A 56,783-nucleotide genomic window follows, 5' to 3' on the forward strand; every position below is an offset into this window, starting at 1 on the left:
TGTGGTTGGTCGAGCTTCTGTGAGAGGAAACCGACCCTACCCAGACGGGGCTGTTGCGCTGCCACCCCAAGATCAACCTTCTGAATAACGCTCCTACGTTCAGAACGCGTGAGTCGTACGTTCAGGACCCCTGAATTCAACGCTCAGGCACCACACCCCGGCTGTCACGGCAGCCAGGACACGTGACCGCGCAACAGCGCGTACCCGACGAACGCCACCACGTCGAGCAACGCGTGCGCCACGACCAGCACCCACAGCCGGTTCGTCCGCTGCCACACCTTGCCGAACACCAGGCCCATCACCACGTTCCCGACGAACCCGCCGAACCCCTGGTACAGGTGGTACGACCCGCGCAGCACCGCGCTGGCCAGCAACGCCGTGTTCTCCCGCCACCCGAGCTGCCGCAGCCGGGTGATGAGGTACCCGACGACCAGCACCTCCTCCGCCCACGCGTTGCCCGCCGCGGACAGCACCAGCACCACGCCGCGCCACCACGACTCGTCCAACGTGGACGGCAGCACGGCCAGGTTCAGCCCCAGGTTCCACGCGACCAGGTAGAACACCAGCCCCGGGATGCCGATCACGGCGGCCAGCCCCAGGCTGCCCAGCGCGTCCGGCCCGATCCGGGTGCGGTCCAGGCCCAGCGCCTTCAGCTTGATGCCGCCCTGCCACAGCAGGTACAGCCCCAGCCCGCCCCACGCCGCCAACTGCACCACGCCGAGCAGCTGCGCGAGCAGGTCCAGCAGGTCGAACCGCGCCTGCGGGACGTTGATCGCGACCTTCTGCTCGTTCAGCGGCTTGGGCGACAGCAGGCTGTCCAGCAACCGCACCACGCTGCGCGCCCCGGACAGCCCGAGCGTCACCGCGAAGACGAGCAGCAGTTCCAGCCGGTAGCCGCGGCGCGTCCGGGCGTCGAGGTCGTCGATCACACCCATACGCTAACCGCGCCGCCGTCAGCGGCGTTGCGCGAGGAACGGGCAGCCCATCAGGCGGCGCAGCTCCACCGCCAGCTCCTGCGCCGTGCCCACCGGGCGCGAGAACGCGATCCGCACGTCGTGGTCGGAGTCCGCCATCTCCACCCGCAGCCGCAGCCCGAACCGGTCCAGGCCCAGCGGGCGGACGTGCCCGCCCCTCAGGTGCTCCGGCAGGTGCCCGCCGAGCAGGCCCACCACGTCCCGGTGCGACAGCTCCAGGTGGCGCAGCCAGTGGTCCTCGTGCGCGGCGAACGGGTCCGGCTCCGCCTGCGCGAACAGCTCCGGCCGCAACGACGTCGTGCCCTCCGCGTCGGCCACGACCAGCGACGCGGGGGACAGCCGCAGCGCCGACGCCCCGTGCCCCACGTCGAGCAGCCTCGGGTCCGGGCGCGCCTCGGCGACCTCCAGGCTCGCCTCGCGCGCCTCGTCGGCGTCGAGCACGCGCAGCCAGCCCGTGATCCACAGCAACCCGCGCACCGGCTCCCGCAGCTGCACCGGGGCCTGGTCGGCCACCTCCAGCATCGCGGTCAGCTCGGCCCGGCGGGCGTCCCGGACCACCGGGTGCTCGTCGGGCAGCACGAGCGTCACCCCGCCGTGCGGGTGGACGTGGTGCAGCACCGGGGTGACCCGGTTCTCCGTGCCACCGGACGGCAGCAGTGCCGCGCGCCCGCCGCGGGCGGCGATCGTGCGTGCCCGCTCCGCCGGATGCGGTGCCGGCGGTCGACGTGTCTCGTTCAACCGCTCACCTCCCAACTTAGGGGAGCCTAACTTGACGGGGGCCGGTGGCGGTAGTCCCACGATCGGCTTTCGGTGCACGCAGGTTAGGGGGTCCGACGCCGTCGCGGCGCGCGGCGCGCGAACGTCCGGTTGGGCGATTCGGCGGACCGGGCGACCGCCGTAACCTGGGCACGCCTGCGGAGGTGGCCCGTGGTCGTGCCCGACAAGCCGTCCACCCTGGGTGCGGCACTCGATGACCGGTGGACCCGCTACTGCCTGGAGACCGCGAGCCGGCGCGCGTTCGGCTGGGTCCTGGTCGGCGCGCTCGCGTTCGTGCTCCAACTCGCCCTGATCTTCGTCTTCACCGTGACGTCCGCGTGGCCGTTCGCGCTGCTGCTGTTCTCCGTGCTCGTCCTCGGCGTCGGCCTGGTCCGGCGGGAACCGTCCACCGCCGTCCTCGGCGACCACGCCTGGGTCCACGTGCGCGTGCACTGGCGGGCCGGCCTGCTCGTCGTGCACGGACCCCGACCGCTCGTGCTCGAGGTCAGCGCCGGACCCGTCGCCCGCGGGCGGATCAACCGCCACCGGCGGGCGTGGGTCGTCGCACCCGACCGCGCCGGCAACACCGTGGTCACGTTCCGCGGCGTGCCCAGGCTCTTCCCGGCGAAGGTCGTGCGCGCCCGGGTTTGGTGATCGGCGCCGGGGATACCCGAGGGGCGGACATCTGGTTTCCTGGGAGCAGTGGTGGGCGAGGCTTGGGTGGACAAGTGCCTGACCAGTGCGGATCGCCGCGCGGTCGGGTTCATCGGGCTGGCGCTGCTCGCCCTGTTCACCCTGTGGGTCGTCTCCGAGTGGACCGGGTCGCGCTGGGTGTTCCTGCTCACGCCCCTGTGCGTCGAGTTCGCCGTGCCCGGCCTGCGGCACTTCTTCTCGCGCCGCGCGCTGCGCAGGCTGCTCGCCACCTACCCCCGGCACGCCGTGTCGGTGCACTTCGTGCCCGGCCGCACGCGCGTCGGCCGGCAGGCGTACCTGGAGACCGCCGGGTCCGACCGCACGTTCCTGCGCCTGGCCGAGGTGCCCGAACGCGTCCGCGAGAACATCCGCCGCGGCGGCCGGGTGTGGCTCGCCGGACCCGACGCGCGCGGCCGCACCGCCGTGCTGACCCGCGGCGCGCCGTTCACGACGCTCGGCCGCGTCGTCATCCGCTGACACCCCACCAGGCGTGCCCGCTAACGCCCCACCGGGATGCCGCTCTGCTCGGCCCAGGCCGCCACGTCCTCCTTCCGCAACGCCGTCGCCAGGAGGTCCGGGAACCGGTCCGGCGTGCAGGCGAACGCGGGCGCGCCCAGCTCCGACAGCTTCGCCGCCAACTCGTGGTCGTAGGACGGCGTGCCGCTGTCGGACAACGCCAGCAGCACCACCACCGTCACCCCGCTCTGCACCAGCTCCCGCACCCGCCGCTGCAACTCCCGCGCGACACCGCCCTCGTACAGGTCGCTGATCAGCACCATCACCGTGTCCGTCGGGCGGCGCACCAACGACTGCCCGTACGCGACCGCGCGGTTGATGTCCGTGCCGCCGCCCAACTGGGTGGAGAACAGCAGGTCCACCGGGTCCTTCAACTGCTCGGTGAGGTCGACCACCTCGGTGTCGAACACCACCAGCCGGGTGTCGACGGCCTTCAGCGAGGCCAGGGACGCGCCCAGCACGGCCGAGTACACCACCGACTCCGCCATCGACCCGGACTGGTCGACCAGCAGGACCACGTCCCGCAGCGACGCCTGCCGGCTGCGGCGGCTGTTGCCGATCAGGTCCTGCACCACGACCGTGCCCTGGTCCGGCTGGTAATGGCGCAGGTTCCGGCGGATCGTGCGGTTCCAGTCCACGTCGGACAGTCGCGGCCGGCTCGTGCGGCGGGACCGGTCGATCGCGCCGTGCACCGCGGCCAGGAGGCGGTCGGCGAGCCTGCGCTCGATGTCCTCCACCACCTTTCGCACCACGGCGCGGGCGGTGTCGCGGGTGCGCTGCGGGATGGCGCGGGAGAGCGAGACCAACGTCCCGACCAGGCCGACGTCCGGCTCCACGCTCGACAGCAGCTCCGGCTCCAGCAGCAGTTGCCGCAACCCGAGCCGCTCCACCGCGTCCTTCTGCATCACCTGCACGACCGAGCTGGGGAAGTAGGTGCGGACGTCGCCCAACCACCGGTGCAACACCGGCGACGACCCGCCCAACCCGGCGCCGCGCTTGCCGCCGGCGTCCACCGCGTCCCCACCGCCGCCGCCGTACAACCCGGTCAACGCCGAATCCCGCCGCTGGTCGTCCTCGCCGAGCGGCCCGAGATCCCCGGCCGCCCCACCCAGCAACAACCTCCAGCGCCGCTGCCGCTCAACCGCGCTATCGTGCGTCACGAGCACCTCCCGGCCGCCCAGGCCCTGTCTCGACCCTGTCTCACACAATCGGGTGATCATCGCCCGAAAATGTACGGAAACACTGTTACCGGTCCTCGGTTAAAACCATGAGGAGCCCTCGACCAACCACCGTCCCGCCAACCCCCGAACCACCCACCCGACCACCACTCCCACCGCACCGCCCCGCGACCACCCGACCCACCCCGCCGGCCGCACCCCCACGCCCCGCCTCCCCGCCGCCCGCCACCGCCGCGCCCCGGCCACCACCCGGCCCCCCGCGGGGGTGCGCGCGGCTCACGCGTCGGCCGCCAGCAGCTCGCGGACGTGCCCGACGAGACGCCCCGCGAGATCCTCGTCCCAGCCGCCCGCCGCGCCCCCGACGCCACCGCCACCGCCCGCCACCGTGCCCCGGACCCGGTCGCCGAGCATCCGGCGCTCGGCCGGGCTGAACTCGCTCACCGCACGACGCAGCAACGGCAGCGCGGCCGCGAAGTCCGCGCCCGACAGGCCGGTCAACCAGTCGTCCACCACGCCGAACAGCCGCGGGTCCGCGGTGAGCAGCGCGGCCGACCCGCGCAGGAAACCCGCCACGAACGCGGTCGCGCCGGCCGTCAGCGACACCGCCCGGTGCAGCCGCGTCGCCACCTCGTCCGAGTCCAGCTCCCCCGTCTCCCACAGCAGCCGCGTCGCGCGCCCCGTGGGCAGGCCGTGCGCGTCCGGCATCGCGACCAGCGACTTCAACGCCCGCCGCCACGTGTCGCGGTGCTCGTCGTCGGCGGCCAGGCGGACCGCGTCGTCCGCGCCGTCGACCGCCCTCACCGCGCGTTCCGCGGTGTCCTCGTCCACCCCCCGACACGCCAGCGGCAGGCCCACCGCGCCCCGCGCGAGCAAACCGTGCAGCGCCACGCGCAGCAGCTCCGGGTCCGTGCCGCGCACCGAGCCGTAGCGGACGGTCGTCGCGAGGTCCGGGAGGGCCGCCAGCAGCTCCAGGGCGTCGGTCGCGGCCGCGGCGCAGCGGTCCAGCGCCCGGCGCGCCGCGGCGACCGCCTCGGGGATCTCGCACCCGACCGCCAGGCTCAGCACCTCGGCGGCGTCGACCACCCGGGTCGCGGCCGCGGCACGGGCGACCAGGACCGTGCGGGCGGCGGCCTCGACGGTCGTGCCGTGCCGCGCGGCGACGGCCAACCCGACCGCGAACTCGGGCTTCCACTGCAACTGCCAGGCTTCGGCGAACGTCCCCAGCGTGCGGGTCGTGTCCGGCCTGCCCCACGGCACGTCGAGAACCCCCAAGCGCCGCAACAACTTCGACCGTTCGCGTTCGTTGTCCTTGCGCAGGTCCAAGCGGATCGGCCGGACGTCCGCGCTCGCCGGCAGCCGCAACCGGCGCTGCAACCGGGCCAGGTCCGCGGCCAGCGGCGAGGTCGGGACGTCGTCGCCCACCTCGCCCAACCGCTCACCGACCACCAACCGCTCGTGCACCAGCCGCAACGGCGTGGCGTCGCCGCCGCACAGCACCGCCAGCGACGCCTCCATCACCTCCGACAACCCGGGCGACGGCCGCCCCCGCATCGCGGCCAACGCGTCCGCCAACCGCACCGCCTCCACCGCGCTCGCCGTCGACGCGGGCAGGTCCTCGTCCCGCAGCACCGCGCACGCCTTCGCGAACCAGCGCGGCACGGCGTCGCCCCGTTCGGCGGACTCCCACAGGTGCGCGTACCACCCAGGCGAATCCACCCCCGCGCCGTAACCCGACGACGCCGCCAACCGGCCGTGGCTCCACGGCACCCACGTCCCCGAGACCTTCTTGCGCGGCAAGCCCTTCAGCGCGGCGGCGTCCACGGACGCGGGCGGCAGCGTGCGCAGCGCGGGCACGTGCCACGCGCCCGCGACCACCGCGATCGGCCCCGCCACGTCCTTCAACGCCTGCCGCACGTTCTGCCGCATCGCCGCTTCCCGCCGCAACGTGCGGGCGTCCACCTGGTCGGCGAACTCCTCCCGCAACGCCCCCATCGCCTCCGCGACCGCCTCGGCCAGGTCCCGCGGATCGGTGTGGTGCTCGACCACGTCCTCCCACCAGCGCTCCGGGTCGTCGAACCCGGCCGCCTCCGCCAACGTCCCCAACGGGTCCAGCGCGGCCCTCGCGGTGCCGGACTCCGGCTCCTCACCCAGCGTCGCGGCGGCGGGCAGGTCGAAGAACCGCACGGGCACGCCGTTCGCGTGCGCCCACGTCAACGCCCGCCACTCCGGCGAGAACTCGGCGAACGGCCAGAACGCCGCCCGCGCCGGCTCCGCCTCGTCGTGCAGCAACAACGCCACCGGCGGCGTCAGGTGCGGCACGTGCGGCAACAGGGCGTCACCCTCCGGCGGTCCCTCGATCAGCACCACCTCCGGCCGCACGGCCGCCAGCGCCGCCGCGACCATCCGCGCCGAACCCGGACCGTGGTGCCGGATGCCGAGCAGCGTCACCCGCTCCGGCAACGGCTGTTCCCGCGCCATCAGCCCACCAGGTCCCGGCACGCCCGGTACAGGTCACGCCACTCGGCGCGCTCCTTCACCACCGCCTCCAGGTACTCCTGCCACGCGGCCGTGTCCGACACCCGGTCCTTCACCACCGCGCCGAGCAACCCGGACGCCAGCTCGTCGGCCGTGATCGTGCCGTCGCCGAAGTGCCCGGCCAACGCCATGCCGCTGGTCACCACGGAGATCGCCTCCGCCGTGGACAGGCTGCCGCTCGGCTTCTTCACCTGCGTGCGGCCGTCCACAGTAGACCCGTTGCGCAGCTCGCGGAAGATCCGCACCACCCGGCGCACCTCCTCCAGCGCCGGCGGCTCGGCGGGCAGCTCCAGGGCCCGGCCGAGCTGCGCCGCCCGGGCCGACACGATCCGCACCTCGTCGTCCTCGGTCGCGGGCGGCGGCAGCACCACGGTGTTGAAGCGACGGGCCAGCGCCGACGACATCTGGTTCACGCCCCGGTCGCGGTCGTTCGCGGTGGCGATCACCGTGAACCCCGGCACCGCCTGGACCTGGATGCCCAGCTCCGGCACCGGCAACGACTTCTCCGACAGGATCGTGATGAACGAGTCCTGCACCTCGGCCGGCATCCGCGTCAGCTCCTCGACCCGGACCACCGCGCCCTCGCGCATCCCCGTCATCACCGGGCTCGGCACCAGCGCCGCCTCGGACGGCCCCTCCGCGATCAGCCGGGCGTAGTTCCAGCCGTAGCGGACCTGGTCCTCGCCCGTGCCCGCGGTGCCCTGCACGACCAGCGTCGAGTTGCCGCTGACCGCCGCCGCGATGTGCTCCGACAGCCACGACTTCGCCGTGCCCGGCACGCCGACCAGCAGCAACGCCCGATCGGTCACCAGGGTGCCGACCGCGACCTCGACCAGCCGCCGGTCGCCCACGTACTTCGGGGTGATCACGGTGCCGTCCGCGAGCGTGCCGCCGAGCACGTACGTGACCACCGCCTGCGGCGACATCCGCCACCGCGGCGGGCGAGGCCGGTCGTCCGCCGCGGACAGGGCGGCCAACTCGGCGGCGTACTGCTGTTCCGCAGCGGGCCGCAGCACGGGTTCGGTGGTCACTGGCTTTCCTCCCGGTGGTTGAACGCCTCGCGCAGCTGCATGCGCAGGCGCAGGACGTCGAGTTCGACGGTGTGCTCGGGCCAGCGCTCGGTGATGCGGGCCCAGTTCGCGCCGAGCACCTCGGCGTCGCCCCTGGCCAGCAGCACCGCGGGCGGCCGGCCGGCGCGCCACCTCGGGTCGCGCATCCCGGCGTAGCGGTCGAGCAGGTCCGCGGTGGCCCGCGCGCTCCACGGCGCGGGCAGCTGCGAACAGGCGTGGTCGAGCAGGTCGTAGTTCCACTGCCGCGACACCTCGACGACGGTGCGCGCGGCCAGCTCGGCGGGCAGGCCGCCGAGCATCTCGAGCTGCTCCATGCCGGTCAGCGACCGGGTCGCCGCGACCGCCCACGGCCTGGCGTCCTCGGCGAGCCGCAGGTTCTGCGCCACCCCGCGCAGCAGCGCGCTCGCCCACGGGCCGCGGGCGAGTTCCGCGGCGGCCCCCGCGTCGTCGGTGTCCAGGCGGCTCGTCCAGTGCTGCGGCGGCACGCTCGCCGCCGCGCCGCGCAACCGCCCCGCGACGCCCGCCTCGGACCCGTCCTTCATCAGGTCACGGGCCTCGTCCGGCTCGGGCGCGAGTTCCGCCCACAGCTCGTCGGACTGCACGTCGAAGCCGTCGGCGGTCAGCCACAGGCCCCGGTGCAGGCGTTCGGCGGCACGTTCGGCCAGCGCGGACGCGGGCAGGGTGCGCAGCAGGCGCAGCGCCTCGTCGTGCACGCCGATCGCGCGGTCGTCCAACGCGCGTTCGAGCAGCGGCTCGTCGTCCGGGCCGAGGTTCGTTTCCAGGGCGCTGATCAGCACCTGGCGGTCGGTGGCGCGGCGTTGGACGTCGAACTGGGCGGCCAGGAAATCGCGCGTCCGCACCGGGTCCTGGGCGCGGGCGCGGCGCAGGGCGTCGAGGCGGGCCGTGCCGGGCAGGTCGAGCGCCTGGTCGAGGTCGATCTCCTCCGGCGTCGCGCCGGTCGCGGCCCAGGCCCAGCCCGGCCGCAGGCCCGCGAGCCACCGGCCGCGCGCGCCGAGGACGGCGGCGACGGCCGGGCGCAGGCCGGGGTGGGCGGTGCCCAGGCCCAGCAGGGCGGGCAGCTCGCGGTGGTCGGCGACGACGCGGGCGGCCTTGGCCATGCCGCACCACTCCGTCAGGAGCACCTGGTCGTCCAGGGCCAGGATCTGGACCAGCACGGACCGGGCGGCCGGGTCGGCGCGCACGTCGTCCGACGCCGGCGCGGCGGGCAGCGGCGCGGTGTCCACGGGTGGTGGGAGCGGCGCGCCGTGGGCGGCCACGCCGAGGGCGGCGAGGCGGTCCAGCAGGGCCGTCGGGGTGGTGCCCGCGCGGTGGGCGCCGACCAGGGCCGCTTGGACGGCCTCCTCCCATTCGACTTGGAAGGTCATCGGCGGCCGCCCGGGGTTGGTGGTGCGGCGGTCGGGCCGGGGCGAGCGGGTCGGTGAGCGGAGGTGGTCAGGTCGGGGGCCGCGGTCAGGTCGGGGCAAGTGGTCAGGTCAGGGGAGGCCGCCAGGTGAGGGCAGGCCGCCGGGTCAGGGGAGGCGGTCGGGTCGGGTGGTGTGGTGGTGGTGGTCGGCGGGCGGGTTGGTTGGTGGGTCGCGGTTCCTCGTATGCAACCGAGGTGCGGTAACGGTGTTTCCGTACATTCTCGGGCGATGTTCACCCGATCGTGTGCCGGTGAACGGCGGTACTGCTTGATCATCCCACGACCTCCGGTGCTCCGCCGGGCATGGCCACCGCGCCCAGACGCAGCTCGCGGCCGTCCCACAACCCCCACGCGTCGAACGCCTCGCCGCCCGTCACGGCCAGCGCCTGGTCCAGCGCCACGTCGCCCCGCACCGGCACCCCGTGCCCGCCCGCGTCGACCAACCACCGGACGTCCTCGGTCACCCGCACCGACGTGCACCCCAACGGGTGCAGCCGCTGCCACGGGTCGCCCTTCAGCGCCTCCTCCAACCCGGCCAGCGCCACCCGCCACGACTCCGGCGCGGGCACCGGCTCGGCCGGCCGCGCCACCACCGGCTCGCCCACCGCCACCCGGTGCGGCGGCACGCCGGGATAGGGGTGCAGCACCCCCTGCACCTGCACCCCGTGCGCCAACGGCGGCGCGGGGCGGGCGCCGCCGCCGGCGTGCCGCACCGCCACCACCCACCCGTGCGACCGCCCCCACACCCACTGCCGCACGGTCCGCACCAGGCCGTCGTCGGACTCCAGCTTCAGCAACGGCGCCCACTGGTCCGACCACCCCGGACCGCCGCGCACCTCCTCCTCGGTCACGGAGAAGCCCAACCGGCGGCGAACCACCGGATCAGGTGATGGCGACGACGACAGCCGCGCCAGCAGGTGCAGGCCGCCCAGCCGGTCGGCCGCGTCGTGCGCCCACCGCGCCCCGCCGGCCGCCACGATCGCGCGCACCTCGTCCACCGCCGACGCCAACCCCTTGGCCTGCGCGTCGACCATCCGGGCCTGGATCGCGTGCCACCACGCCGCGTCCCGCGCGGGCAGCCCGGCCAGCCCGCCGCCCGCCACGTCGGCCAGCCAGTCGGTCATCCCGGCCACCCCGGCCCGCACGGCGTTCTCCCTGGCCAGGGCGGTCTTCTCCTTGGCCCTGGCGCGCCGCTCGACCGCCTCCGGCGAGTCGTCCGACCGCGCGGGCGCGGCGGCGCGGGTGCGGCGGTCCAGCCACTCCCGCACCCACTCCGGCGGCTCGGCGACGGGCAGCGGCTCGCGCGCGTCCCGCAGCTGCAACGCCAACGCGTGCTTGCACGGGAACTTGCGCGACGGGCACGAGCACTTCGTCGCCCGGTCGCCCAGGTCGACGCACACCCGGTACGGGTCCTTGCCGCTGCCCGCGCACAGACCCCACAGGGCCGAGTCGCTGCGACCCGTCCCCTGCCAGCCGGAGGACCCCGCCAGCCGGGTGGCGCTGCTCGCCACCCGGCTGTCCGGGGCCTGCTCCAGCACCGCTTGTGCGTCCATGCCGGCAGACGTTAGGGCCACCCACCGACAAAGCGGCGATCACGCCAGGTCGGGACCCCTCCGCGCCCACGACCAGGCGTACTTCGGGTCCTCCGCGGCCAGCGCCGCCTCGCCCAGGTCCAGCGGTCGGAACGTGTCCACCATGACCGCCGTCTCGTCGAAGCGCTCCACGCCCAGCGACGCCTCCACCGCGCCCGGCTGCGGGCCGTGCGTGCAGCCGGAGGGGTGCAGCGACAGCGACCCGATGCCGATGCCCGAGCCCTTGCGCGCCTCGTAGTTGCCGCCGACGTAGAACATCAGCTCGTCCGAGTCGACGTTGGCGTGGTTGTAGGGCACCGGCACGGCCAGCGGGTGGTAGTCGACCTTGCGCGGCACGAACGAGCACACCACGAAGTTCGGCCCCTCGAACGTCTGGTGCACGGGCGGCGGCTGGTGGACGCGGCCCGTGATCGGCTCGAAGTCGCGGATGTTGAACACCCACGGGTACAGGCAGCCGTCCCAGCCGACCACGTCGAACGGGTGGTTCGCGTAGGTGAACCGGGTCAACCCGGCGCGGTGCCGCACCAGCACGTCCACGTCCTCGCCGTCGACCAGCAGCGGCTCGACCGGGCCGCGGAGGTCGCGCTCGCAGTACGGCGAGTGCTCCAGGAACTGACCCTTGGCCGACAGGTACCGCTTCGGCGGTCCGATGTGCCCGGTGGCCTCCAGCACGAGGATGTTCATCGGCTCGGACGGCACCACGCGGTACGTGCACGAAGTCGGCAGGACCACGTAGTCGCCCCCGCCGACGGCCAGCGCGCCGTAGATCGTCTCCACGACGCCCTCGCCGGACTGCACGTACAGCAGCTCGTCGCCCGCCGCGTTGCGGTACAGCGGGCTGGGCGCGGTGGCGGTCACGAACCCGATGACCACGTCGGCGTTGCCGAACAGGGTGCGCCTGCCGGTGACCGCGTCGACGTCGGGCGAGTCCCAGGTCAGCGCCGGTGTCCTGAAGTGCCGCGGCTTGAGCGGGAGGTTCGGCGTCAACGCGCCGCGCGCCTCCTCGACGGTGACCGCGTCGACGATCGCGGTCGGCAGGTGCCGGTGGTAGAGCAGCGCCGAATCGGCCGAAAAGCCCTCGACCCCCATCAGCTCTTCCGCGTACAGCCCGCCCTCCGGTGTGCGGAACTGCGTGTGGCGCTTACGGGGGATCTCACCCACCTGGCGGTAGTACGCCATGGCTCACTCCGAAGCGTTCGATAGTCGGACATCTTTGTTCATTGACCGGTACGCCACTAGCGTGTCAGCCGTGTCAAGCGCCTTCGAACTCCGTGCGCCCGGTCCACGCGGCACTCCGCCCCTGCTCGCGAGGCTTGTCGACGACGCCGCACTGTTCCCGCCGGGCAACGCCTCCATGCCCGACGCGGTCCGCGGCCACCTCGACGCACGTGCCGGGGAATGGGCCGGTGCGGTGGGTCTCTTCCTGTGCCCCGCGTCGCGACTGGCCGAGCTGATCACCGAGCTGATCAAGGTCAAGCCGGTGAAGCCGGTCGCCCTGTCGCTGGTCATCGACACGGGGCTGGGAGGTGTGCCCAAGGCCGTGTCGATCGTCGAGTCCCGCAGCGAGCTGCTGGCGCTGCGGATGGTCGAGATGCCCGCCCCGTCCGACGTGGACGAGGTGTGGCTCGAACGCGTCTCGGAGTTCGTGCCCGAGGACGTCATCCGCGTGGTCGAGCCGCGGCGCGGCGGCGCGGAGTGGCTGGACGGCGTGCGCCGCGTCATCGAGCACGGCAGCTGGCCCAAGCTGCGGTGCGGCGGCGTGAGCAAGGAGAACTTCCCCAGCGTCGACGAGGTCGCCGACTTCCTGTCCGTGGTCAGCGGCGGCGGCGTCGCGTTCAAGGCGACGGCCGGCCTGCACCACGCCGTGCGGCACACCGACAGCGAAACCGGGTTCACCCACCACGGGTTCCTCAACCTGCTCGTCGCAACCGCGCGTTCGCTCTCCGGCGGGGACGTGCGCGGGGCGCTGTCGAGCACGGACGCGGTCGCGCTCGGCGAGGAGGCGCGCGGGCTGTCCGACCAGGCGGCGCACGCCGTGCGGGGCGTGTTCGCGTCCTACGGGTCGTGCTCGCTGGCCGAGCCGATCGCCGACCTGGAGGAGCTGGGTCTGCTGTGAGCTGGATCGACGACCCCGCGTTCGGCCCGGACTCGCCGTTCGGACCGCAGACGCTGCCCTACGGCGTCGTGCCCGGCGGTGTCGCGGTGCGGGTGGGCGACCGGGCGCTGCTGCTGCGCGGGCTGTCCCTGGGACCCCGGTTGGAGCCGTTGGTGGCCACCGGCTCCCTGGACGCCCTGCTGGCGGCCGGGCGGCCGGTGTGGAGCGAGCTGCGGGCGCGGCTGGTCGAGCTGGTCTCGGCCACGTCCGCGCCGCGCGGCGCGGAGCTGGTCGGGCTGGACGGCGCGGTGCTGCCGTTCGCCGTGGCCGACTACGTGGACTTCTACTCGTCGCGGCACCACGCGGAGAACGTCGGCCGGATCTTCCGGCCCGACGGCGAGGCGCTGACGCCGAACTGGACCCACCTGCCCATCGGCTACCACGGCCGCGCCGGGACGGTCGTCGTCTCCGGCACGCCGATCGTGCGGCCGCACGGGCAGCGGCGCTCCTCGACCGGGCCCGTGTTCGGGCCGACGGGCCGGCTCGACATCGAGGCCGAGGTCGGGTTCGTGTGCGGCGGCCCGGTCGCGTCCCGGCTGACGCCGTCGCAGGCGGTCGACCACGTCTTCGGCGTGGCCCTGGTCAACGACTGGTCGGCCCGCGACATCCAGGCGTGGGAGTACCAGCCGCTCGGGCCGTTCCTGGGCAAGTCGTTCGCCACGTCGGTCTCGGCGTGGATCACGCCGCTGGAGGCGTTCGCGGTGGCCCGCGTGACGCCCCCGCCGCTGGGCAACGACGTGCTGCCCTACCTGGTCGAGGACCGGGCGTGGGGGCTGGACATCGACCTCCGGGTGGAGTGGAACGGCACCGTGGTGTCCCGGCCGCCGTTCCGCGAGATGTCGTGGACGTTCGCGCAACAACTCGCGCACCTGTCGGTGAACGGCGCTACCGTTCGGCCGGGCGACCTGATCGCGTCGGGCACCGTCTCCGGCCCGTCCCGCGACGAGCGCGGCTCCTTCCTGGAGCTGAGCTGGGGCGGGAAGGAGCCGGTGGTGCTGGACGACGGCGACGAGCGGACGTTCCTGGAGGACGGCGACACGGTGCGGATCACCGCGACGGCCCCGGGCGAGAGCGGTTCGGTCGTCGGGCTGGCCGAGGTGGTCGGCACGGTGGCGCCCGCCGACGAGAGGTAGAGCGTGGTCAGACCCGATCCCCGCGGCCGGCTGCCGGCGCCCGCGTCCAAGGAGAGCTCGCTGACCCTGGAGCGGGGCCTGGCCCTGCTCCAGGCGGTCGCCGACGCCGAGTCGGAGGCCCCGTCGATCAGCGAGCTGGCGGCGGCCATCGGCGCGTCGCGGGCCGCGGTGTACCGGCTGCTGGTGCCGTTGCAGGCGCGCGGGCTGGTGCGGCGCGAGGGGTCGAAGGTGCGGCTGGGCCTCGGCGTGCTGCGGCTCGCGTCCAACGTGCTGCCGCAGCTGCGGCTGGCCGCGCAGCCCGCGCTGCGGACGCTGGCCGAGGCGGTGGGCGCGACCGCGCACCTGACCGTGGCCGACGGGAGCGAGGCGCAGGCGGTGGCCGTGGTGGAGCCGTCGTGGACGGCGTACCACGTGGCGTACCGGGTGGGGTCCCGCCACCCCGTGCACCGGGGGGCGGCGGGCAAGGCCATCGGGCTGTCGCCGGAGGGGCGGCAGTGGGTGCACTCGACGGGCGAGTTGCAGCCCGGCGCGTTCGGGGTGGCGGCCCCGGTGCGGGGCGTGCCCGGGCTGCGGGCCAGCGTGGGCGTGGTGGCCCTGGAGAAGCTGGACGGCGACGTGGTGGGGCCGCAGGTGGTGCGGGCGGCCCAGGAGGTCGCCGACGCGTTGCGCTGACCGGTGTCCGGGTCGCGCGCGACGCCGCTCCACCGCCCTCCTCGACACCGGTGGTCCCGGTGTGACGTGGCGCACCGGGACCTTGGTCCCGGTCCACAGGGGACCGTCGTACCTGAGGATCACCCGCGACCCCGGCCTACGGTCGTCCCGTGGACGTCCTCGACCTGGCGCGGTGGCAGTTCGGCATCACCACCGTCTACCACTTCCTGATGGTGCCGCTGACCATCGGGCTCTCCCTGCTGGTCGCGACGATGCAGACCGCGTGGGTGCGCACGGGCAACCGCAAGTACCTCGCGATGACCAAGTTCTGGGGCAAGCTGCTGCTGATCAACTTCGCCATGGGCGTGGTGACCGGCATCGTGCAGGAGTTCCAGTTCGGCATGACGTGGAGCGCCTACTCGCGCTTCGTCGGCGACGTGTTCGGCGCGCCGCTCGCGATGGAGGGCCTGGTCGCGTTCTTCGTCGAGTCCACGTTCCTCGGCCTGTGGATCTTCGGTTGGGACCGGCTGCCCCGGAAGGTGCACCTGGCCTGCGTGTGGGCGTTCTCGCTGGCCACGATCGCGTCGGCGTACTTCATCCTGGCCGCGAACTCGTGGATGCAGCACCCGGTCGGCGTGCGGATGGTCGACGGGCGGCCCGAGCTGGAGTCGATCTGGGCCGTGCTCGGCAACAGCACCGTGCTGGCCGCGTTCCCGCACACGATCTTCGGCGCGTTCGCGGTGGCCGCGTCGTTCCTGGTCGGCATCGCGGCCTGGCACCTGTGGCGGCGCGGTGACGACGAGCCGGTGTGGCGCTCGTCGGTGAAGCTCGGCGCCTGGGTGGGCGTGGTGGCGTTCACCGGGCTGGCCATCAGCGGCGACCTGCAGGGCAAGCTGATGTTCGAGCAGCAGCCGATGAAGATGGCGGCGGCCGAGGCGTTGTGCCACACCGAGTCGCCCGCCGCGTTCTCGGTGTTCGCGGTCGGCGACGTGACGCGGCCCGACTGCGAGAACGTCAAGAGCATCACGGTGCCGGCGCTGCTGTCGTTCCTCGCGCACGGCGACTTCACCACCGAGGTGAAGGGCATCGAGGACCTGGTGCCGATGTACCAGGAGAAGTACGGCGCGAACTACCCGGTGGACCCGCGGCTCGGCGAGCTGTCGGGGCAGCCGATCGACTACGTGCCGAACCTGCCGGTCACGTACTGGGGCTTCCGGCTGATGATCGGGCTCGGCGCGCTCGCGGTCGGCTCGGGCCTGCTGGTCCTCTGGCTCACGCGCGGCGGGCGGGTGCCGCGCGGGCGGTGGTTCGCGTGGCTCGCGCTGGGCGGCATCGCCACGCCGTTCGCGGCCAACAGCTTCGGCTGGATCTTCACGGAGATGGGTCGGCAGCCGTTCGTCGTGGTGCCGAACCCGAGCGGGGTGGACGGGGTGTGGATGTTCACCGCGCGGGCCGTGTCGTCGTCGACACCGGGGGAGGTGTTGACGTCGCTGATCGCCTTGACGCTCGTCTACGGGGTGCTGGCGTGCGTCGAGGTGTTCCTGATCCGGCGGTACGTCCGCGCTGGTGTGGCGGGCGTGCTGCCGGCTCGGGACCCCGACGACGACACCGCCGGCAAGCGTGACGACGACGTCCTGTCGTTCGCCTACTGAGAGGGGGAGCCGTGGAGACGTTCTGGTTCTGCGTGATCGCCCTGCTGTGGCTGGGCTACCTGTTCCTGGAGGGCTTCGACTTCGGCGTGGGCATGCTGCTGCCCGTGCTGGGGCGCGACGAGCGCGAGCGGCGGGTGCTGATCAACACGATCGGGCCGGTGTGGGACGGCAACGAGGTGTGGCTGCTGGTGGCGGCCGGCGCGACGTTCGCCGCGTTCCCCGACTGGTACGCGTCGCTGTTCAGCTCGGTGTACCTGCCGCTGGTGCTGTTCCTGCTCGCGCTGATCGGCCGCGGGGTGGCGTTCGAGTACCGCGGCAAGGTGGACACGGCGCGGTGGCGGCGGCGGTGGGACGCGGTGATCGTCGCCGGGTCGTGGACGGCGGCGCTCGGCGTCGGGCTGCTGCTGTCGTCGACCGTGTTCGGCATGCCGCTGGACGCCGCCGGCGACCGCGTCGGCTCGCCGTTCGCCGCGGTCCGGCCGGAGACGCTGCTCGGCGCGGCGGCCGTGGCCGGGTACGCGCTGGTGCACGGCGCGGTGTTCCTGTCGCTGAAGACCGAGGGCGAGGTCCGGGAACGGGCCCGCGCGCTGGCGTTGAAGGTTGCGCCGTTCGCCCTGCTGCCGCTGCTGGTGCTGCTGCTGCTCGTGCAGCTGCGGTTCGGGTCGGCGTGGACGTGGGGCGCGTCGATCGTGGTGGCGCTGGCCGCGCTCGGCGCGTACGGGCGGCTCGTGCTGCGGCGCGAGGGCCAGGCGTTCGCGCTGATGGGCGTGGCGGTGGCGGCGGCGGTGGCGGCGCTGTTCGGGGCGCTGTACCCGAACGTCCTGCCGTCCACGCTGGACCCGGCGTGGTCGTTGACCGTGGCCGGCGCGGCGTCGAGCCCGTACACGCTGACCGTGATGACCTGGGTGGCCGCGTTCGGCACACCCGCGGTGCTCGTCTACCAGGGGTGGACGTACTGGGTGTTCCGCAAGCGGATCGGCACCCGGCACATCCCCCCGGTGCACGTGCCGTGAACTTCCCCGGAGCCCTTTCCGCCACGAAGCCGGGGAGAGGCCCGCTCGGCGCGCTGCCCACGCTCTCGCGTTCGGCGCGCCGGGCGTTGGCCTGGTGCGCGGTGCTGGCGGCGCTGACGTCGGGCGCGCTGGTGTGGCAGGCGGTGGCGCTGGCGTCGGCGCTCGTCACCGGCGGGTCGCTGTGGGTGCTGGCGGCCGCGGTGGTGGTACGGGCCGGCCTGGCGTGGGCGACCGAGTCGGTGGCGGCGCGGGCGGCGGCGGGCGCGAAGGAGGAGCTGCGCGCGGCGGTGCTGGACCGGGCGCTGCGGCTGGGGCCGTCGTGGATCGTCGAGCGCGGGCCCGCGTCGCTGGCGGTGCTCGCGACCAAGGGCCTGGACGCGCTGGACGCGTACTTCACCCGCTACCTGCCGGCGCTGGTGACGACGGCCGTGGTGCCGGTGGCGGTGGGCGGGTGGATCTTCTTCACGGACCCGACCTCGGCGGTGCTGATCGCGGTGACGCTGCCGCTGATCCCGGTGTTCGCGATCCTGATCGGCCGGTTCACCTCGGCCCGGGTGGCGGCGGCGACGTCGGCGCTGGAGCGGCTGTCGGGGCGGCTGGCCGAGCTGGTGCGGGCGCTGCCGGTGCTGACCGCGTTCGGGCGCGCGGCGGCGCAGGCGTCGGCCGTGCGGGAGGTCGGCGAGCGGTACCGGCGGGCCACGATGGGGACGCTGCGGGTGGCGTTCCTGTCGGCGCTGGTGCTGGAGATCGTGGCGTCGCTGTCGGTGGCGCTGATCGCGGTCGGCATCGGCCTGCGGCTCGTGTCGGGCGAGTTCGCGCTGGTCACCGGCCTGGTGGTGTTGATCCTCGCGCCGGAGTGCTACCTGCCGCTGCGGGCGGCGGGCGCGGCGCACCACGCGTCGGAGGACGGGGTGGAGGCCGTGCGGCGGGTCGCCGCGATCCCCGACGCCGCCCCGGCGCCGGACGCCGTCGAGCCGGTCGAGGGCGTGGAGGTCCGCGACCTGCGGGTCCGGCGGCGGGGGCGGTTCGCGCCGGACGGCGTGAGCTTCCGGGTGCGGCCCGGCGAGGTGCACCGGCTGGACGCGCCCAGCGGCGCGGGCAAGTCGACGGTCTTCGGGGTGCTGCTCGGGTTCGTGCCCGCGGACGGCGGGTCGGTCGCGCTCGACCGGTCGGCCGTCGCCTGGGTGCCGCAGCGGCCCGCGTTCGCCGGGCGGACCGTGGCCGACGAGCTGGAGCTGACCACGGGCCGGGTCGACCACGACGTGCTGGCGTCGGTCGCGGCGGAGCACCTGGTGGCCCGGCCGATCGCGGAGCTGTCGACCGGCGAGCGGCAGCGGGTCGCGGTGGCGCGGGCGCTGACCCGCGTCCGGGACGGCGCGACGGTGCTGCTGCTGGACGAGCCGACCGCGCACCTCGACCGGGCCACGGCCGCGAAGGTCATGGCCGCCGTGCGGCAGGCCGCCGCCGGTGGCGCGGCGGTCGTGCTGGCCACGCACCGGCTGGTCGGCCAGGCGGACGCCGAGGACGCCGCGCCGGCCCGGGACGCGGGCGTGGTCGCCGAACGGCCGACCACGCCGCGCACCCCGCGCCCGACCCGCCGGGTGCTGGCCGGGGCGCTGCTGGGCGTGGCGGCGTCGTTGAGCGGGGTGGCGTTGACCGCGCTGGCCGCGCACCTGATCGCGAAGGCCGCGACGCAGCCGCCGATCCTGACGCTGTCCGTGCTGGTCGTGGGGGTGCGGACGTTCGCGCTGGCCAAGGGCGTGCTGCGGTACCTGGAGCGGCTGGTGTCGCACGACGCCGCCTTCCGCCACGCCGAGTCGCTGCGGGTCCGGCTGTGGCGCGGCCTGCGCCCCGGCCAGGCGGAGCTGACCCGGCTCGTGGACGACGTGGACACCGTCCGCGACCTCGTGCCGCGCGTGCTCCAGCCGCCGCTGGTGGCGATGGGGGTGTCGGCCGCGGCGGTGACGCTGTTCGCCCTGATCCGGCCGGCGGCCGGGCTCGCGCTGGCGGTGGCGCTGGTCGTCGGCGGCACGCTCGCGCCCGCGGTCGCGGTGCTCGCCGAACGGCGCGCCACGGCGGTGCTCGCCCGGGGTCGGCGGCAGGTGTCGGAGCAGGTGCTGACGCTGCTGACCGCCGCACCGGACCTGATCGCGTTCGGGGCCGACCGCGCGGTGCGGGCCGAGCTGGCCCGGCACGACGCGGCGCTGGCCCGGCTCGCCCGCCGGCAGGCGCTCGGCGCGGGCGCGGCGATCGCGGTCGTGCACCTGACGACCGGGCTCGCCGCGGCGGTCTGCATCGGGCTGGCGGGCGGCGTGGACCCGCTGCTGGTGCCGGTGCTCGGCCTGGTGCCGCTCGCGCTGGCCGAGGTCCTGGGCACGCTGCCCGCGGCCGCCCAGCACCGGGCCGCGTTGCGCGAGTCGTACGGCCGGATCGTCGACCAGGCGCGGGAACCGGTCCCGTCGGCCGCGGTGGAGACCTCGGTCGGCGGCGCGGTCGGCCTCGAAGGGGTGACGGTGCGGTGGCCGGGCCGGGCGGAGCCGGTGCTGGAGCGCGTGTCGCTCGACGTGCCGGCGGGCGCGAAGGTGGCCGTCGTGGGGCCGTCGGGTTCGGGCAAGTCGAGCCTGTTCGCGCTGCTGCTCGGGTTCCTGGAGCCCGAACGCGGGCTGGTGTGGCGGCCCGACCGGGTCGCCTGGTGCCCCCAGGAGCCGATGCTGGTCACCACCACGGTCCGCGAGAACCTGCGCCTGGGCGACCCGCGGGCCGACGACGCACGGCTGCGCTGGGCGCTCGACGTCGCCGGCGTGCGGCTCGACCTCGACACCGTGATCGGTCCCACGCTGCTGTCGGGCGGCGAGGCGCAGCGGGTCGCCCTGGCCCGCGCGTTGCTGCACGACGCCGACCTCGTGCTGCTGGACGAGCCGACCGCCCACCTGGACGAGCCGACGGCGGCGGCGCTGCTGGAGCGGCTGGACGACGTGCTGCGGGACAAGACCGTCATCCACATCACCCACCGGCCGGGCGAAGCGGACCGCGCGGACGCGGTGCTGGAAGTCGCCGACGGGCGGGTGCGGACCAGGGCCTACCGTTGACCACCGTGGACCCCGCCCGCGTGCTCGCCGCGTCGACCGAGATCACCTCGGCCGCGCTGGCCGGCGACGACCCGGACGCCGTCCTGCCGCTCGTGGTGCGCAGCGCCGTCGAGCTGGCCGGGGCGGACCTCGGGCTCGCCATGGTCACCGCGGACGACGGCACGTTGACCGTCGAGGCGTCCTCGGGCGACGTCGACCCGGTGGGCGTGGTGCTGTCGAGCCGTTCGTCGGCGGCCCGCGCGGCGCGCACCGGCGTGCCGGTGGTCGCGGACGACTTCACCACCGACCCGCGCACCGCGCCGTTCGTGCCCAAGGCGCTGCGCGGCTACGGGCCGTTCGCCGTGGCCCCGTTCGGCACCCACGAGCGCCGGATCGGCGCGCTCGCGGTCTACCGGCGCAAGGGCGCGCAGCCGTTCAGCGCGGACACCGTCGAGGTGCTGGCCGCGTTCGCGGCGCAGGCCGGGCTGGCCGTCGTGCTGGCCGAGGGCTCGACCGCGCGCCAGCGCGTCGCGGTCTACCAGGAGCGGGAGCGCATCGCGCGCGACCTGCACGACGTGATCATCCAGCGGCTGTACGCGACCGGCGTGCAGCTCGACCTGCTCGACCGGCGGCTCAAGCTGGAGGGCCGGGAGGCGCGCCGGCTCGCCGAGGCCGTCGACCAGCTCGACCGAACCATGGCCGAGGTCCGCGCCACGGTGCGGGCGCTGCGCAGCGCCGACCCCGGCAAGCCCGCCGACGTGGACCTCAGGGGCTCGGTGCTGGCCGAGGCCCGCACGGCGGGGGAGCTGCTGGGCTTCGAGCCGGAGGTGCGCGTCGAGGGCGACGTGGCGGGCGTGCCGGCGGACCTGGCCGACCACGCCCGCGCCGCGCTGCGGGAGGCGCTGTCGAACGTGGTGCGGCACTCGGGGGCGCGGCACGTGACCATCGGGCTGCGCCGCACACCCGACCGGCTCGACCTGGAGGTCGCCGACGACGGCTGCGGCATCCCGCGCGGCGTGGCCAAGCGCGGGCTGCGGCACCTGGAGGAACGCGCCCTGGCCGCCGGCGGCGGCTGCGAGATCACCTCCTCGCCCCGCACCGGCACCACGATCACCTGGCACGTGCCGCTGGGCGCTTGACGAGCGGTCGAACCGCACCGAGGTTGCGGCCGCATGAGGGAGGGAAGGACCTCGGCGGCCGGTGGAACGAGCTATACTGCAGTCACCTTGATCAGCTCGACCGACTCCAACTTGCTCCACGCATTTTCGACGTGCTTACGCGTGAATAGCCTTCGTTTGCGTGGCGTCCATTGCTGAATGAACTCCCAGGCACATTCGGGGTTACTCGCGCCATTGACCGAAGCCCAGTGGGTGCTTGCCAGGAGTTCAAGGGTGTACGGTCCTTCGTAGCCCTTGATGGTCTCCATTACCGGTTCGATGATTTGACCTGGAATGTCACGGTCGGGTGCGGCCTCGGCTACATAGCTCGCGGCGGCGTTGACTCCCAGTTCTGTGGGCTCGACAGGTGTCAAATCGAGCACAGCTGATGTGCCGTCACCGAATCCACGCAAAAATGTTCCTTCCATTTCCTGGACGAGGTGGCGAGTCCTCTCACTGTACGGCCCGTATCGCCCCTGCTCAAACTTCAAGTTGAATTGGGGTAGGAATAGCTGCGCGAAGTACGTCAGCTTCTGAATCTCTAGGTGTGAGGCACCGGTAAACGACTCCCAAGGTTCGACGGATTGGCGGGCCCGTGCATAGTTCTCGATGAGTTGCACCAAAGCTGCTCGTCCCCAGGTCATTCGCAGCGGCTTCGGTGCGAGGCTTCGGTGCTCCTTGCTGGGAGGGTAGAGATGTACTTCAACGCCGGTCAGGTCGGTGGCGAACGAGAAAATAGCCGGTTCAACTTCCTGCCAGTCGAGCCCGCCATTACCCGAACCCAGCGCAGGGATCGCGATCGACTTGATTCCGAGTCTGGCGATCACATCGGCCAAGTCCGCGAGGCCGTCTTTGATGTCCGTCAGCCGCGATTTGGCCTTCCAGTGACCCTTCGTTGGGAAGTTCACGATGTAGCGCGGCCCCACCAGCGACGGTAGCTCCACCACGTACATCCGACCGAGTTGAACCTCCCCCTTTTTGCAGGCGCGTGCGTATGCGTCGAAGTTTTCGGGGTACCTGTTCTTGAACTGCAGTGCCAAACCTTTGCCCATGACTCCGACACAGTTCACTGTATTCACCAGTGCGTCCACATCGGCAGCCAGCAGGTCGCCTTGTTGTTCGATGATCACGGCCACCCTCCTAGAAGTAGAATGCTGGCTCGACGAGGTGAACTCTCGTGCCGGAATACGGTAGAATTGCGTGGACCTTGTCCATTGTTGCGGCGCTCTTGGTGATAACATGTGATATCAGTTCCAGTGGAACCCGATCTAGTACGAGGAACTCTGCGGCCCGCCTGCTGCGGCGCTGGGGGTCTTCAGGTGTTGAGTTCCAGTACTTCTGCCGCATCAGTGGAAAATCAATGAATTCGCCAAGCGTCAGGTCGTCGCGGGTGAACCCGACCACATCGATGGCGGCATTTTGATCGCTTGCGCACCACTGGAGTCCGGCGTCGATCACGGTGCCGACACTCGTGCCAAGGAGCACCAACGGCTCCGCTCCACCCATATAATCTTGATGTCCTCTGGTGACGGTGAAGAGCATTGGAGACTTCGCGGCAAAATAAAATGGCACGTGGTCGGAGACTGTCTTCCCGGCCGGATAATTCGAGTCGGGAAGTACATTGATGTAAGGTCGTCGCGACGTGACACTTTGTAGTGCGATGCTCACGCGAGGCTTTGCTCCGGCGATGAGGGCTCCTGAACGGTGAATGTCCCGCAGATTCTCGTAATGCGTCAGGTGCCAGACCAGCCAACTCTTGGCGTCGTCTTTTCTGGGATACCTCTCACCGACGGCGGCAAATCCCGAAGCTCCAATGAACCTCAGGCGATCAGCCATATCGCGTGCGCTCCCTCCGACCGGGCCGTTCTCGAGCCGGTTCCGATCCCGGTGTCGCTCTACCCTCGTCTTCGTCTCGTAGTGCGACTGGTCCAGACAGTATGCGGGATCGGCGTCGACCTGCTCATGAAGGAGCCCACACAAGCGCGCCGGGCCGCGTCAGCGCGAACGGCGGGCCACCCAGGCGGCGGCCTGGGTGCGGCGTTCCATGCCCAGCTTCGACAGCACCGCGGTGACGTAGTTCTTCACCGTCTTCTCGGCCAGGAACAGCCGCTCGGCGATCTGCCGGTTCGTCAGGCCCTCCCCGATCAGGTCCAGCACCCGCCGCTCCTGCTCGGTCAACGCGTCCAGCACGTCCACCTCGGCGGGCCGCCGCAGGCGGTCCAGGACGCGGGCCGTCGTCTGCGGGTCCAGCAGCGACCGGCCGGCCGCCACCTCGCGCACCGCCGTCACCAGGTCCTGCCCGCGCACCTGCTTCAGCAGGTACCCCGACGCGCCCGCCATGATCGCGCCGACCAGCGCCTCCTCGTCGTCGAACGCGGTCAGCACCAGGCACCTCGGGCCGCCCTCCAGGGCGCGCAGCCGCCGGCACAGCTCGACGCCGCCCCCGTCGGGCAGCCGCACGTCCACCACGGCCACGTCGGGCCTGGTCGCGGCGGCCCGCACCAGGGCCTCGCCCACCCCGCCCGCCTCGGCGACCACGGAGATGTCGTCCTCGTCCTCCAGGAGTTCGCGCAGCCCCCTGCGCACCACCTCGTGGTCGTCTACGAGCAACACTCGCACCGGCACGAACCAACCATAGGTCGAATGCCGGTACCCACCGCGCTCGGACGCCAAGACAGTGCAGGAATGCTCGTACGCGCGATCGAGGAAGCCGACCGGATCGTCGTCGGCAGGCTGGTGCTGGAGCTGTGGGGCGCGCACACCGCGGTCGCCCACGGCCAGGTGTTCTTCCCCGCGAGCCTCCCCGGGTTCCTGGTGGAGCAGCAGGACCAGGTGGTCGGGCTGCTCACCTACGCCGCCGCCGACGGCCACCTGGAGATCGTCACCATGGACGCCCTGCGAAGAGGCCGGGGCGTCGGCACCTCGCTGGTCGACGCCGCCGTGCACCGCGCCCGCCAGCTCGGGTGCTCGCGGGTCCGGCTGACCACGACCAACGACAACCTCGACGCCCTGCGCTTCTGCCAGCGCCGCGGCTTCCGGCTCACCGCGCTGCGCCCCGACGCGGTGCGCGAGGCACGCCGGCTCAAACCGGAGATCCCCAGCGTCGGCGGGTACGGCATCCCCATGACCGACGAACTGGACCTGGAGCGTTGGGTCGCGCCGCGCTAGTTGTCCACAGGTCCCGGCCGGGCTGTCCACAACTTGTGCACAACTCACCGGCTGGGCAGCGGGCTGAACACCTCGTCCCACGCGGCCGCGACCTGGCGGGCGCACGTCTGCGGGGCGACCCCGCCGACGCCCGTGCCCAGGCCGGGCATGGCGATCGTGCGGACCACCTCGCGCAGCGGCCTGCCGTCGTCCAGCCGGCCGGCCGACCACAGCCGCAGCACGGCCCGCGCGGCCAGGTACGGGTGCACGGTGTCGCCGGGCAGCAGCTCACCGGGCAGCCGCATGGTCGGCGCGCTGATGAGCCACTCCGGCTGCGGCTCGCCGGTCGGCACGACCAGCGCCTCGCCCACCGGCAGCTCGCCGCCGTGCAACCCGAGCACGGCACTGCGCACGTGGCCCTCCACCAGGGGGAACGCGCGGGCGTACACCGCGTCGATGCCCCCGCGCATCCAGCCGGACGAGTTCGCGGGGCTCACCACGGCCTCGGCGACGATGTCGAGCACCGAGCCCCGGTGCACCTCGACGCCTGTCCTGCCCTCGGCCACCGCGAGCCAGGCACGGGCCAGCGGTTCGTCGACGGCGCACAACACCAGACGGGGAACTGCTACCGGAGCGTTGATCTCACCCTCCGTATCGGCGGCGGACACATCACCCAGCATTCCAGGAGAACCGGTTGGTGCGGAACGGGGGCGGGCACCCGCCAGGCGGGTGATCCTCGCCTCAACGCCCGTCACCCGACGTGGTCCTCGTATCGTTGCGGCCGTGCTCGCCTACTTCGGACCGCAGGGAACCTTCACCGAGCAGGCCGCACGCGGCTTCGCCTCTCCGCAGCAGGAGCTGGTCCCGTTCGACACCGTGCCCGCCGCGCTGGCCGCCACCCGGGAGGGCCGGACGCAGTCGGCGTGCGTGCCGGTGGAGAACTCGGTGGAGGGCGCGGTGCCGGCCACGATGGACGCGCTGACCGAGGGCGAACCCCTGGTCGCGGTCGCCGAGGCGGTGCTGCCGGTGCGGTTCAGCGTGCTGGTGCGGCCCGGCGGCGGTCCCGTGCGCACGGTCGCCAGCCACCCGCACGCGCTGGCGCAGGTCCGGCACTGGCTCGCCGAGCACCTGCCGGAGGCCGAGGTCGTCTCCACCACGTCGACCGCCGCCGCCGCGCGGGCCGTGCTGGACGGCGCGTTCGACGCCGCGGTGAGCGCCCCGGTGGCCGTGCGGCACTACCCGCTGGAGGTGCTGGCCACCGACGTGGCCGACGTGCGCGACGCCAAGACCCGGTTCCTGCTGGTCCGCCCGCCCGGCGCGCTGCCCGGGCCCACCGGCCACGACCGCACGTCCGTCGTCTGCACGGCGGCCGACCGGATCGGCGCGCTGTCGGACCTGCTGGTCGAACTCGCGCTGCGCGGCATCAACCTGACCCGCATCGAGTCGCGGCCGACCAAGGGCAGGCTGGGGGAGTACCGCTTCTACATCGACCTCGACGGCCACGTGGCCGAGCCCAGGGTGGGCGACGCGCTGGCCGCGCTGCACCGGCACTGCCCGCAGACCCGGTTCCTCGGCTCGTACCCGAAGGCCGAGCCGGGCGGCGCGGTGGCGGGCAACGAGGAGTTCGTGGCGGCGGCCGAGTGGGTCGAGACCATCCGGAGGGGGCACGGCGCGTGAGGTTGATCCTGGTCAGACACGGCGAGACGGCGTCGAACGTGAAGATGGCGCTGGACTCGCTGCCACCCGGCCCGCCGCTGACCGAGGCGGGCGTGGCGCAGGCCGCCGCGCTGGCCGCATCGCTGGCCGCCGAACCCGTCGCCGCCGTCTACGCCAGCACGGCGATCCGGGCGCAGCAGACCGCCGCGCCGGTGGCGGCGGCGCACGGCCTGGACGTCGAGGTCCTGGACGGGGTGCAGGAGATCTTCTGCGGCGACCTGGAGGGGCGGCACGACCGGGAGGCGTTCGAGGTCTTCATCGACGTGGTCAAGCGGTGGGCCGAGGGCGACCTGGACGTCCCGCTGCCCGGCGGCGAGAGCGGCCGCCAGGTGCTCGACCGCTACCTGGCGGCGGTGGACAAGGTCGCCGCCCGGCACCGCGACGACGACACGGTCGTGCTGGTCAGCCACGGCGCGTCGCTGCGCATGGCCGCGCTCGCGCTGGCCCGCAACGTGACCCCCGCGCTGGCCGAGGCGGGCCTGCTGCCCAACACCGGGCGGGTGGTGCTGGAACGCGCCGCCGACACCTGGCGCTGCACGTCGTGGACCGGCGTGGACGTGGTCGACGGCTGAACGGCCGGTGTTCGCCCTCAGCGGAGTCCGCCCGGAGTCCAGTCGGCGGTGATCACCCCGGCCGCGCCGGGCGCACAATGGGTGGCGTGGAGATGACGCGCCGTGAGTTCGAGGAACACGTTGCCGACGCCCTCGACCTCATCCCGCCGGAGCTGACGCAGGCCATGAGCAACGTCGTGGTGCTGGTGGAGGACGAACCCCCGCCCGGCAGCCCGAACCTCCTGGGCCTGTACCAGGGGGTCTCGCTGACCCGCCGCACCACCGACTACTCGGGCGGCCTCCCGGACCACATCTTCATCTACCGGGGACCGCTGCTGCGGTACTGCCACGACGTGGACGACCTGGTCGAGCAGATCGCCGTCACCGTGGTCCACGAGGTCGGCCACCACTTCGGCATCTCCGACGAGCGGCTGCACGAGCTGGGCTGGGGCTGAGCCCCTTACCGGGTCGTCGTGGCCGTGGTCGTCGTGGTCGTCGTCTCCTCCGGCTCCGACGGGTTCGTGCCCGACGACGGCGGCGGGGCGGAGCTGCTGTTCGTCCCCGAGTGCAGCGGCGCGCCGGTCGCCTCCTCCTGCTGCACGGCGGTCGTCTGCGGCGGGTTCGACGTGGTCAGCGGCGGAGCGTTCGGGTTGCGCACGCTGCCCTCCCACGCGGTCAGCACGTTCGCCGTCGGCTGCGCGCCCACCTTGCAGTTCGCGAGCCGCGACCCGGCCGCCCAGCTCTCCGGGGCCCGGGTGTCCCAGGTCACGATGAGGCCGCGGGCCTTGAGGTCCGCGCCGCCGGTGTACTCGGCGGTGATCCGGTTGCACTCGCCGACCATCAGCTGGTCCTGCTGCTCCGGCGGCGGGTACTCGCCCGGCGGCATCGCCACCACGCCGGTGATCTCGAACGTGTGGGGCTTCGCGCAGTCCACCGGGTCGGCCACGGACCCCGTCTCGGTGATGCCCAGGCACACGCCGGGGTCGTAGACGTCGGACTGGTCCTGCGTCCGGGCGGTCCCGTAGGCGGGCAGCAGCCCGCCCGCCGGCCCGGCGACCTGGAGCCCGCAGCGCAGCGTCCGCTCGCCCTCGGCCCACAGCCGCTCGCCCGGGTTGAGCGGACCCACGGTGTACTTGCCGAACGGGTCGAACTTGCCGCCGAGGTAGTCCAGCGACATCTTCCCGCACCGCTCCTGGCTGATCTCCTGCCACCGCGCGTCGTCCGGGAACGGGGAACCGGGGCCGTGAGCAGCGGAGATGTCCGCCACACCGGTGACCTCGAAGAGGTGCTGGGCGGCGCAGTCGACCTTCTCCACGTCGGAGAGGTCCTTCTTCGTCCAGTTGAGGCAATCACCCGCCTGAGCTGCCATGACGGGGTTCACCACCGTGGACGTGACCGGGGTGCCGCCGCCCACCGGCCACGAGGTGAAGGTGCTCAGGGCGAGCAGGGCGAACGCGCCCGCGAACGCGCCGAGCATGACCATGTGGTCACCCCGACGAAACCAGCGCGTCGTCCCGGACATCTACTCCATGATGCCTGTGTAGCCCGAAGGGCCGATCGGGCGGGTTCTCGAGTGTTGCTTTTGGGACACTCGTCACCCGTTCGGCGGCAGACCTCTGTACCGTCCCCGCCGGGAGTGGCTGATGACTGAGAACGACAACACCGGTAACGCCGGCACGCCCGGTCAGGGCGGGCCGAACGAGCCGAACGGACCGGGCGCGCCGGGATCGCGCGACGGTGGCGCGACGCCGCCGCCGTACGTGCCGCCGACGGAGCAGGCGTCACCTCCGGCCGGCCGGGGCCAGATCCGCAACCAGGAGCCCGGCCGCACCAAGCCGCGCCCGCCGACGCTCGCCGAGCAGCGCGCCCGCGCCGCCGCGATCGAGCAGCAGCGCGAGCAGCAGCTCGCGGTCGAGGCCGAGGAGGCGCGCCGCCGGAAGCTGCGCAAGCGCCTGCTCGTCGGTGGTGGCGTGGCCGCCGGCGTGGTCGGCGTGGTCGCCATCTGGTACGCCGTGTCCAGCCCCGACGACGTCGAGGCGCAGTGCACGCGCGACGACGTGGTGGTCGAGGACCAGTACTGCGACGAGAACTACGCCCGCTCCCACGGCGGGTACGTCAGCGGCGGGTTCATCTACATCGGCGGCAGCTCCTACCGCTACCACTACGGCGGCCCGAGCACCCCGGTCGGCCAGAAGGTCAGCGGCGGCAGCTACACGATGCCCAAGGGCGCGAACATCAGCACCAAGTCCGGCACGGTCGTGCAGCGCGGCGGGTTCGGCGTGTCCGGCGGCAGCAAGAGCGGGGGCAGCTGAGTGCGTCGTGAGACCTCCGCGCCCCGGCCCCACTGGCAGCGCACCGTCTCCGAGCAGGGGCTCGTGTTCGGCGCGCCGGCGACGGCCGCGGACGGCAGCCCGCGCCCGTACTGGGACGAGTCGGCGCACTACGTCTTCGACATGAGCGACGTGCTGTCGCTGGAGGCGGACGTCGAGCTGCTGCACAACATGTGCCTGGAGGCCGTGGACAACGTGGTGCTCACCGAGCGCTACCGCGACTTCGGCATCAACGAGTGGCTGTGGCCCGCGATCGCCGAGTCGTGGAAGCGCCGCGACCCGCACGTGTACGGGCGGTTCGACCTGCGCTACGACGGGCGCGGCCCGGCCAAGCTGCTGGAGTACAACGCCGACACGCCCACCTCGCTGCTGGAGGCGTCGGTCGTCCAGTGGAACTGGAAGACCGACGTCTTCCCCGACGACGACCAGTGGAACTCCATCCACGAGAAGCTGGTCGAGCGCTGGACCGAGATCGGCGGCCGGCTGCCGTCCAACGAGCTGCACTTCACCTGGTCCGGCGCGGACCCCTCCGGCGAGGACCACGTCACCGTGGCCTACCTGCAGGAGACCGCCGCCGAGGCGGGCATGGACACGGTCGGGCTGGCCATCGAGGAGATCGGCTGGGACCCGCTGCTGCGCCGGTTCGTGGACCTCGAAGAGGCCCCGATGGGCACGGTCGTGAAGCTCTACCCGTGGGAGTGGGTGGTCGACGAGCAGTTCGGCCGCTACGCCGTGGAGAGCCTGCCCGGCACGCTGTGGGTCGAGCCGCTGTGGAAGATGCTGCTGTCCAACAAGGCGCTGCTCGCGGTGCTGTGGGAGATGTACCCCGGCCACCCGAACCTGCTGCCCGCGTTCCTGGACGACCCCGGCCTGCTCACCGAGTACGTGCGCAAGCCGCGGCTGGGCCGCGAGGGCCAGAACATCCAGATCGTCGCCCCCGGCTACGAGACCCAGACCGGCGGGGTCTACGGCAAGGAGGGGTTCGTCTACCAGCTGTTCGACCCGCTGCCCGAGTTCGACGGCTACCGGCCGGCGCTCGGCGCGTGGGTCGTCGGCGACGCCTCGGCGGGCCTGGGCATCCGGGAGACCGTCGGCCTGGTCACCGACGACGGCGCGGCGTTCGTGCCGCACAGGATCGTCGAATGACCCACCCGTAACCCGTTCGGGCGCCGCGCGTCGACACCGCCCGACCCGTCCCGTCACCGGATCCTTCACCGGCGGCACCACCGATCAACCCCGCACACCACGGAGGGCCAGTGATTCCCCCACTCGCGTTGGACCCCGGCTTCGGCAGCGCCATCGGCCAAGGCATCGGCGCGATCGCCCTGTACGCGATCGTCGGCCTGGTGCTGATGGTCTTCGGCTTCTACGCCATCGACTGGACCACGCCCGGCAAGCTGAGCGCCCTGGTGCGCGGCGGCGCACCGAACGCGGTCATCGTCACCTCGGCCGGCCTGGTGAGCATGGCGCTGATCGTCGTGGTCGCGATCTGGTCCTCCGGCGGCAAGCTGGCCGAGGGCCTGCTGTCCGCGCTGATCTTCGGGTTCGTCGGGATCATCGTGCAGGTGCTCGCGGTCCGGCTGCTGGAGTGGGTGACCCGGCTCGACATCGGCTCCCTGATCGAGTCCGACCGGTTCGCGCCGGCCAGCGTCGTCGTGGCCGCCGCGCACGTCGCGCTCGGCCTCGTGGTCGCCGTCGCCATCTCGTAGCACCCGACCACCGCCGCGACGAGGGGCGCGCCCGCCGGTCGGGCGCGCCCCTCGTCGTCACCGGCCCGGTCAGGCCACCGGCAGCCGCTTCCGCCAGGCGATCGGGCCCACCTTGATCCGGGTGCGCACCGACCCGTCCCACACCACCGGCAGCCCGCCCGCGGTCAGCGCCGCCACCACCTCGCGGCCCACGGACTCGTCGGCCGCCGCGGGGTCGGCCGACTCGCCCAGCGAGCCGTACGCGAGCCACACCTCACCGCCCGCCACGGCGCTCTCGGTGTCCTGGCGGTGGAAGAACACGTACCCGCGCGCGTCGCCCTCCGCCTCGTCGCCGATCTCGGCGTGCCCGCACGTCTGGCAGCACGTGAAGTCGGCGCGGGCCACGATCCCGTCCCGGTCCAGCGCCTCGAACGCGGCGAGCAGCCGGTCCACGTCCGTGCTCGCCGGCCAGCCGGCCTGCTCGGCGGAGCGCTCCCGCCACACCCGTTCCACGACCGCCCGCGCGACCGCCGGCGTGACCGGGGCCTGGTCCTCGAAGCAGTCCGCCACGGCCTCGACCGCGTCGTCCAGCGCGGTGAAGCCGCCGTGGACCACGCCCCGCGCGTACTCCTCGACCTCCGCCACCAGGTCCGCGGGCAGGTCGGGCTCGTCGTTCGCTCGTTCAACCACGCGGGCATCCTGCCGGCGGGGTCCGACAGCCCGGCCCGACGTCCCGGCCCGACGTCCGAGCCCGACGTCCGAGCCCGACATCCGGGCCCGACGTCGTGCAAACCGGTTCGCGCCGGGTACTACCCTTCCCGGTGTGATTGACCTCAAGGCACTGCGCGAGAACCCGGAAGCCGTCCGCGCGTCGCAACGCGCGCGGGGCGAGGACGAGACCGTGGTCGACGCGCTGCTGTCCGCCGACGAGCGCCGCCGGGCCGCCATCGCCCGCGCCGATGCGCTGCGCGGCGAGCAGAAGGCGTTCGGCAAGCAGGTCGGCCGCGCCAAGGGCGAGGAGCGCGACGCGCTGCTGGCCAAGGGCAAGGAGCTGGCCGCCGAGGTCAAGGCCGCCGAGGCCGAGCAGTCCGCCGCCGAGGCCGAGCTGGACGAGCTGCACCGCGCCGTGCCGAACGTGGTCCACCCCGACGCGCCCGAGGGCGGCGAGGACGACTACGTCGTGCTCAAGCACGTCGGCGAGCCCCGCGCGTTCGACTTCGAGCCCGTCGACCACCTGGACCTGGGCCTGCGGCTCGGCGCGATCGACATGGAGCGCGGCGCGAAGGTGTCGGGCTCGCGGTTCTACTTCCTCACCGGCGTGGGCGCGCAGCTGGAGCTGGCGCTGCTCAACATGGCCGTCGCCCAGGCCACCGCGGCCGGGTTCCGGCTCATGATCACGCCCACCCTGGTCCGGCCCGAGATCATGGCGGGCACCGGGTTCCTCGGCGCGCACTCCAGCGAGGTCTACCGGCTCGAAGCCGACGACCTGTACCTGGTCGGCACGTCGGAGGTGCCGCTGGCGGGCTACCACGCCGACGAGATCCTGGACGGCCCGAAGCGGTACGCGGGCTGGTCGTCGTGCTACCGGCGCGAGGCGGGCTCGTACGGCAAGGACACCCGCGGCATCATCCGCGTGCACCAGTTCAACAAGGTCGAGATGTTCTCCTACGTCCGGCCGGAGGACGCCGAGGCCGAGCACGCCAAGCTGCTGGCCTGGGAAGAGGAGATGCTGGCCAAGATCGAGGTCCCGTACCGGGTCATCGACACCGCCGCCGGCGACCTCGGCACGTCCGCCGCGCGCAAGTTCGACTGCGAGGCGTGGATCCCGACCCAGCAGGCGTACCGGGAGCTGACCTCGACGTCGAACTGCACCACGTTCCAGGCCCGCCGGCTCAACGTGCGCTACCGGGACGAGAACGGCAAGCCGCAGATCGCCGCCACGCTCAACGGCACCCTGGCCACCACCCGGTGGATCGTGGCCATCCTGGAGAACCACCAGCAGGCCGACGGCTCGGTCGTCGTCCCGCAGGCGTTGCGGCCGTTCCTCGGGCTCGACGTCCTCAAGCCGGTCTGAGGGCGCGCGGCGGCTTCAGAGGCGGTGGAAGTCGCGGTAGTGGTCGCCGGTGTACCAGGTGACGAGGGTTTCGTGGTTGACCACGATCCGGTGCGCGTCCCGCCCCTGCCCGCAGGGGCGGGGGTAGACGTCGAACTCGCGGTAGGCACCGCGGTCCTCGGCCGGCAGCTGCCCCTCCAGGTTGCCGAAGGTCCCGCCGCCGGTGTAGCACCGGTCACCGGGCAGGACGTTGGTGACGCGGCGCGCGGGCAGCCCCTCGCCCTCCCAGTACTCGAGCGCCTCCCGGGCGTCCTCGCACGCCGGTCCGACGCAGAAGTCGTACACGGCGGCGGACGCCGGGGCGGTGACCGTGCCGGCCAGCAGGGCCGAGGTCAGGAGCAGCAGGGGCAGCACGCGTCGACGTGAACGGGCGGGCATCGGCGGGCCTTCCGACGGACGGCGGTGACGCGCCCATCGTCGGTTCCGCCGCCCGCGCCCGCCCGGCCACGCGCACCGGTTCACCCCGTCGCGTCACACCCAACTGAGCCGGCCGAACTCCGCGCCGAGGGGCACCGACTCCGGCAGCTCGTCGCCCGAGTCCAGCGCCTCCAGCAGGCGCAGCACCTCCACGGCCGCGTCGTGGTCGCCGAAGTCGGCCAGCGCCGCCTCCAGCTGCACCCGCGCCGACGCCGGGTTGCCCTGGGCCCACCGGACGCACCCCAGCAGCACCCGGCACCCGCCGCGCGCCAACCGCACCGGCGGCTCGTCCGCCTGCTCGCCGTACAGCCGCACGGCCCGGGTGAGCCGCGCCGCCGCCCGGTCCAGCTCGCCCGCCTCGATCGCGAGCGTGCCCAGCTCCCGCAACGCCCAGGCCACGCCCGCCCGCTCGCCGTGGTCGTACTGCCACTCCACGACCTCGGCCAGGCACGCCGCCGCCGCGTCCGCCTCGCCGAGCGCCCGGCGCACGCTCGCCAGCACGTCCAGCGCCGCCACGTGCCCGGCCAGCGCCGCGGGCGTCGGGTCGGCCTGGCACCGCGCCCGCCACACCCCCAGCTCCCGCGCCGCCAACCGGGCGGCGACCTCGAACCGGCCCCGTCCCGCGCCGGTCACCGCGCCGGCGCGCAGCACCTCGGCCGCCGACTCCGACAGCGGGAACCGGTCCGCCAGCTCCACGCTCAGCTCCGGCAGCCCGTCCGCGTCCGGCGCTTCGGCCCACAGGTGCAGCAGCAGCGTCGCCGCGTCCTCGACCGCGCCCTTCGCCATGCAGGCCCGCACGCCCCTCACCACACGATCCATGCCGACACAGTAGCGTTCGACATGTGCAAAACTTCCCCTTTCAACAGGGTGATGTCGTGGTGAATGTTGACTACGCAGAGTCGCTAAGGTGAGCCAATGGCAGTAGGGACCACGCGCGGCAAGCGCAAGCTCGGCGCACTCATGGAGCAGTACCGCGAGAAGTCGGGCCTGAAGGCCGAGGAGATCATCAAGGAGGTCCGCACCTCGCGCTCGACCTGGAGCCGGATGATCGCGGGGGAGGCACGGCCGAGGTGGGCGCTCTTCTTCGCCATCCTGTCGGTGCTCAAGGTCAGCGACGAGGAACGCGAACGCGCGATGATGCTCTGGGAGGTCGCCGATGACGAGGCGGTGCCCATCGAGCACGCCGCGTCGCTGCCCAAGAGCTACCTCCGCTTCCGCCGCGACGAGACCGAGGCCGTGGTCGAGCGGACCATCGACGCGGTGCTGATCCCCGGTCTGCTGCAGACGAGCGACTACGCCTCGGCGGTGGCGGTGGGCAACAGGTTCCTGCTGCCCGGCGAGAACTGGGAGGAGCGGGCCGCGCCCGAACGCCTCGACCGGCAGGGACTGCTGCGCCGCGAGCCCGATCCGCTCGTCCTGCACGCGCTCATCGACGAGGCGGCGTTGCGCCGGGAGATCGGCGGCCGGGACACCATGGTGCGCCAGTGGGACTACCTGCTGGAGGCGGCGGGGCTGCCCAATGTGACCATCCAGGTGATCCCGAATGGCGCTGGTGCCTACGGTGCCCTGTCTGGGACACTGATCATCTACGACTTCCCCGCCGACGAGATGGGTTCCGCCTATGTGGACAGTCTCGTGGGGCTGAGCCCGGTGGAGGATGCGGCAGGGGTCGCGCGGTTGCGAGCGGTGTGGGACGACGCGGCGGCCCACGCCCTCTCGGTCGAGGAGTCGGGCGAGTTCATCCGAGCGGTGAGGGGAACATGAGGAAGCGACTGGTCCGGGACGGGCGGGTGTACCTCACCTCCAGCGCCAGCAACACCGCGAGCGCCTGCGTTGCGGTGGCGGTCGGCGAGCGGACCGGGGTCCTCGACACGAAGAACCCCGGCGGTCCGGTGCTGGAGTTCGGCCGGGGCGCGTTCGACGCGTTCCTGGGCGCGCTCAGGACCAGCTGAGCTCCACCCGGTCGGCGACGTGCCGGCCGATCTCCAACGCCGAGGTCGCGGCGGGTGAGGGCGCGTTGAGCACGTGCACCTGCCGCGGCGCGGTGTCGATGAGGAAGTCGTCCACCAGGGTGCCGTCGGCGCGCATCGCCTGCGCCCGCACGCCCGCCCCCGCGCGCACCAGGTCGTCCTCCCGGATGGCGGGCACGAGCCGGGCCAGGCTCGCCGCGAACCGCTTGCGCGACAACGACCTCAGCACCTCCTCCGCCCCCGTCCGGGCGAACCGGCGGGCCAGCCGCCAGGCGCCGGGGAACCGGGCCACGTCGAGCACGTCCGCCGGCGACACGTCCCGCCACCGGTAGCCCTCGCGGCGCAGCGCGAGCACGGCGTTCGGCCCGGCGTGCACGCTGCCGTCGAGCATCCGGGTCAGGTGCACCCCGAGGAACGGCAGCGCCGGGTCCGGCACGGGGTAGATGAGCCCGCGCACCAGCCGCCGCCGGTCGTGCCGCAGCTCGTAGTACTCGCCCCGGAAGGGCACGATGGTCGCCGACGGCGTCACGCCCGCGAGCCGCGCCACCCGGTCGCTGTGCAGGCCGGCGCAGTTCACCAGCGCGTCCGCCCGCACCACGCCCCGCGTGGTGGCCACCTCGACCCCGCCGCCGCTGAGCGCGCGCCGGATCGCCAGCGCGGGCGTGTGCAGCCGCAGGTCGTGCCCGTTCAGCTCGCGCACGAGCGCCGCGCACACGGCCGGGAAGTCGATGACGCCGGTGCTCTCCACCCGCAGCGCGGCCACCGCCGCCACCTCGGGCTCGTGCTCGCGCGCCTCGTCCACGCCGATCCGGCGGGCCGGCACGCCGTTCGCCCGCGCCCGCTCGGCCAGCGCCTCCAGCCGGGGCACCTCGTCCGGCGAGGTGGCGACGACGAGCTTGCCGCACACGTCCACCGGGACGCCGTGCTCCTTGGCGTAGGCGACGATCGAGGCGTTGCCCGCCACGGACATCCGCGCCTTCAACGACCCCGGCTTGTAGTACAGGCCCGCGTGCACCACGTTGCTGTTGTGCCCGGTCTGGTGCGCCGCCCAGCGCGGCTCCTTCTCCAGCACCACCACGTCGTGCCCGCGCCGGGCCAAGTCCCGCGCGGTCGCCAGCCCCACGATCCCGCCACCGATCACCACGACTCGTCGCACGAGCGGGAACGCTAGCGGCCCACCAGCTCCGGCAACACGTCGGCCGCCACCCGCTCCAGCACCGCCTCGCTGCCCGCGTACACGCCGTCGGCCCGGGGCCAGTGCGTGACCAGGTCGGTGAAGCCCAGCTCGCGCGCCCGGCCGGCCACGTCCCGGAAGTGCTCGACGCTGGTCAGCGAGTACACCGGGCACGAGTCGGCGTTGAGGTGGAAGTCGATGGACGCCTTCTCCCGGTCGATGCCGTCCAGCACCTCGCGGAACCGCTCGACCAGCTGCGCCACGCCCGCCCACCAGGCCGCCTCGTCGTCGGTGTCCGGCCCGGTGGTCACCCAGCCCGTGCCGTACCTCGCCGCGACCGCCATCGCCTTCGGCCCGTTCGCCGCGACCAGGAACGGCAACCTCGGCCGCTGCACGCAGCCGGGCGCGCTGCGGGCGTCGCGGATCTCGTAGTGCTCGCCGCCGAACGTCGTGCGCTCGCGGGTCAGCAGCAGGTCCAGCGCGGTCACGAACTCCTCGAACCGGCGCTGCCGGCCGCGCGGCGACGTGTCGCCCATCACCTGCGTGTCGTACCCCACACCGCCGGCCCCGACGCCGAGCGTGAAGCGGCCGTCGGAGAGGTCGTCCAGGGCGAGCAGGTCGCGCGCGAACGGCACCGGGTGGCGGAAGTTCGGCGACGCGACGAACGTGCCGAGCCTGATCGTGGACGTCACCGCGGCCGCCGCCGCCAGCGTCGGGACCGCGCCGAACCACGGTCCGTCCACCAGCGACCGCCAGCCCAGGTGGTCGTAGGTCCAGGCGTGGTGGAAGCCGTACTCCTCGGCGGCCTTCCACTTGTGTTCGGCCATCCACCAGCGGTGTTCGGGCAGGATCACGATCCCAGTGCGCACCACCCGACGTTAGCCGAGTGTTCCGCGCGGGAGTGCACCATGTGGGGGTGCAGAGACCATCCCTTGTGGCATCCGACGTCGACGGCACCCTCCTCACACCCCTGGGGCGGGTCAGCCCGCGCACCGCGGACCTGGTCGGCCGCGTGCTCGCCGCGGACGTCCCGTTCGTGCTCGCCACCGGCCGGCCGCCGCGCTGGGTGCCGGACGTGGCCGCCGCGGCGGGCCTGACCGGCTACGCCGTGTGCTCGAACGGCGCGGTGCTCTACGACATCGGCGCGGACCGCGTGGTCTCGGCCGAGCTGCTCACGCCCGAGCAGCTCGCCGACCTGGCCGCGGTGCTGGACGAGGCGCTGCCCGGCTGCGCGCTGGCCTCCGAGCGGGTCGGCGAGTCCGCGCTGCGCCCGGCCGAGGCCGAGTTCATCGCCGACGAGCACTACCTGCACCCGTGGGACGAGGGCGCGCAGCCGCTGCCCGGCCACCAGCGGGCCCAGCTGCTCGCCAAACCCGCGGTGAAGCTGCTGGTCCGGCACTCGGCCATGACGTCGGACGAGATGGCCCGGGCCGCCGGGCCGCTCATCGGCGACTCGGTGGCCCTGACCTGGTCCACCAACGAAGGCCTGCTGGAGTTCGCCGCGCCCGGCGTGACGAAGGCGTCCGGCCTGGCGGCCGTGGCCGACCTGCTGGGCGTGCCCGCGAGCGGCGTGCTGGCGTTCGGCGACATGCCGAACGACGTGCCGATGCTCACGTGGGCCGGGCACGGCGTGGCCATGGCCAACGCGCACGAGGACGCGCTGGCCGCGGCCGACGAGGTCACCGCCGCCAACTCCGAGGACGGCGTGGCGCTGGTGCTCGAACGCTGGTTCTGACGGCTCAGCCCCGGGCGGCGGCGAGCGGCTTGGCCGGTTCCGCCGCCGCCCACCAGGCGAACGCCTCGGCCAGCTCGGCGGGCAGCGGGTCGGGGAGCCGGCCGTCCGCGTAGGCGGCGCGCAGCGCGTCGACGGCGGACCCGTCGTACCCGGCGCGGCTCATCCCGACCGAGTTGACCCCGTGCAGGCGGACGGGGCTGCCGAACGCCTTCGCGAACGGCGGCACGTCCCGCGACACCGCCGTGCCCATGCCGACCATCGAGCCCGGCCCGACGACCCGGCGCTGGTGCACGACGGCGTTCATGCCGACGGTGACGCCGTCGCCGACCAGGACGTGACCGCCCAGCGAGGTGCCCGCCGACAGCGTCACGCCCGTGCCGACCAGGCAGTCGTGCGCCACGTAGACGCGGTTGAGCAGCCACGAGCGCGCGCCGATCGTGGTGGGGCGGTAGCTGCCCTGGTGGATGGTGCTCAGCTCGCGCACCACGACGCCCTCGCCGAGGTGCACGCCGCGGTGGGCCAGGTCGCCGTCCCAGGCCCGGTTGTGCGGCTCGGAGGTGATCTCCGGCGGGGTGCCGACGACGCAGCCGGGGCCGATCCAGCAGCCGTCCTCCACGACCGCGGGGCCGAGCACGACCGCCCCCGGACCGATGGTGACGCCGTCGCCCAGTTCCACGCCGTCGCCGACGATCGCGGTGTGATGAATGTGGTTCGCCACTGCCGTCCGTTCTGATTCCCGGAGTGGCCCGCGACAAGGGGCGCCGGACCGGTGCGGGTACCGTGGCACCGCGATGCGGGCTGCTCAGCACTGTACCGAGCCCGTTGAGCCGGCTCACCGAAGGCGAGAGAAAGCTGCATGATCCCGATTACTGTGGTTGACGTCGCTGCCGCCGAGCAGCTCGTGGTCGAGGTCCTGAGGTCGGGTGCGATCGCCCAAGGCCCCATGGTCAAGCGCTTCGAGGACGCCTTCGCGGGCGTCGCGGGCGTGCCGCACGCGGTCGCGGTGAACAACGGGACGACCGCGCTGGTCGCCAGCCTGCAGGTGCTCGACCTCGAACCGGGCGACGAGGTGGTCACCTCGCCGTTCACGTTCGTCGCCACGCTCAACGCGATCCTCGAAGCCGGCGCCACCGCGCGCTTCGCGGACATCCGCGACGACGACTTCTGCCTCGACCCGGCCGCCGTCGCCGCCGCCGTCACGCCGCGCACCAAGGTCCTCATGCCGGTGCACCTCTACGGGCAGATGGCCGACATGGGCGCGTTGGAGCCGATCGCGCGCGAGCACGGCCTCGCCATCGTGGAGGACTCCGCGCAGGCCGTCGGCGCGACCTTCGAGGGCCGCCCCGCGGGCAGCTACGGGCTCGGCTGCTTCTCGCTGTACGCCACCAAGAACATCACCACCGCCGAGGGCGGCGTCATCACCACCGCCGACGACACTCTCGCCGACCGGTTGCGGGTGCTGCGCAACCAGGGCATGCGGCAGCGCTACCAGTACGAGGTCGCCGGCCACAACTACCGGATGACCGACGTGCACGCCGCCATCGGCATCCCCCAGCTCGAACAGCTCCAGTCGATCACCGAGGCGCGCGGGCGCAACGCCGAGGCGCTGACCAAGGGCCTGTCCGACATCAAGGGCCTCCAGGTCCCGGCCGTGCTGCCCGGCCGCACCCACGTCTGGCACCAGTACACCGTGCTGGTCACCGACGACGCGCCGATCAGCCGCGACGAGTTCGCCGCGAAGCTGACCGAGAAGGGCATCGGCAACGGGATCTACTACCCGAAGACGGTGTTCGACTACGACTGCTACCGGGACAACCCGAACGTGATCGCCTCCGACGTGCCGGTCGCCGAGCGGGTCGCGCGCCAGGCGCTGTCGCTGCCGGTGCACCCCAAGCTGACCGAGGCCGACCTGGACACCATCGTGACCACCGTTCGAGAGGTGCTCGGAGCATGACCGCGCTGCCGAAGGTCGCCGTCGTCGGCGTCGGGTCGATGGGTTCGCTGCACGCCCGCGTGGTCGCGCAGTCCGAGCGGTGCGAGCTGGCGCTGATCGTGGACCCGCGCGAGGAGATCGGCCGCGCGGTCGCGGACAAGCACGAGACGACGTGGCGGCCCGAGATGGGCGACCTCGACGGCATCGACGCGGTCGTGCTGGCGTCGAGCACCGAGAGCCACCACGGCCTCGCGCTGGAGGTGCTGGAGCTGGGCAAGCCGCTGCTGGTGGAGAAGCCGGTGTGCGCGAGCCTGCCCCAGACCGAGGAGGTCCTCGACCTCTCCGCGAGCAAGGGCCTGCCGATCATGTGCGGCCTGCTGGAGCGGTACAACCCGGCCGTCATGACCGCGCTCGGCCTGCTGGAGGAGCCGGTCTACGTGTCCGCCGCGCGGCACTCGCCGTACGCGCCGCGCATCCGCACCGGCGTCGCCTGGGACCTGCTGGTGCACGACGTGGACCTGGCCATCCAGTGCTTCGGCGGCGCGGAGCCCGAGCGCGTCTCGGCCGGCATCGCCCAGTTCCACCCGGCGTCCGCCCCCGGCGCGGAGGACGTGGTGGACACGCTGCTCACGTTCCCGTCCGGCGGCATCGCGACGATCTCCGCGAGCCGGCTCGGCCAGCGCAAGGTCCGGTCGCTGACCATCCAGGAGCTGGAGCGCACCATCGAGGTGGACCTCCTGCGCCGGGACGTGACCATCTACCGGCACATCTCCCACGACTCCGACCCCGAGGGCCGCGGCTACCGCCAGCAGACCGTGATCGAGATCCCGGAGCTGGTCACCGCCCGCGAGCCGCTGGCCACCCAGCTCGACCGCTTCCTCGACCTGGTCGCGGGCAGGCTCGACGCCGACGACGAGCGCCGCCGCATCCTGCCGTCGCACCGCGCCGTGGCCGCGGTCCACACGACGCCCGTCGCGGGCGCCACCGCCTGACCCGGCAACGGAACACCGGCACGAAACGCGAAGGGGGGGCGTCCCGGCGGGACGCCCCCTTCAGCATGTCGTGATCACACGAAGCCGAGCTGCACGAGCGTGTCGGCGATGATCTCGCTCGGGTGGTACTGGTCCATCATGGACGGCCGGCGCAGCGTCTCGTGCACCGCGAGGAAGTCCTCCAGCTTGTCCGCCCGCATGCCGGTCAGCACGATGTTCTGGCCCAGGCCCTGGTGCCGCTCGGTGCGCTCGCGGTGGATCGCGCACGGCACGCCCAGGTACGCGCCCTCCTCCTGGAGGCCGCCGGAGTCGGTCACCACGAACTTGGCCTTGGTCAGCAGCGGCAGGAACGCGAGGTAGCGGACCTTCGGCCGCAGCATGAAGCGCTCGTCGTCGAACAGCCCGTTCAGGTCGAGCGCGTCGAGCCGCTCGCGCTCGTGCGCGCCGACGAGGTACAGCAGCGGCGTCTTCTCGCTGGCCTTCTTCAGCAGGTGCAGCACCTCGCGGAACTTCTCCGGGCGCTGGAGCAGCTCGAACCGGTGCAGCGTGACGAGCCCGAACTCGGCGGGCACGTCGTAGGGCAGGCTGTCGCTCTCCTTGGCCAGCCGCAGCGCGTCGATCACCGTGTTGGCCCCGGTGTCGACCACCACGCCCCGCGCCCGGCGCAGGTTGCGCACCTCGCGCGGCGTCGGCGCGAAGTGGATGTCGACCAGCCGGGCGGCGATCCGGCGGTTCGCCTCCTCCGGCAGCGGGCTGAGCAGGCTGCCGGAGCGCGTCCCGGCCTCGACGTGCGCGACCCGCGCGCCCAGCAGGCGGCCGATCAGCGAGCCGTACGGCGTGGTGAACGTGTCGCCGTGCACCACGACCAGCCCCGGCTTGCCGTCCGAGGTGAGCGCCCGGCGCAGCTCCTCGCGCCGACCGGCGACGGACCGGGCCACGGACGCGACCCAGCCGGGCACCTGCGCGGGCCGCTCCAGGTTGCGCGCCCGCTCCTCGGGCACGAGCCACACCTCGGGCTTGGGCAGCCGGAGGTCTTCGAGGGTGTCCGCGACCTCGTCCACGTGCTGCGCGGTGAACCACAGTTGCGGCTTCGCCCCGCGCGCCACGATCGCGTGGTACACGGGAGCGATCTTGATCAGCTCCGCGGTGGTGCCCACGATGAAAGAAATCACCGGAAGTCGCTTCCCTCTCGGCTGGAACCAGCTCAGCCGCACGCGGCTGTGGACCCGGACGAGTGTAATCTGCACGGCCGTGAGCCAGACCATCGCCTCCCAGGCGCCAACGCTCAGTGTCGTCTTCCCCGCGTACAACGAGGAGAAGTGGATCGGACGCTCGATCGACGCCGTCCTGGTCGCCGCGCGGGAGGCCGACTGGCAGGTCGAAATCGTCGTCATCGACGACGGCAGCACCGACGGCACGCCGGAGCTGCTGGACAAGTACGCCGAGCTGCACGGCGTCGTGGTCGTGCACCAGCAGAACCAGGGCCGGTTCGAGACCGTCCGCACGGCGATCCGCACGGCGGGCTCCGAGCGCGTGCTCATCCTGGGCAGCCGCGTGGTCGTGGACCCGCACTCGCTGGCGTACCTGAAGGACCAGTTGGTCAACCACCCCGAGCGGGTGGTGTGGAACGGCCACGTGCGGGTCGAGTCGGACGGCAACCCGTACGCGGGCTTCTGGAACGGCCTGCTCCAGGTCATCTGGCGGCGCTACCTCAAAGAGCCGCGGCTGATGTCGTTCGGCATCGAGGATTTCGACGCGTTCCCCAAGGGCTCGGGATTCTTCTGCGCGCCGAAGGAAATGTTGCTGAACGCTTCCGCGGCGTTCGACTCGATGTTCGACGACATTCGTTTCGCCAGTGACGACACCCGGCTCATCCGGTGGATCGCCGAACGGGAGCGGATCTACATCTCGCCCGACTTCTCCTGCTCCTACTACCACGGCCGCGAGTCGATCCGGAAGTTCGCCAAGCACGCGTTCTTCCGCGGCACCACGTTCATCGACGGCTACCTGGGCAACCCCGGCACCAGCCGCAAGATGGCGCTCGCCGCCCTGGGCGCCGGCGCGGCCGGGGTCACGCTGCTCGTCGCCCGCCCGAAGACGGCCGCCGTGGTGGCGGCGGCGGGCACGGCGGCGGCCGGCGGCGTGGTGAAGGCGTGCGGCGGCAGCACCGCGGACGCCACGGCGGTGTCCCGGATGCTGCCGGTGTTCGCGGTCAGCTTCGGCGCGGGCGCGGTGCGCGGCCTGTTCCTGGCGCTGCGGGCCAAGGTCCGCCGCTGATGCCGGAGCCCGAGGCCGCCGCTCGCCCTCAGGGGCGTTCACTCGGTCCGGTGACCGGGGCGCTGCTGGTCGCGTCCGTGTTCGGCTACGGGCTGATGATCCTGTGCGGCCGGGTCCTCGGCCCGGCCGACTACAAGGTCTTCCTCGCGTTCTGGGGACTGATCTTCGGCCTGGGCAGCGCGATCTCGCCGGTCGAGCAGGAGGTGTCCCGGCTGGCCGCGCAGGCCGAGCTGGACGGCCGCCGGACCGGGCCGGACGCGCTGCGGACGGTCGGCGTCGCCGCCGTGCTGGTGGCCCTGTTCGGGCTCGTGCTGTTCATCCCCCCGGTCAACGAACGCCTGTTCGACGGCCACGCCGAGCTGGTCGCCATCACCGTGTGCGGCGGGCTCGGCTACGTCGTGCTGTACGGCGTGCGCGGCCTGCTCATCGGCCACCGGCGCATCCCGGCCTACGCCGGCATCACCGTGGTGGAGCCGACCGTCCGCGTGGCGCTCGCGGTCCTGCTCGTCGTCGTGGGCCTGGCCGGGATCGTGCCGCTCGCCGTCGCCGTCGCCGCCGGAGTGCTGGCGTGGGTCGTGTTCACCCCGGTGACCGCCCGCCTGCTCGACCGGCGCGGTCCGGGCGCGGGCTGGCGGCCGGTGACGCGCACCACCCTCCAGCTCATGGCGGGCTCCACGCTCACCGCGACCGTGGTCACCGGCTTCCCCGCGATGGTGAGCCTGCTCGCCCCCGCCGGCGACCCCGCGGTGGTGGGCGCGTTCCTGTCCGCGCTGACCCTGGCCCGGTTCCCGCTGGTGGCGCTGCTGCCGGTGCAGGCGCTGGCGGTGCCCGCGATCGTGCGCCTGTCGGCCACCGCCGACGGCCGGCGCAGGCTGCACGGCTGGCTGCTCAAGGGCGTCGTCGGCGTGGTCGTGGTCGGCGTGGTCGGCGCGGCCGCCGGCGCGGCCGCCGGGCCGTGGCTGGTGCGCCTGGTCTACGGCCAGGGCTTCGTGGTGGCCGGCTGGGCCGTCGCCGGCCTGGTGTTCTCGTCCGTGCTGCTGGCCGGCGTGCAGCTGCTCGCGGCCGTGCTGCTGGCGCGCGGCCGGGCGGGCGCGGTGCTGCGCACCTGGGCGGCCACGGCGGCGCCGAGCCTCGCCGTGCTGGCGTGGTGGCCCGCGGACACGGTGGTCAGCTCGGTGCTGGGGCTCGTGGTGGGCCCGGCCGTCGGCGTGCTGGTCGGTTTCGTCGCGGTGTGGCGTCGGGGCGGTGCGGGCTGACTTCGCCCGGAAGGTACTCTGCGCACGCCAGGGGGGCTGGGGAAGCGCCCCACCACGACTGACAGGCCACCACTTCGATGAGTGCTGCACTGCTGCTGCTGTTGTACTGGCTGCCCGGACTCGCGTTCGGCGCGGCGATCAGGCTGCGCGGATGGGTGCTCGTCGCGGCCTCGCCGGCCCTGACCTACGGCCTCGTCTCGCTCGGGGGCCTGGTCCTCGGCGGGCTCGGGCAGAGCTGGACGCTGCCGACGTTCGGGATCTGGGTCGCCGCCGTGTCGGTGGTCGCGCTCCTGGCGTCGACGCTGGTGAACCGGCGGTGGCCGGCGGAGCGCGACGAGCGGCTCCCGCTGCGCGACCACCTCGTCGTCGGCGCGGGCCTCGCGGTCGGCCTGGCGGTCGGCGTGGTCACCTTCCTGCGCGGCATCGGCAGCCTGCACCGGCTCAGCCAGGACTGGGACGCGCCGCACCACGGCAACCTCGTGCGCTGGCTCGCCGAGCACCAGACGTCGCTGGTCTCCACCGCGGGCGCGATCGGCAACCAGCCCGAGAACACCTCGTACTTCTACCCGAGCACCTACCACCAGACGCTCGCGCTGCTGCTCGACAAGGCCGGCATCGGCCTGCCCGAGCTGCTCAACCTCGGCGCGCTGACCACGGTCGTCATCTGGCCGGTCGGCATCGTCGCCCTCGGCCTGGCCTGGCGGCTGCGGCCGCTCGTCGTGGCGTTCGCCGCCGCGGTGTCCACGTGGTTCTCGCCCTTCCCGTACGACTCGCTGTGGCGCGGACCGCTGTGGCCGTACGTGGCGGGCATCGCGCTGCTGCCGGTGCTGCTGGCCCTGGTCCCCTACCTGCTCAAGCCGCGCGGGCTGACCGGCCCGGTCGCGGTCGGCGTCATCGTGGCCGGCCTGGTCGGCCTGCAGACCAGCCTGGCCGTGCTCGCGTTCGGCCTGTTCCTGGTCGTGTTCCTGTGCTGCCTGGTCCGGCTCGTGCCGGTGGACTGGCGACGCGCGTGGCCGACGCTGGTGGTCACCGCCGTGCTCGGCGCGGTGCTGGCGGTCCCGCTGATCCTGCCGTCGCTGGGCGCGGCGTCCGGCGTCACCGCCGCGATCTGGGCCTCGGAGGCGACGCCCGCCGGCGCGCTCGGCCAGACGCTGACGTTCTCCGGCGTCGTGGCGTTCCCGCAGTGGTGGATCGGGGTGCCCGCGTTCATCGGCATCGTGATGATGGTCCGGCAGCGGATCATGCTGTGGATGGTCGCCGTCTACGTCGTCTTCGGCGCGCTGTACGCGGCCACGGTGTCGCTGGAGACGCCGTTGATCCACAAGCTCACCGGCTTCTTCTACAACGACCACTGGCGGCTCGCGGTGCTGCTGCCGCTGCCCGGCTCGATCGCGTTCGGCGTGTTCGTCGTGACGACCGGCGCGTGGCTGGTCGAGCGGTACCGCGCCCGGCTGCTGCCGTCGGCGCCCGCCGAACGGGTCGCGATCGCCGCGAGCGTGGTCGTGTTCCTGGTGCTCGCGCTGGTCAGCGGCGCGTACGTGAACCGCAACGCGGGCCGGCTCGCGCAGAACTACGGCGACGGGCCGACGGTGAGCGCCGCGGAGCAGGAGGCGTACCGGTGGCTCGGGCAGCGGACCCGGCCGGGCGAGCGCGTCATGAACGACGTGGTCGACGGCAGCGCCTGGATGTACGCCGTGGCCAAGGTCGAGCCCGTCGTGTGGACGTTCTACGGCACCCCGGACGACTCCAAGCAAACTTATCTCGCCCGCAACCTGAACAAACTGGACCGCGATCCCCTGGTCCGCGAATACCTGACCGAATTGAAGGTCCGGTACGTCATCGTGGGGCGCGGATTCATCCGTCCCGAACGCCACACCGCGAAAGGGCTGACCGGCCTGGCCGGCGCCGAGGGCTTCCGCGAGGTTTTCGAGAACGACGGCGCGACGATCTACGAGATCGCCGGACAGGGAGACGTGGTCACCGCGACGGCTCCCGAGTCGAATCGCTGAACTGACGATAGGGTGTTGACGTGCCAGAAACGGTGACGCAAACCGGCCGGGTCCTGATCGTGCTCCCCGCGTTGAACGAGTCGGGGAACGTCGGCTCGGTGGTGGCCAAGGTCAAGGCGGCCATGCCGGACGCCGGCGTGCTCGTCGTGGACGACGGGTCGACCGACGACACGTCGGCGAAGGCGCGTGCCGCCGGCGCCGAGGTGGCCCGGCTGGCGGTGAACCTCGGCGTGGGCGGCGCGATGCGCACCGGGTTCCGGTACGCCGTGCGGCACGGCTACGACGTGGTCGTCCAGGTCGACGCCGACGGCCAGCACGACCCCGAGGAGCTGGCCGCCCTCCTGCGCGGGCTGGACGAGGCCGACATCGTGATCGGCTCCCGGTTCGCGGGCAAGGGCGACTACAAGGTGGGCGGACCGCGCCGCTGGGCGATGGTCGTGCTCTCGTTCGTGATGACCCGCCTGGCGAAGACCAGGCTCACCGACGTCACGTCGGGGTTCAAGGCGGCGGGGCCGCGGGCGGTCGCTTTGTTCGCCCGCAATTACCCGGCCGAGTACCTGGGCGACACGATCGAGTCACTGGTGCTCGCGCTGCGCGCCGGGCTGGTCGTGAAGGAGATCCCGGTGGTGATGCTCGAACGCCAGTCCGGCACCCCGAGCACGTCACCCGTCAGGTCGGCCGTGTACCTCGGCCGCGCCGGGCTCGCCCTGTTGCTCGCACTCGTCCGCCGCGCTCCCGCGGCGGACCAATCCGATGCCGTCTAGGAGGTCGTGATGGCTTCGTGGCGTTTGTTGAGCATCATCGTCGCGCTTTTCGTGGTCCTGCTCGTCTTCGACATGATGCGGCGCCGGAAGCTGCGCGAGAAGTACGCGAGCATCTGGCTGTTCCTGGCGATCGGCGTGGCCGTGCTGGCCGCCGTTCCCGGTGTTCCCGAATTCCTCACCAGGATCACCGGGATCATCACGCCGTCGAACTTCGTCCTGTTCCTCGCGGTCGGCGTCCTCGGCCTGGTGGCCCTGCACCTCAGCACCGAAGTGGGCCGGCTGGAGGAGGAGGTGCGCACCGCGGTCGAGGAGATCGCGTTGCAGCGCGGGGAGCTGGAGGACCAGCACGAAGCGCTCCGGGCACGGGTGGTCGAACTGGAGCGGTCGGTGGGCGCGCAGCGGCTCGGCGACCCGTCGTCGGTGCGCTCCTCGTGAGCCGTTTACCGGTCGGTAATCCGGTCGTCGGGGCAGGACCTGGCTCAAGCGCCCACGAGCGCAGCCGGTAGCCTCATCCTTCGTGAGCTTCGATGGATTTGACCTGATCGTCGTCGGTTCCGGGTTCTTCGGGCTGACCGTCGCGGAACGGACCGCGTCCCAGCTCGGCAAGCGGGTGCTGGTCCTGGAGCGGCGGGAGCACCTCGGCGGCAACGCCTACTCCGAGGCCGAGCCGGAGACCGGGATCGAGGTGCACCGCTACGGCGCGCACCTGTTCCACACGTCGAACAAGCGGGTCTGGGAGTACGTCAACCAGTTCACCGAATTCACCGGCTACCAGCACCGCGTGTTCGCCATGCACGGCGGCCAGGCGTACCAGTTCCCGATGGGCCTGGGCCTGATCTCGCAGTTCCTGGGCCGCTACCTCAGCCCGGAAGAGGCGCGGGCGTGGGTCGCCGAACAGGCGTCGGAGATCGACTCCAAGGAAGCGCAGAACCTGGAGGAGAAGGCGATCTCGCTCATCGGCCGCCCGCTCTACGAGGCGTTCGTGCGCGACTACACCGCCAAGCAGTGGCAGACCGACCCGAAGGAGCTGCCCGCGGCGGTCATCAGCCGCCTGCCGGTGCGCTACACCTTCGACAACCGGTACTTCAACGACACCTACGAGGGCCTGCCCGTCGACGGGTACGCCGCGTGGTTGCAGAAGATGGCCGACCACCCGAACATCGAGGTGCGGCTGAACACCGACTTCTTCGACGTGCGGGCCGAGATCCCGGCCGGCACCCCGATCGTCTACACCGGCCCGGTGGACCGGTACTTCGACTACAGCGAGGGCTGGCTCGGCTGGCGCACGCTCGACTTCGAGCAGGAAGTGCTGCCGGTCGGCGACTTCCAGGGCACCGCCGTCATGAACTACAACGACGCGGACGTGCCCTACACTCGGATCCACGAGTTCCGGCACTTCCACCCCGAGCGCGACTACCCGTCGGACAAGACGGTCATCGTGCGGGAGTTCTCCCGGGCGGCCGAGAAGGACGACGAGCCGTACTACCCGATCAACACGCCCGAGGACCGGGCGAAGTTGGAGCGGTACCGCGAGCTCGCGCGCAAGGAAGCCGCCGAGCGTAACGTCGTCTTCGGTGGTCGACTGGGCACCTACAAGTACCTGGACATGCACATGGCGATCGGTTCGGCGCTGAGCGTGTTCGACAACAAGATCGCCCCGCACCTGACCTCCGGTCGGGCGCTGGACGGTTCGCTGGAGGACTGATTCGGTTATGTCGGGCAACTCCACCCTCGTCGAGCACGAGGCCCCGGAGAGACTGCTGGCGCAGCGCGGCCTGTTCGCCGGGCCGTCGCAGATCGTCTCGGAGGACCTCTACGCCGAGGTCGCGCAGGGGATCGCCGACCGCGATCGGCACCGCCTGGTCGTGCACCCGCACGCCGCGGTGTCGATGAACACCTACTTCGGTCGGTTCCCGGCCACCTACTGGCAGCGGTGGTGCGTCAGCACCGAGGTGGAGCTGAGCCTGACCCTCACCGGCTCGGGCACCGTGTCGATCGTGGCCTCCGACGCGGAGGGGGAGACCCGGACCGTCGTCGCCGAGCAGGTCTCGGACGCGCGGGAGCGGGTCGTCACCCTCACGGCCAAGATCGACAAGTTCACCGACGGCGGCGGCCTGTGGTTCGACGTCGCCACCGGTGAGCACCAGCTCGTGGTCGAGCACGTCCGGTGGACGGTCGCGCCGCCGCGGAAGGTCCGGCCGACCGCCGTCGTCATCTGCACGTTCAACCGGGTCGAGGACTGCCTCAACACGATGGCGGCCCTGGCCTCCGACCAGGAGCCGCTCGGCCTGGTCGACGCGGTGTACGTGGTGGACCAGGGCAGCGACCCGGTCGAGTCGCGCCCCCGGTTCGCCGAGGTCGCCGCCGCGCTGGGCGACAAGCTGCGCTACATCCGCCAGCCCAACCTCGGCGGCGCGGGCGGCTTCACCCGCGGCCTGTACGAGGTCATGGAGGTCGACGGGGCCGAGCACGCCAACGTCCTGTTCATGGACGACGACGTGCTGTGCGAGCCGGAGATCGTGGTCCGCACGACCGCGTTCGCCAACCGCACCGCGCAGCCGGTCATCGTCGGCGGCCAGATGCTGTACCTGCTGCACCCGAACCACCTGCACGTGGGCGCGGAGTACGCCAACCTCGACACGCTGGCCCCCGGCCAGGTCGTGGAGGGCGCGCTGCACGACGCCGACCTCACCGGGTACGACGAGGAGACCGGCAAGCGCAACGTGCAGGACCGCCGGGTCGACGCGGGCTACAACGGCTGGTGGTCGTGCCTGATCCCGTCGGAGATCGTCAAGGCGATCGGCTACCCGCTGCCGCTGTTCTTCCAGTGGGACGACATCGAGTACGGCTACCGGGCGCGGGCCAACGGGTTCGCCACGGTCACCCTGCCGGGCGCGGGCGTGTGGCACGCCGACTTCCACTGGAAGGACTGGGACGACTGGCACCGGTACTTCAACCTGCGCAACGCCCTGGTCACCTCGGCGCTGCACAGCCAGTTCGACCCCAAGCGGATCTGCCGGACCATGGCGGCCCAGCTCGCCACCTACCTGGTCGGCATGCAGTACGGCCTGGCGGCGACCCAGCTCAAGGCCATCGAGGACTTCCTCAAGGGCCCCGAGGTGCTGCGCGACGGCGGCGTGGAGGCGGCGGCGGAGATCCGCAAGCTGCGCGCCGAGTTCCCGGAGACCGTCAAGCACCCGGCGTCGGAGGTGCCCGGCATCCCGTCCGGCGACCTGCCGCTGATCCCGGCCCCGCCCGCGCCGCGGCTGTTCGCGCCGGTGCTGGCCAAGCGGGTGGTCAACCAGCTCCTCGGCCGCAGCGTGCACGACGTCGGCGCGGTCGCCGCGGGCGACTCGGCGTGGTGGCACGTGTCGCTGTTCAACACCGCGGTCGTCACCGACGCGTCCCAGGAGGGCGTGCGGGTCCGGCGGCGCGACCGCGAGCTGGCCGTCCGGCTCGGCAAGCGCGGCACCCGGCTGATCAAGGAGCTGTACCAGCGCGCCCCCGAGATGCAGCGCGCGTACCGCGAGGCGATGGGCGAGCTGACCAGCCGCGAGAACTGGCGCCGGTTGTACGACCTCTGACCGGTGTGGCGGGGCGGCCCTGCGGGGTCGCCCCGCTCCTCTTCCCCCACTTCCTGCTCACGCGCTTCTCACCCGTAGGGACCTCCAGTGGACGCAGTGCACCGGATCATCCTGCCCAGGGACGACGACCCGCTCGACGTCCGGCCGATGTACCTGGACGAACCGGAGAACGTGCACTGCCAGGTGGACTCCCGGCGCGGCCTGACCGTGCCGGAGCACGCCAAGGTGTCGTTCGCGACCTACTTCAACGCGTTCCCGGCCAGCTACTGGAAGCGGTGGACGGTCGTGGACGAGGTCGTGCTGCGGATGCGCGTGCGCGGCTCCGGCCGGGTCGACGTGTACCGCTCCAAGCCCAGCGGCGACGTCGTGCACCTGGAGGGCTCGTTCGTCCGGGACGCGGCCGAGTGGCGGGTGCTCGAGTTCCCGGTGTCGCTGCGGCCGTTCGAGGACGGCGGGTTCGTCTGGTTCGACGCGTTCACGCACGAGGCCGCGCTGGAGATCCGGGACGCGGAGTGGGCGGTGCGCACGCCGCTGCCGGCGCAGAAGGTCGCCGTCAGCATCACCACCATGCGCCCGCACGACGCCGTGGAGGCGTTGCGGGCGCTGGGCGGCGACCCGGCGGTGCTGGACGTCGTGACCAAGGTGTTCGTGGCCGACCAGGGCGCGGTCAAGGTCCGCTCGGTGGACGGCTTCGCGGCCGCCGCGGCGGCCCTCGGCGACCGGCTGGAGGTCGTGGAGCAGGACAACCTGGGCGGCTCCGGCGGGTTCACCCGCGGCATGTTCGAGGCGGTCGAGCACACCGACGCCGACCAGATCATGCTGATGGACGACGACATCCGGCTGGAGCCGGAAGCCGTGCTGCGGTCCAACGCGTTCGCGCGGGCCGCCGCGTCGCCGGTCATCGTCGGCAGCCACATGCTGAACCTCCAGGCCAGGACCAGGATCCACAGCACGGCGGAGATCGTGGACCTGGGCACGTGCTTCTGGCGGGCCGCGCCGGGCGCGGTGACCGACCACGACTTCGCCACCGGTTCGCTGCGCGAGACCCCCGAGCTGCACCCCCGGGTCGACGCCACCTACAACGGCTGGTGGATGTGCCTGTTCCCGCGCGAGGTGGTGGAGCGGACCGGCTACCCGCTGCCGCTGTTCATCAAGTGGGACGACGCGGAGTACTCGCTGCGCGCGCTGGAGCACGGCTACCCGACGGTGTCGCTGCCGGGTTCGGCGGTGTGGCACATGCCGTGGACGGACAAGAACGACTCGACCGACTGGCAGGCGTACTTCCACACCCGCAACCGGCTGGTCCTGGCCGCCCTGCACAGCCCGTACGACGTGCGGAACGTGATCGTGAAGCACGGGTTGAAGCTGTCCCTGCGGCACCTGCTGTCCATGGAGTACTCGACGGTGGCGTTGCAGCAGAAGGCGATCGAGGACTTCCTCGACGGCCCGGCCGGGCTGTTCGACTCGCTGCGCACCGCGCTGCCGATGGTGCGCGCGATGCGCGAGGAGTACAGCGACGCCCGGCGCCTGGAGTCGGCCCGCGAGTTCCCGCCGCCGACGTTCGACCAGGTGCGCGCCGAGGCGTTGTTGCAGCCGTCGAGGAGCAAGGCGACCATCGCGGTGCGCGCGGCGAAGTCCGTGCTGCACAACCTGCGCCCGCCGCAGCCGTCCGCGGGCGACCGCCCGCAGCTCAACGTGCCCGCGCTGAACGCCCGCTGGTTCCTGCTGGGCAACCTGGACAGCGCCACGGTGTCCACGGCGGACGGCACCGGCGTCGCGTTCTACAAGCGCGACCCCGAGCAGTTCCGCACCCTGATGGCGCGGGCCGTCCGCAACTACCGCCGGCTGGGCAAGGAGTGGCCGCGGCTGCGCCGCCAGTACCGCGACGCCCTGCCCGACCTGACGTCGGCCGAGCAGTGGCGGAAGGTCTTCGAGAACCGCTGACCCCGCGGGGGGCTACTCGAAGTGCGCGGCCACGACGTGGCTGAAGTTGACCACGAACTCCTTGCCGTCGACGGTCGGGACGGCCTGGGTGTGGCCGTTGCGCACGACCTGGATCAGCCGTGCGCCGAGGTCGTCGGCGGTCTCCTGGGAGACCCTGATGGAGATCGGGCTGGGGTTCGCGGCCAGATGCAGGACGAGGGACGTCTTACGCGCTTCAGAAGTCATGCCGCACAGCCCACCAGCGGCGGGTGGACCGGGCAAGAGGGGTTCGCCGTCAGCGATTCCGCGTCGGGCTGAACCCCTCGGGCCCCTACTTGCGGAAGAAGCGCTCCCGCCGGCCCTGCCGCACCAGCTTCACCCATTCGAGGAACGCCTTCGGGTCGCGCCGCACCCCGATGAAGTACAGCCCGAACCGGAACGCCTCCAGCAGCCCCAGTTTCCGCATGCCCGGCTGGGACAGCAGGTACCCGCGGTTGCGGTAGGTGTAGTAGCGCTTGACCGCGTTCTCCGGGTCCTGCGCGTGGAACCGGCCGCCGAGCATCGGCTTGAACTCGTCCGACCCGTCCGGGTGCAGGTAGGTCACCTTCAGCGACGTGCCGAACGGCAGCCCGGTGCGCACCAGCCGCCGGTGGATCTCCACCTCGTCGCCGCGGAAGAACAGCCGGTAGTCCGGCACGCCGATGACGTCCACCGTGGACGCCTTGAACAGCGCGCCGTTGAACAGCGACGCGATGCCGGGCAGGAAGTCCGCGCCCAGCTCGGCCGCGTTCCGCTTCCAGGTGAGCCCCCGCCGCAGCGGGAACGCGAGCTTCTCCGGCCGCTCGATGTTCGCCACCACCGGCGAGATCGCGGCCAGCCCGCGCCGCTTCGCCTCCTCCAGCAGCACGGCGAGCACGTTCTCGTCGGCCGGCCGACCGTCGTCGTCGGCCAGCCACAGCCAGTCCGCGCCCAGCGACAGCGCGTGCAGCATCCCGAGCGCGAACCCGCCCGCGCCGCCGAGGTTGCGGTGCGAGGCCAGGTACGTGGTCGGGATCGGGCACTGCGCGACCAGGTCGTCCACCGGCTGGTCCGGCCCGTTGTCCACGACCACCAGGTGGTCGAGCGGACGGGTCTGCGACGCCAGCACCTTCAGCGAGTCGGCCAGCAGCTCCCGCCGGTGCCGGGTCACCACGACCCCGACGACGGAGCCCTGCGGCAGTGCGCCCACCACGCTCACCTACTCGCCACCGTTCCCGCTCAGCACCCGCGGCTGACCGAGCCGCTCCAGCGTCTCCTCGCTCATGTGCTCGAACGGGTCACGCCCCTTGTAGGAGGTGAGCACGTCGCGCAGCGAGCCCTGCATCTTGACCTGGCCCTCGTCCATCCAGATGGCCGTGTCGCAGAACTCGGCGAGGAAGTCGTCGGAGTGGTTCGCGAACACCAGGATGCCCGAGCGCCGGACCAGCTCGGTGAGCCGGTCCCGCGCCTTGGCCATGAACGCCGCGTCGACCGCGCCGATGCCCTCGTCCAGGATCAGGATCTCCGGGTCGATGGACGTGACGATGCCCAGCGCCAACCGCACCCGCATGCCGGTCGAGTACGTGCGCAGCGGCATCTGGAGGTAGTCGCCGAGCTCGGTGAACTCGGTGATGTCGTCGACCCGCTTCTCCATCTCCTTGCGGCTCATGCCGAGGAACAGACCGCGGATCATGATGTTCTCGTACCCGGAGATCTCCGGGTCCATGCCGACGCCGAGGTCGAACACGGGCGCGACCTTGCCGACGATGCGCGAGCTGCCCCGCGTGGGCTCGTAGATGCCCGCGAGCAGCCGCAGCAGCGTGGACTTGCCGGCGCCGTTGTGGCCGACGAGGCCGACCCGGTCACCGTGCCGCAGCGAGATGGTGATGTCGTGCAGCGCTTCGATGATCGGCACGCGGCCCTCGGAGCCGATCTTGCCGCCGACCTTGCCCAGCGCGAGCTTCTTCAGCGACCTCGACTTGGCGTCGAAGATCGGGAAGTCGACCGAGGCGTTCCAGACGTCGATGCTGACCATGATGTGTTTGCGGCCTCACTCAGACCCAGTAGGAGACGCGGGCACGGTAGTTCCGCATCGCGACCAGCGCCAGTGCCCACCCCACGACGGTGATCGCGCCGACCACCACCCAGTGGTGCCAGTCCTGCACGTGACCGAGCAGGGGGGCCCGGACGATCTCCACGTAGTGGTAGATGGGGTTCAGCTCGGCGATCAGCATGCGCCAGTCGCCCTGGTCGCCGCTGCCGCCGGTGACCTTGTTCAGCACGCCCACGTGCCACACGATCGGCGTCATGAAGAAGATCAGGTTGATGAAGCTGCTGATCACCGGCGGGATGTCGCGGAACCGGGTGCTGATGATGCCGAACAGCAGGGCCACCCACACCGCGTTCAGCACGACGGCGGCGAGACCCGGGATGGCCATCAGCGCGGCCCAGGACAGGCCCGGCTGCATGACCAGGTCGCCCTCCATCCGGTACTCGTGGCTCAGCGTCGGGAAGAAGATCACCACGACGACCACGTAGACGACCATGTTGTGCATCAGGAACAGCACCTGGCGCCACACCATCCGCAGCACGTGCACCGTGATAGGCGCGGGCAGGTGCTTGATCAGGCCCTCGTTGGCGATGAAGACCTCGGTGCCCTCGGTGACCACGCCGAGGATGAAGTGCCAGATGATGAACCCGGCCGTGACGTAGGGCAGGAACGTGCCGAGCTGCTGGTTGAACAACTGCGAGTAGAGCAGGCCGAGGGCGAGCGCCGTGGTCCCCATGGAGATGGTGATCCACAGGGGACCGATGACCGACCGGCGGTAACGCTGCTTGATGTCCTGCCACCCCAGGTGGGCCCACAGCTCGCGCTGCCGCCAGGCGTCGCGCACGTCGCCGAACGCGCGCGCGAAGGTGCGCGAGTTGGGTGCCAGGGGAGCGGGGGGTCGCTCGACCGTACTCGTGGGTTGCACAAGGGTTGAGACTACCGGCGACGGGGTGGCGGCCCTGTCGCCGGGCTGTCACGGTGCGGTCACCCCTGCTGAGGAGCCTCGGGCACCCCGGTTACCTTCATGATCACCTGCTCGTGGTCGTACGTGTACCCGCAGTAGTCGAACCGGAGGCCGGTGCGCTCGACGTACTCCGTCCAGGCGCGGTGCTCGTGCTCCTGCCACCCCGGGTAGTTGAAGTACTCGTCGAACACGATCACGCTGCCGGGCACCAGCCGCGGCCCGACCAGGTCCAGCACGGTCCTTGTGGACGAGTACAGGTCGCAGTCGACGTGCAGGAACGACACCGGGCCGGGGTGGGCCTCCAGGAAGCCGGGCAGGGTGTCGTCGAACCAGCCGACGACCAGCTCCGCGCCGTCCACGTCGGGCAGCCCGTCCACACCGAACAGCCCGGCCGGGAAGCCGTTGCGCCAGTCCTCGGGCAGGCCCTCGAACGAGTCGAAGCCGTACACCTCGCGGCCCTCGAACGCGGTGGCGATCAGCTTGAGCGTGCCGCCGGTGTAGACGCCGAACTCGAGCGCCATGCCCTCGACCTCGACCAGGCCGAGGGCGTGCTCCAGCGTGGCGTGGGGGTGGCCGAAGTGCGGCGCGGTCGGCAGGTGCTCGCGC

General features: G+C 72.6%; 55 protein-coding genes (1 of these 55 running past the window's edge). 30 read left to right on the top strand and 25 right to left on the bottom strand.

All coding sequences use genetic code 11. From position 1 onward, the window contains the following. Positions 1 to 164 precede the first annotated feature (164 nt). Both ACWEFJ_RS29365 and ACWEFJ_RS29370 read right to left on the bottom strand, forming a co-directional pair. Positions 165 to 929, bottom strand: coding sequence for a CPBP family intramembrane glutamic endopeptidase (locus ACWEFJ_RS29365; RefSeq protein ID WP_378092056.1), 765 nt, complete (start codon positions 927 to 929; stop codon positions 165 to 167). A 24-nt stretch (positions 930 to 953) separates the two neighbouring features. After that, positions 954 to 1,712 (bottom strand): DUF2470 domain-containing protein, encoded by a 759-nt coding sequence (locus tag ACWEFJ_RS29370; RefSeq protein WP_449715687.1) that lies wholly within the window; start codon positions 1,710 to 1,712, stop codon positions 954 to 956. 189 nt (positions 1,713 to 1,901) lie between these two features. On the opposite strand from ACWEFJ_RS29370, the gene ACWEFJ_RS29375 reads away from it, so the two are divergent. Both ACWEFJ_RS29375 and ACWEFJ_RS29380 read left to right on the top strand, forming a co-directional pair. Continuing rightward, positions 1,902 to 2,384, top strand: a complete 483-nt coding sequence (locus ACWEFJ_RS29375; RefSeq protein WP_378092060.1) for a hypothetical protein — start codon at positions 1,902 to 1,904, stop codon at positions 2,382 to 2,384. A 51-nt stretch (positions 2,385 to 2,435) separates the two neighbouring features. Then, positions 2,436 to 2,900: a hypothetical protein gene (locus ACWEFJ_RS29380; RefSeq protein ID WP_378092062.1), complete on the top strand. Its 465-nt coding sequence runs from the start codon at positions 2,436 to 2,438 to the stop codon at positions 2,898 to 2,900. Between the two features lie 20 nt (positions 2,901 to 2,920). On the opposite strand, the gene ACWEFJ_RS29385 is transcribed toward ACWEFJ_RS29380, so the two are convergent. From ACWEFJ_RS29385 to ACWEFJ_RS29410, 6 genes are all read right to left on the bottom strand, one after another. Next, positions 2,921 to 4,099, bottom strand: coding sequence for a VWA domain-containing protein (locus ACWEFJ_RS29385; protein WP_449715688.1), 1,179 nt, complete (start codon positions 4,097 to 4,099; stop codon positions 2,921 to 2,923). A gap of 294 nt (positions 4,100 to 4,393) precedes the next feature. After that, positions 4,394 to 6,595, bottom strand: a complete 2,202-nt coding sequence (locus ACWEFJ_RS29390; RefSeq protein ID WP_449715689.1) for a DUF5682 family protein — start codon at positions 6,593 to 6,595, stop codon at positions 4,394 to 4,396. Continuing rightward, positions 6,595 to 7,683 carry an ATP-binding protein gene (locus ACWEFJ_RS29395; RefSeq protein ID WP_378092068.1) on the bottom strand — a complete coding sequence of 363 codons (1,089 nt, stop codon included), beginning with the start codon at positions 7,681 to 7,683 and terminating at the stop codon, positions 6,595 to 6,597. Before ACWEFJ_RS29395 ends, ACWEFJ_RS29390 begins: the two co-directional genes overlap by 1 nt. After that, complete coding sequence (locus tag ACWEFJ_RS29400; RefSeq protein ID WP_449715690.1) at positions 7,680 to 9,107, bottom strand: DUF5691 domain-containing protein; 1,428 nt, start codon at positions 9,105 to 9,107, stop codon at positions 7,680 to 7,682. Before ACWEFJ_RS29400 ends, ACWEFJ_RS29395 begins: the two co-directional genes overlap by 4 nt. A 310-nt stretch (positions 9,108 to 9,417) precedes the next feature. Beyond that, positions 9,418 to 10,698 carry an SWIM zinc finger family protein gene (locus ACWEFJ_RS29405; RefSeq protein ID WP_449715691.1) on the bottom strand — a complete coding sequence of 427 codons (1,281 nt, stop codon included), beginning with the start codon at positions 10,696 to 10,698 and terminating at the stop codon, positions 9,418 to 9,420. A 39-nt stretch (positions 10,699 to 10,737) separates the two neighbouring features. Then, positions 10,738 to 11,916: a homogentisate 1,2-dioxygenase gene (locus tag ACWEFJ_RS29410; RefSeq protein ID WP_378092074.1), complete on the bottom strand. Its 1,179-nt coding sequence runs from the start codon at positions 11,914 to 11,916 to the stop codon at positions 10,738 to 10,740. Positions 11,917 to 11,986: 70 nt separating this feature from the next. Here ACWEFJ_RS29410 and ACWEFJ_RS29415 point away from each other — a divergent pair, with 70 nt between their 5' ends. The 7 genes from ACWEFJ_RS29415 to ACWEFJ_RS29445 all read left to right on the top strand — a co-directional run bounded on the left by ACWEFJ_RS29415 (position 11,987) and on the right by ACWEFJ_RS29445 (position 21,548). Further along, the gene (locus tag ACWEFJ_RS29415) at positions 11,987 to 12,853 is read left to right on the top strand and encodes a hypothetical protein (protein ID WP_378092076.1); all 867 of its coding nucleotides are present in this window, start codon (positions 11,987 to 11,989) and stop codon (positions 12,851 to 12,853) included. Further along, entirely contained in the window at positions 12,850 to 14,025 is a 1,176-nt protein-coding gene (locus ACWEFJ_RS29420; protein WP_449715692.1) for a fumarylacetoacetate hydrolase family protein, read from the top strand. The genes ACWEFJ_RS29415 and ACWEFJ_RS29420 overlap by 4 nt, the downstream gene beginning before the upstream one ends. A gap of 3 nt (positions 14,026 to 14,028) precedes the next feature. Beyond that, the gene (locus ACWEFJ_RS29425; protein ID WP_378092080.1) at positions 14,029 to 14,697 is read left to right on the top strand and encodes an IclR family transcriptional regulator; all 669 of its coding nucleotides are present in this window, start codon (positions 14,029 to 14,031) and stop codon (positions 14,695 to 14,697) included. Between the two features lie 149 nt (positions 14,698 to 14,846). After that, positions 14,847 to 16,328, top strand: coding sequence for a cytochrome ubiquinol oxidase subunit I (locus ACWEFJ_RS29430; protein WP_378092082.1), 1,482 nt, complete (start codon positions 14,847 to 14,849; stop codon positions 16,326 to 16,328). Between the two features lie 11 nt (positions 16,329 to 16,339). Beyond that, positions 16,340 to 17,341, top strand: coding sequence for a cytochrome d ubiquinol oxidase subunit II (gene cydB / locus ACWEFJ_RS29435; RefSeq protein ID WP_449715693.1), 1,002 nt, complete (start codon positions 16,340 to 16,342; stop codon positions 17,339 to 17,341). After that, positions 17,338 to 20,430 carry a thiol reductant ABC exporter subunit CydD gene (gene cydD, locus ACWEFJ_RS29440; protein ID WP_449715694.1) on the top strand — a complete coding sequence of 1,031 codons (3,093 nt, stop codon included), beginning with the start codon at positions 17,338 to 17,340 and terminating at the stop codon, positions 20,428 to 20,430. The genes cydB and cydD overlap by 4 nt, the downstream gene beginning before the upstream one ends. After that, positions 20,427 to 21,548, top strand: a complete 1,122-nt coding sequence (locus tag ACWEFJ_RS29445) for a GAF domain-containing sensor histidine kinase (protein WP_378092088.1) — start codon at positions 20,427 to 20,429, stop codon at positions 21,546 to 21,548. The genes cydD and ACWEFJ_RS29445 overlap by 4 nt, the downstream gene beginning before the upstream one ends. A 71-nt stretch (positions 21,549 to 21,619) precedes the next feature. Here ACWEFJ_RS29445 and darG read toward each other — a convergent pair whose 3' ends face one another. The 3 genes from darG to ACWEFJ_RS29460 all read right to left on the bottom strand — a co-directional run bounded on the left by darG (position 21,620) and on the right by ACWEFJ_RS29460 (position 24,191). Then, the gene (darG, locus tag ACWEFJ_RS29450) at positions 21,620 to 22,696 is read right to left on the bottom strand and encodes a type II toxin-antitoxin system antitoxin DNA ADP-ribosyl glycohydrolase DarG (protein ID WP_449715695.1); all 1,077 of its coding nucleotides are present in this window, start codon (positions 22,694 to 22,696) and stop codon (positions 21,620 to 21,622) included. A gap of 10 nt (positions 22,697 to 22,706) precedes the next feature. Further along, complete coding sequence (locus ACWEFJ_RS29455) at positions 22,707 to 23,402, bottom strand: DUF4433 domain-containing protein (protein WP_449715696.1); 696 nt, start codon at positions 23,400 to 23,402, stop codon at positions 22,707 to 22,709. A 159-nt stretch (positions 23,403 to 23,561) separates the two neighbouring features. Then, a complete protein-coding gene (locus tag ACWEFJ_RS29460) occupies positions 23,562 to 24,191 on the bottom strand; it encodes a response regulator (protein WP_378092090.1) in 630 nt (209 codons plus the stop codon). Between the two features lie 60 nt (positions 24,192 to 24,251). Here ACWEFJ_RS29460 and ACWEFJ_RS29465 point away from each other — a divergent pair, with 60 nt between their 5' ends. Further along, positions 24,252 to 24,734, top strand: a complete 483-nt coding sequence (locus tag ACWEFJ_RS29465) for a GNAT family N-acetyltransferase (protein ID WP_378092092.1) — start codon at positions 24,252 to 24,254, stop codon at positions 24,732 to 24,734. A 44-nt stretch (positions 24,735 to 24,778) separates the two neighbouring features. Here ACWEFJ_RS29465 and ACWEFJ_RS29470 read toward each other — a convergent pair whose 3' ends face one another. Next, a complete protein-coding gene (locus ACWEFJ_RS29470) occupies positions 24,779 to 25,393 on the bottom strand; it encodes a macro domain-containing protein (protein WP_378092095.1) in 615 nt (204 codons plus the stop codon). Positions 25,394 to 25,496: 103 nt separating this feature from the next. On the opposite strand from ACWEFJ_RS29470, the gene pheA reads away from it, so the two are divergent. The 3 genes from pheA (at position 25,497) to ACWEFJ_RS29485 (ending at position 27,435) form a co-directional block, all read left to right on the top strand. Further along, a complete protein-coding gene (pheA, locus tag ACWEFJ_RS29475; RefSeq protein WP_449715697.1) occupies positions 25,497 to 26,390 on the top strand; it encodes a prephenate dehydratase in 894 nt (297 codons plus the stop codon). Beyond that, positions 26,387 to 27,001: a histidine phosphatase family protein gene (locus ACWEFJ_RS29480; protein WP_449715698.1), complete on the top strand. Its 615-nt coding sequence runs from the start codon at positions 26,387 to 26,389 to the stop codon at positions 26,999 to 27,001. Before pheA ends, ACWEFJ_RS29480 begins: the two co-directional genes overlap by 4 nt. Before the next feature lie 77 nt (positions 27,002 to 27,078). After that, positions 27,079 to 27,435: a metallopeptidase family protein gene (locus ACWEFJ_RS29485; RefSeq protein WP_378092101.1), complete on the top strand. Its 357-nt coding sequence runs from the start codon at positions 27,079 to 27,081 to the stop codon at positions 27,433 to 27,435. A 5-nt stretch (positions 27,436 to 27,440) separates the two neighbouring features. On the opposite strand, the gene ACWEFJ_RS29490 is transcribed toward ACWEFJ_RS29485, so the two are convergent. Continuing rightward, positions 27,441 to 28,502 (bottom strand): septum formation family protein, encoded by a 1,062-nt coding sequence (locus ACWEFJ_RS29490; RefSeq protein ID WP_378092103.1) that lies wholly within the window; start codon positions 28,500 to 28,502, stop codon positions 27,441 to 27,443. 121 nt (positions 28,503 to 28,623) lie between these two features. On the opposite strand from ACWEFJ_RS29490, the gene ACWEFJ_RS29495 reads away from it, so the two are divergent. The 3 genes from ACWEFJ_RS29495 (at position 28,624) to ACWEFJ_RS29505 (ending at position 31,019) form a co-directional block, all read left to right on the top strand. Beyond that, positions 28,624 to 29,292, top strand: a complete 669-nt coding sequence (locus tag ACWEFJ_RS29495; RefSeq protein WP_378092105.1) for a hypothetical protein — start codon at positions 28,624 to 28,626, stop codon at positions 29,290 to 29,292. Then, positions 29,293 to 30,456, top strand: a complete 1,164-nt coding sequence (locus ACWEFJ_RS29500; RefSeq protein ID WP_378092107.1) for a glutathionylspermidine synthase family protein — start codon at positions 29,293 to 29,295, stop codon at positions 30,454 to 30,456. Between the two features lie 110 nt (positions 30,457 to 30,566). Next, positions 30,567 to 31,019, top strand: coding sequence for a DUF350 domain-containing protein (locus ACWEFJ_RS29505; RefSeq protein WP_378092109.1), 453 nt, complete (start codon positions 30,567 to 30,569; stop codon positions 31,017 to 31,019). Between the two features lie 69 nt (positions 31,020 to 31,088). On the opposite strand, the gene ACWEFJ_RS29510 is transcribed toward ACWEFJ_RS29505, so the two are convergent. Beyond that, positions 31,089 to 31,688, bottom strand: a complete 600-nt coding sequence (locus ACWEFJ_RS29510) for a DUF6891 domain-containing protein (protein ID WP_449715699.1) — start codon at positions 31,686 to 31,688, stop codon at positions 31,089 to 31,091. Positions 31,689 to 31,821: 133 nt separating this feature from the next. On the opposite strand from ACWEFJ_RS29510, the gene serS reads away from it, so the two are divergent. Beyond that, a complete protein-coding gene (gene serS / locus ACWEFJ_RS29515; protein ID WP_449715700.1) occupies positions 31,822 to 33,072 on the top strand; it encodes a serine--tRNA ligase in 1,251 nt (416 codons plus the stop codon). 15 nt (positions 33,073 to 33,087) lie between these two features. Here the strand turns inward: serS and ACWEFJ_RS29520 are convergent, their stop codons facing one another. Then, complete coding sequence (locus ACWEFJ_RS29520; protein ID WP_449715701.1) at positions 33,088 to 33,465, bottom strand: ribonuclease domain-containing protein; 378 nt, start codon at positions 33,463 to 33,465, stop codon at positions 33,088 to 33,090. 117 nt (positions 33,466 to 33,582) lie between these two features. Then, positions 33,583 to 34,347: a tetratricopeptide repeat protein gene (locus tag ACWEFJ_RS29525; protein ID WP_378095388.1), complete on the bottom strand. Its 765-nt coding sequence runs from the start codon at positions 34,345 to 34,347 to the stop codon at positions 33,583 to 33,585. Between the two features lie 96 nt (positions 34,348 to 34,443). On the opposite strand from ACWEFJ_RS29525, the gene ACWEFJ_RS29530 reads away from it, so the two are divergent. Further along, complete coding sequence (locus tag ACWEFJ_RS29530) at positions 34,444 to 35,292, top strand: helix-turn-helix domain-containing protein (RefSeq protein ID WP_449715702.1); 849 nt, start codon at positions 34,444 to 34,446, stop codon at positions 35,290 to 35,292. Beyond that, entirely contained in the window at positions 35,289 to 35,480 is a 192-nt protein-coding gene (locus ACWEFJ_RS29535) for a DUF397 domain-containing protein (protein ID WP_449715703.1), read from the top strand. The genes ACWEFJ_RS29530 and ACWEFJ_RS29535 overlap by 4 nt, the downstream gene beginning before the upstream one ends. On the opposite strand, the gene lhgO is transcribed toward ACWEFJ_RS29535, so the two are convergent. After that, a complete protein-coding gene (lhgO, locus tag ACWEFJ_RS29540; RefSeq protein WP_449715704.1) occupies positions 35,467 to 36,654 on the bottom strand; it encodes an L-2-hydroxyglutarate oxidase in 1,188 nt (395 codons plus the stop codon). The genes ACWEFJ_RS29535 and lhgO overlap by 14 nt on opposite strands. A gap of 11 nt (positions 36,655 to 36,665) precedes the next feature. Further along, the gene (locus ACWEFJ_RS29545; RefSeq protein WP_378095396.1) at positions 36,666 to 37,541 is read right to left on the bottom strand and encodes an LLM class flavin-dependent oxidoreductase; all 876 of its coding nucleotides are present in this window, start codon (positions 37,539 to 37,541) and stop codon (positions 36,666 to 36,668) included. Between the two features lie 47 nt (positions 37,542 to 37,588). On the opposite strand from ACWEFJ_RS29545, the gene ACWEFJ_RS29550 reads away from it, so the two are divergent. Next, a complete protein-coding gene (locus ACWEFJ_RS29550; RefSeq protein WP_449715705.1) occupies positions 37,589 to 38,407 on the top strand; it encodes a Cof-type HAD-IIB family hydrolase in 819 nt (272 codons plus the stop codon). A 4-nt stretch (positions 38,408 to 38,411) separates the two neighbouring features. Here ACWEFJ_RS29550 and ACWEFJ_RS29555 read toward each other — a convergent pair whose 3' ends face one another. Further along, positions 38,412 to 39,125, bottom strand: coding sequence for a UDP-N-acetylglucosamine acyltransferase (locus ACWEFJ_RS29555; protein ID WP_378095400.1), 714 nt, complete (start codon positions 39,123 to 39,125; stop codon positions 38,412 to 38,414). A 138-nt stretch (positions 39,126 to 39,263) separates the two neighbouring features. Between ACWEFJ_RS29555 and ACWEFJ_RS29560 the strand changes: the two genes are divergently transcribed. Together ACWEFJ_RS29560 and ACWEFJ_RS29565 are read left to right on the top strand one after the other, a co-directional pair. Next, the gene (locus ACWEFJ_RS29560) at positions 39,264 to 40,361 is read left to right on the top strand and encodes a DegT/DnrJ/EryC1/StrS family aminotransferase (RefSeq protein WP_378095402.1); all 1,098 of its coding nucleotides are present in this window, start codon (positions 39,264 to 39,266) and stop codon (positions 40,359 to 40,361) included. Next, the gene (locus tag ACWEFJ_RS29565; RefSeq protein WP_378095404.1) at positions 40,358 to 41,332 is read left to right on the top strand and encodes a Gfo/Idh/MocA family protein; all 975 of its coding nucleotides are present in this window, start codon (positions 40,358 to 40,360) and stop codon (positions 41,330 to 41,332) included. Before ACWEFJ_RS29560 ends, ACWEFJ_RS29565 begins: the two co-directional genes overlap by 4 nt. A 74-nt stretch (positions 41,333 to 41,406) precedes the next feature. Here the strand turns inward: ACWEFJ_RS29565 and ACWEFJ_RS29570 are convergent, their stop codons facing one another. Further along, complete coding sequence (locus ACWEFJ_RS29570) at positions 41,407 to 42,504, bottom strand: UDP-N-acetylglucosamine 2-epimerase (RefSeq protein WP_378095406.1); 1,098 nt, start codon at positions 42,502 to 42,504, stop codon at positions 41,407 to 41,409. A 79-nt stretch (positions 42,505 to 42,583) separates the two neighbouring features. On the opposite strand from ACWEFJ_RS29570, the gene ACWEFJ_RS29575 reads away from it, so the two are divergent. From ACWEFJ_RS29575 to ACWEFJ_RS29610, 8 genes are all read left to right on the top strand, one after another. Continuing rightward, positions 42,584 to 43,609 (top strand): glycosyltransferase family 2 protein, encoded by a 1,026-nt coding sequence (locus ACWEFJ_RS29575; RefSeq protein ID WP_378095408.1) that lies wholly within the window; start codon positions 42,584 to 42,586, stop codon positions 43,607 to 43,609. A 50-nt stretch (positions 43,610 to 43,659) separates the two neighbouring features. Beyond that, positions 43,660 to 44,865: a lipopolysaccharide biosynthesis protein gene (locus ACWEFJ_RS29580; RefSeq protein WP_449715706.1), complete on the top strand. Its 1,206-nt coding sequence runs from the start codon at positions 43,660 to 43,662 to the stop codon at positions 44,863 to 44,865. A 77-nt stretch (positions 44,866 to 44,942) separates the two neighbouring features. Continuing rightward, entirely contained in the window at positions 44,943 to 46,874 is a 1,932-nt protein-coding gene (locus ACWEFJ_RS29585) for a DUF6541 family protein (protein ID WP_449715707.1), read from the top strand. A 20-nt stretch (positions 46,875 to 46,894) separates the two neighbouring features. After that, positions 46,895 to 47,638: a glycosyltransferase family 2 protein gene (locus ACWEFJ_RS29590; protein ID WP_449715708.1), complete on the top strand. Its 744-nt coding sequence runs from the start codon at positions 46,895 to 46,897 to the stop codon at positions 47,636 to 47,638. A gap of 9 nt (positions 47,639 to 47,647) precedes the next feature. Then, entirely contained in the window at positions 47,648 to 48,073 is a 426-nt protein-coding gene (locus ACWEFJ_RS29595; protein ID WP_378084174.1) for a DUF2304 domain-containing protein, read from the top strand. A gap of 82 nt (positions 48,074 to 48,155) precedes the next feature. Beyond that, the gene (gene glf, locus ACWEFJ_RS29600) at positions 48,156 to 49,343 is read left to right on the top strand and encodes a UDP-galactopyranose mutase (protein ID WP_378084173.1); all 1,188 of its coding nucleotides are present in this window, start codon (positions 48,156 to 48,158) and stop codon (positions 49,341 to 49,343) included. A 7-nt stretch (positions 49,344 to 49,350) separates the two neighbouring features. Then, positions 49,351 to 51,222: a glycosyltransferase gene (locus ACWEFJ_RS29605; RefSeq protein WP_378084172.1), complete on the top strand. Its 1,872-nt coding sequence runs from the start codon at positions 49,351 to 49,353 to the stop codon at positions 51,220 to 51,222. Between the two features lie 87 nt (positions 51,223 to 51,309). Continuing rightward, positions 51,310 to 53,166, top strand: a complete 1,857-nt coding sequence (locus ACWEFJ_RS29610; RefSeq protein ID WP_378084170.1) for a glycosyltransferase — start codon at positions 51,310 to 51,312, stop codon at positions 53,164 to 53,166. A gap of 12 nt (positions 53,167 to 53,178) precedes the next feature. On the opposite strand, the gene ACWEFJ_RS29615 is transcribed toward ACWEFJ_RS29610, so the two are convergent. The 5 genes from ACWEFJ_RS29615 to ACWEFJ_RS29635 all read right to left on the bottom strand — a co-directional run. Then, the gene (locus ACWEFJ_RS29615) at positions 53,179 to 53,391 is read right to left on the bottom strand and encodes a hypothetical protein (protein ID WP_378084169.1); all 213 of its coding nucleotides are present in this window, start codon (positions 53,389 to 53,391) and stop codon (positions 53,179 to 53,181) included. Between the two features lie 85 nt (positions 53,392 to 53,476). Next, on the bottom strand, positions 53,477 to 54,373 hold the full coding sequence (gene glfT1 / locus ACWEFJ_RS29620) for a galactofuranosyltransferase GlfT1 (protein WP_378084168.1): 897 nt from the start codon (positions 54,371 to 54,373) through the stop codon (positions 53,477 to 53,479). Positions 54,374 to 54,382: 9 nt separating this feature from the next. Continuing rightward, complete coding sequence (gene wzt / locus ACWEFJ_RS29625) at positions 54,383 to 55,198, bottom strand: galactan export ABC transporter ATP-binding subunit Wzt/RfbE (RefSeq protein ID WP_378084166.1); 816 nt, start codon at positions 55,196 to 55,198, stop codon at positions 54,383 to 54,385. A gap of 19 nt (positions 55,199 to 55,217) precedes the next feature. After that, entirely contained in the window at positions 55,218 to 56,138 is a 921-nt protein-coding gene (gene wzm / locus ACWEFJ_RS29630; RefSeq protein WP_378084165.1) for a galactan export ABC transporter permease subunit Wzm/RfbD, read from the bottom strand. A gap of 59 nt (positions 56,139 to 56,197) precedes the next feature. After that, positions 56,198 to 56,783 carry the 3' portion of a TylF/MycF/NovP-related O-methyltransferase gene (locus ACWEFJ_RS29635; RefSeq protein ID WP_378084163.1) on the bottom strand. It continues 287 nt past the right edge of the window, so the window shows 586 of its 873 coding nt (coding positions 288-873); its start codon lies beyond the right edge, outside the window; the stop codon is at positions 56,198 to 56,200.

The sequence above is a fragment of the Actinosynnema sp. NPDC004786 genome (assembly GCF_053601135.1).

What these genes read in the sequence shown, in the direction of transcription:
- ACWEFJ_RS29390 (WP_449715689.1), bottom strand. Translation starts at nt 6,595, where the DNA reads ATGGCGCGGGAACAGCCGTTGCCGGAGCGGGTGACGCTGCTCGGCATC.
- ACWEFJ_RS29400 (WP_449715690.1), bottom strand. Translation starts at nt 9,107, where the DNA reads ATGACCTTCCAAGTCGAATGGGAGGAGGCCGTCCAAGCGGCCCTGGTC.
- ACWEFJ_RS29405 (WP_449715691.1), bottom strand. Translation starts at nt 10,698, where the DNA reads ATGGACGCACAAGCGGTGCTGGAGCAGGCCCCGGACAGCCGGGTGGCG.
- ACWEFJ_RS29410 (WP_378092074.1), bottom strand. Translation starts at nt 11,916, where the DNA reads ATGGCGTACTACCGCCAGGTGGGTGAGATCCCCCGTAAGCGCCACACG.
- ACWEFJ_RS29455 (WP_449715696.1), bottom strand. Translation starts at nt 23,402, where the DNA reads ATGGCTGATCGCCTGAGGTTCATTGGAGCTTCGGGATTTGCCGCCGTC.
- ACWEFJ_RS29465 (WP_378092092.1), top strand. Translation starts at nt 24,252, where the DNA reads ATGCTCGTACGCGCGATCGAGGAAGCCGACCGGATCGTCGTCGGCAGG.
- ACWEFJ_RS29470 (WP_378092095.1), bottom strand. Translation starts at nt 25,393, where the DNA reads ATGCTGGGTGATGTGTCCGCCGCCGATACGGAGGGTGAGATCAACGCT.
- ACWEFJ_RS29485 (WP_378092101.1), top strand. Translation starts at nt 27,079, where the DNA reads ATGGGTGGCGTGGAGATGACGCGCCGTGAGTTCGAGGAACACGTTGCC.
- ACWEFJ_RS29490 (WP_378092103.1), bottom strand. Translation starts at nt 28,502, where the DNA reads ATGTCCGGGACGACGCGCTGGTTTCGTCGGGGTGACCACATGGTCATG.
- ACWEFJ_RS29495 (WP_378092105.1), top strand. Translation starts at nt 28,624, where the DNA reads ATGACTGAGAACGACAACACCGGTAACGCCGGCACGCCCGGTCAGGGC.
- ACWEFJ_RS29525 (WP_378095388.1), bottom strand. Translation starts at nt 34,347, where the DNA reads ATGGATCGTGTGGTGAGGGGCGTGCGGGCCTGCATGGCGAAGGGCGCG.
- ACWEFJ_RS29530 (WP_449715702.1), top strand. Translation starts at nt 34,444, where the DNA reads ATGGCAGTAGGGACCACGCGCGGCAAGCGCAAGCTCGGCGCACTCATG.
- ACWEFJ_RS29535 (WP_449715703.1), top strand. Translation starts at nt 35,289, where the DNA reads ATGAGGAAGCGACTGGTCCGGGACGGGCGGGTGTACCTCACCTCCAGC.
- ACWEFJ_RS29560 (WP_378095402.1), top strand. Translation starts at nt 39,264, where the DNA reads ATGATCCCGATTACTGTGGTTGACGTCGCTGCCGCCGAGCAGCTCGTG.
- ACWEFJ_RS29565 (WP_378095404.1), top strand. Translation starts at nt 40,358, where the DNA reads ATGACCGCGCTGCCGAAGGTCGCCGTCGTCGGCGTCGGGTCGATGGGT.
- ACWEFJ_RS29585 (WP_449715707.1), top strand. Translation starts at nt 44,943, where the DNA reads ATGAGTGCTGCACTGCTGCTGCTGTTGTACTGGCTGCCCGGACTCGCG.
- ACWEFJ_RS29595 (WP_378084174.1), top strand. Translation starts at nt 47,648, where the DNA reads ATGGCTTCGTGGCGTTTGTTGAGCATCATCGTCGCGCTTTTCGTGGTC.
- ACWEFJ_RS29605 (WP_378084172.1), top strand. Translation starts at nt 49,351, where the DNA reads ATGTCGGGCAACTCCACCCTCGTCGAGCACGAGGCCCCGGAGAGACTG.
- ACWEFJ_RS29615 (WP_378084169.1), bottom strand. Translation starts at nt 53,391, where the DNA reads ATGACTTCTGAAGCGCGTAAGACGTCCCTCGTCCTGCATCTGGCCGCG.
- wzt (WP_378084166.1), bottom strand. Translation starts at nt 55,198, where the DNA reads ATGGTCAGCATCGACGTCTGGAACGCCTCGGTCGACTTCCCGATCTTC.